The sequence below is a fragment of the Paenibacillus sp. EKM211P genome (assembly GCF_011066175.1).
Taxonomy (GTDB): Bacteria; Bacillota; Bacilli; order Paenibacillales; family Paenibacillaceae; genus Paenibacillus; species Paenibacillus polymyxa.
The window spans coordinates 518149-575819 of record NZ_JAAMNS010000001.1; the positions used below are offsets into that span (position 1 = coordinate 518149).

Annotated in this window: 43 protein-coding genes (2 of these 43 only partly in view); 40 read left to right on the forward strand and 3 right to left on the reverse strand. The window is 42.6% G+C overall.

Annotated elements, in window-relative coordinates; genetic code table 11:
- The 20 genes from G9G57_RS02440 to metK form a co-directional block, all read left to right on the forward strand.
- Nucleotides 1-391, forward strand: partial view of a M23 family metallopeptidase gene (locus G9G57_RS02440; RefSeq protein ID WP_113051040.1) — the 3' portion only. It extends 350 nt beyond the left edge of the window; the window shows 391 of its 741 coding nt (coding positions 351-741); its start codon lies beyond the left edge, outside the window; the stop codon is at nucleotides 389-391.
- 200 nt (nucleotides 392-591) lie between these two features.
- A complete protein-coding gene (gene spoIIID / locus G9G57_RS02445; protein ID WP_013373425.1) occupies nucleotides 592-879 on the forward strand; it encodes a sporulation transcriptional regulator SpoIIID in 288 nt (95 codons plus the stop codon).
- Nucleotides 880-1050: 171 nt separating this feature from the next.
- Nucleotides 1051-2049: a rod shape-determining protein gene (gene mreB, locus G9G57_RS02450; RefSeq protein WP_016324820.1), complete on the forward strand. Its 999-nt coding sequence runs from the start codon at nucleotides 1051-1053 to the stop codon at nucleotides 2047-2049.
- 123 nt (nucleotides 2050-2172) lie between these two features.
- On the forward strand, nucleotides 2173-3057 hold the full coding sequence (locus G9G57_RS02455; protein ID WP_019688815.1) for a flagellar hook-basal body protein: 885 nt from the start codon (nucleotides 2173-2175) through the stop codon (nucleotides 3055-3057).
- Nucleotides 3058-3070: 13 nt separating this feature from the next.
- Entirely contained in the window at nucleotides 3071-3898 is an 828-nt protein-coding gene (locus tag G9G57_RS02460) for a flagellar hook-basal body protein (protein ID WP_016822895.1), read from the forward strand.
- A gap of 10 nt (nucleotides 3899-3908) precedes the next feature.
- Nucleotides 3909-4121 carry a DNA-directed RNA polymerase subunit beta gene (locus tag G9G57_RS02465; RefSeq protein WP_029514471.1) on the forward strand — a complete coding sequence of 71 codons (213 nt, stop codon included), beginning with the start codon at nucleotides 3909-3911 and terminating at the stop codon, nucleotides 4119-4121.
- An 897-nt stretch (nucleotides 4122-5018) separates the two neighbouring features.
- Nucleotides 5019-5465, forward strand: a complete 447-nt coding sequence (fabZ, locus tag G9G57_RS02470; RefSeq protein WP_013373420.1) for a 3-hydroxyacyl-ACP dehydratase FabZ — start codon at nucleotides 5019-5021, stop codon at nucleotides 5463-5465.
- A 97-nt stretch (nucleotides 5466-5562) separates the two neighbouring features.
- Nucleotides 5563-7281 carry a phospho-sugar mutase gene (locus tag G9G57_RS02475; protein ID WP_117288720.1) on the forward strand — a complete coding sequence of 573 codons (1719 nt, stop codon included), beginning with the start codon at nucleotides 5563-5565 and terminating at the stop codon, nucleotides 7279-7281.
- Between the two features lie 261 nt (nucleotides 7282-7542).
- Nucleotides 7543-9558 carry a DUF5693 family protein gene (locus tag G9G57_RS02480; RefSeq protein ID WP_016822898.1) on the forward strand — a complete coding sequence of 672 codons (2016 nt, stop codon included), beginning with the start codon at nucleotides 7543-7545 and terminating at the stop codon, nucleotides 9556-9558.
- Nucleotides 9534-10670: a polysaccharide pyruvyl transferase CsaB gene (csaB, locus tag G9G57_RS02485; protein ID WP_016822996.1), complete on the forward strand. Its 1137-nt coding sequence runs from the start codon at nucleotides 9534-9536 to the stop codon at nucleotides 10668-10670. The genes G9G57_RS02480 and csaB overlap by 25 nt, the downstream gene beginning before the upstream one ends.
- A gap of 8 nt (nucleotides 10671-10678) precedes the next feature.
- Nucleotides 10679-11440, forward strand: coding sequence for a WecB/TagA/CpsF family glycosyltransferase (locus tag G9G57_RS02490; protein ID WP_016822899.1), 762 nt, complete (start codon nucleotides 10679-10681; stop codon nucleotides 11438-11440).
- A 137-nt stretch (nucleotides 11441-11577) separates the two neighbouring features.
- Nucleotides 11578-12708 carry a glycosyltransferase family 4 protein gene (locus tag G9G57_RS02495; RefSeq protein ID WP_016822900.1) on the forward strand — a complete coding sequence of 377 codons (1131 nt, stop codon included), beginning with the start codon at nucleotides 11578-11580 and terminating at the stop codon, nucleotides 12706-12708.
- A gap of 190 nt (nucleotides 12709-12898) precedes the next feature.
- The gene (locus G9G57_RS02500) at nucleotides 12899-16912 is read left to right on the forward strand and encodes an S-layer homology domain-containing protein (protein ID WP_164964423.1); all 4014 of its coding nucleotides are present in this window, start codon (nucleotides 12899-12901) and stop codon (nucleotides 16910-16912) included.
- A 352-nt stretch (nucleotides 16913-17264) separates the two neighbouring features.
- Nucleotides 17265-20402: an efflux RND transporter permease subunit gene (locus G9G57_RS02505; protein ID WP_017427125.1), complete on the forward strand. Its 3138-nt coding sequence runs from the start codon at nucleotides 17265-17267 to the stop codon at nucleotides 20400-20402.
- Nucleotides 20403-20421: 19 nt separating this feature from the next.
- Nucleotides 20422-21768 (forward strand): efflux RND transporter periplasmic adaptor subunit, encoded by a 1347-nt coding sequence (locus tag G9G57_RS02510; protein ID WP_164964424.1) that lies wholly within the window; start codon nucleotides 20422-20424, stop codon nucleotides 21766-21768.
- A gap of 537 nt (nucleotides 21769-22305) precedes the next feature.
- Nucleotides 22306-24726 carry a copper amine oxidase N-terminal domain-containing protein gene (locus G9G57_RS02515; protein ID WP_164964425.1) on the forward strand — a complete coding sequence of 807 codons (2421 nt, stop codon included), beginning with the start codon at nucleotides 22306-22308 and terminating at the stop codon, nucleotides 24724-24726.
- 99 nt (nucleotides 24727-24825) lie between these two features.
- Nucleotides 24826-26358 carry a stalk domain-containing protein gene (locus G9G57_RS02520; protein WP_164964426.1) on the forward strand — a complete coding sequence of 511 codons (1533 nt, stop codon included), beginning with the start codon at nucleotides 24826-24828 and terminating at the stop codon, nucleotides 26356-26358.
- Nucleotides 26359-26402: 44 nt separating this feature from the next.
- The gene (locus tag G9G57_RS02525; RefSeq protein WP_016822906.1) at nucleotides 26403-26984 is read left to right on the forward strand and encodes a hypothetical protein; all 582 of its coding nucleotides are present in this window, start codon (nucleotides 26403-26405) and stop codon (nucleotides 26982-26984) included.
- A 136-nt stretch (nucleotides 26985-27120) separates the two neighbouring features.
- On the forward strand, nucleotides 27121-27411 hold the full coding sequence (locus G9G57_RS02530) for an alpha/beta-type small acid-soluble spore protein (protein WP_016822907.1): 291 nt from the start codon (nucleotides 27121-27123) through the stop codon (nucleotides 27409-27411).
- A 329-nt stretch (nucleotides 27412-27740) separates the two neighbouring features.
- Entirely contained in the window at nucleotides 27741-28943 is a 1203-nt protein-coding gene (gene metK / locus G9G57_RS02535) for a methionine adenosyltransferase (protein ID WP_013373407.1), read from the forward strand.
- Between the two features lie 127 nt (nucleotides 28944-29070).
- On the opposite strand, the gene G9G57_RS02540 is transcribed toward metK, so the two are convergent.
- Genes G9G57_RS02540 through G9G57_RS02550 form a run of 3 tightly spaced genes read right to left on the reverse strand, consistent with a single transcriptional unit; the run spans nucleotide 29071 to nucleotide 34551 of the window.
- Complete coding sequence (locus tag G9G57_RS02540) at nucleotides 29071-29973, reverse strand: TetR/AcrR family transcriptional regulator (RefSeq protein ID WP_016822908.1); 903 nt, start codon at nucleotides 29971-29973, stop codon at nucleotides 29071-29073.
- A gap of 55 nt (nucleotides 29974-30028) precedes the next feature.
- Entirely contained in the window at nucleotides 30029-33145 is a 3117-nt protein-coding gene (locus G9G57_RS02545; RefSeq protein WP_164964427.1) for an efflux RND transporter permease subunit, read from the reverse strand.
- The gene (locus tag G9G57_RS02550) at nucleotides 33142-34551 is read right to left on the reverse strand and encodes an efflux RND transporter periplasmic adaptor subunit (RefSeq protein WP_164964428.1); all 1410 of its coding nucleotides are present in this window, start codon (nucleotides 34549-34551) and stop codon (nucleotides 33142-33144) included. The genes G9G57_RS02545 and G9G57_RS02550 overlap by 4 nt, the downstream gene beginning before the upstream one ends.
- Before the next feature lie 264 nt (nucleotides 34552-34815).
- Here G9G57_RS02550 and G9G57_RS02555 point away from each other — a divergent pair, with 264 nt between their 5' ends.
- The 20 genes from G9G57_RS02555 to G9G57_RS02650 form a co-directional block, all read left to right on the forward strand.
- The gene (locus tag G9G57_RS02555; RefSeq protein WP_164964429.1) at nucleotides 34816-37533 is read left to right on the forward strand and encodes a stalk domain-containing protein; all 2718 of its coding nucleotides are present in this window, start codon (nucleotides 34816-34818) and stop codon (nucleotides 37531-37533) included.
- A 47-nt stretch (nucleotides 37534-37580) separates the two neighbouring features.
- Nucleotides 37581-38741, forward strand: coding sequence for a sensor histidine kinase (locus G9G57_RS02560; protein WP_013373402.1), 1161 nt, complete (start codon nucleotides 37581-37583; stop codon nucleotides 38739-38741).
- 4 nt (nucleotides 38742-38745) lie between these two features.
- A complete protein-coding gene (locus tag G9G57_RS02565) occupies nucleotides 38746-39468 on the forward strand; it encodes a response regulator (protein ID WP_013373401.1) in 723 nt (240 codons plus the stop codon).
- A 167-nt stretch (nucleotides 39469-39635) separates the two neighbouring features.
- On the forward strand, nucleotides 39636-40076 hold the full coding sequence (locus G9G57_RS02570; protein ID WP_016822911.1) for a hypothetical protein: 441 nt from the start codon (nucleotides 39636-39638) through the stop codon (nucleotides 40074-40076).
- A gap of 201 nt (nucleotides 40077-40277) precedes the next feature.
- Nucleotides 40278-42398 carry a DEAD/DEAH box helicase gene (locus G9G57_RS02575; RefSeq protein ID WP_016822912.1) on the forward strand — a complete coding sequence of 707 codons (2121 nt, stop codon included), beginning with the start codon at nucleotides 40278-40280 and terminating at the stop codon, nucleotides 42396-42398.
- Between the two features lie 86 nt (nucleotides 42399-42484).
- Nucleotides 42485-43315: a ComF family protein gene (locus G9G57_RS02580; protein ID WP_238799217.1), complete on the forward strand. Its 831-nt coding sequence runs from the start codon at nucleotides 42485-42487 to the stop codon at nucleotides 43313-43315.
- Nucleotides 43316-43698: 383 nt separating this feature from the next.
- Nucleotides 43699-44157 carry a LysM peptidoglycan-binding domain-containing protein gene (locus tag G9G57_RS02585; RefSeq protein ID WP_164964430.1) on the forward strand — a complete coding sequence of 153 codons (459 nt, stop codon included), beginning with the start codon at nucleotides 43699-43701 and terminating at the stop codon, nucleotides 44155-44157.
- Nucleotides 44158-44892: 735 nt separating this feature from the next.
- Nucleotides 44893-45303 carry a TIGR03826 family flagellar region protein gene (locus tag G9G57_RS02590; RefSeq protein WP_016822916.1) on the forward strand — a complete coding sequence of 137 codons (411 nt, stop codon included), beginning with the start codon at nucleotides 44893-44895 and terminating at the stop codon, nucleotides 45301-45303.
- A 195-nt stretch (nucleotides 45304-45498) separates the two neighbouring features.
- Nucleotides 45499-45774 carry a flagellar biosynthesis anti-sigma factor FlgM gene (flgM, locus tag G9G57_RS02595; protein ID WP_016822917.1) on the forward strand — a complete coding sequence of 92 codons (276 nt, stop codon included), beginning with the start codon at nucleotides 45499-45501 and terminating at the stop codon, nucleotides 45772-45774.
- A gap of 9 nt (nucleotides 45775-45783) precedes the next feature.
- Nucleotides 45784-46284 carry a flagellar protein FlgN gene (locus G9G57_RS02600; protein WP_013373391.1) on the forward strand — a complete coding sequence of 167 codons (501 nt, stop codon included), beginning with the start codon at nucleotides 45784-45786 and terminating at the stop codon, nucleotides 46282-46284.
- A gap of 18 nt (nucleotides 46285-46302) precedes the next feature.
- Complete coding sequence (gene flgK, locus G9G57_RS02605) at nucleotides 46303-47871, forward strand: flagellar hook-associated protein FlgK (protein WP_058830205.1); 1569 nt, start codon at nucleotides 46303-46305, stop codon at nucleotides 47869-47871.
- 63 nt (nucleotides 47872-47934) lie between these two features.
- Nucleotides 47935-48855, forward strand: coding sequence for a flagellar hook-associated protein FlgL (flgL, locus tag G9G57_RS02610; RefSeq protein WP_164964431.1), 921 nt, complete (start codon nucleotides 47935-47937; stop codon nucleotides 48853-48855).
- A gap of 17 nt (nucleotides 48856-48872) precedes the next feature.
- Nucleotides 48873-49442, forward strand: coding sequence for a DUF6470 family protein (locus G9G57_RS02615; RefSeq protein WP_164964432.1), 570 nt, complete (start codon nucleotides 48873-48875; stop codon nucleotides 49440-49442).
- A 90-nt stretch (nucleotides 49443-49532) separates the two neighbouring features.
- The gene (gene fliW / locus G9G57_RS02620; RefSeq protein ID WP_164964433.1) at nucleotides 49533-49985 is read left to right on the forward strand and encodes a flagellar assembly protein FliW; all 453 of its coding nucleotides are present in this window, start codon (nucleotides 49533-49535) and stop codon (nucleotides 49983-49985) included.
- 2 nt (nucleotides 49986-49987) lie between these two features.
- A complete protein-coding gene (gene csrA / locus G9G57_RS02625) occupies nucleotides 49988-50227 on the forward strand; it encodes a carbon storage regulator CsrA (protein WP_164964434.1) in 240 nt (79 codons plus the stop codon).
- Nucleotides 50228-50377: 150 nt separating this feature from the next.
- Nucleotides 50378-51268, forward strand: coding sequence for a flagellin Hag (gene hag, locus G9G57_RS02630; protein WP_044786129.1), 891 nt, complete (start codon nucleotides 50378-50380; stop codon nucleotides 51266-51268).
- 172 nt (nucleotides 51269-51440) lie between these two features.
- Nucleotides 51441-53318 (forward strand): glycosyltransferase, encoded by a 1878-nt coding sequence (locus tag G9G57_RS02635; RefSeq protein ID WP_044786128.1) that lies wholly within the window; start codon nucleotides 51441-51443, stop codon nucleotides 53316-53318.
- Nucleotides 53319-53505: 187 nt separating this feature from the next.
- Nucleotides 53506-55836 (forward strand): methyltransferase domain-containing protein, encoded by a 2331-nt coding sequence (locus G9G57_RS02640; RefSeq protein WP_161796221.1) that lies wholly within the window; start codon nucleotides 53506-53508, stop codon nucleotides 55834-55836.
- Between the two features lie 37 nt (nucleotides 55837-55873).
- The gene (gene wecB, locus G9G57_RS02645) at nucleotides 55874-57007 is read left to right on the forward strand and encodes a non-hydrolyzing UDP-N-acetylglucosamine 2-epimerase (protein WP_044786127.1); all 1134 of its coding nucleotides are present in this window, start codon (nucleotides 55874-55876) and stop codon (nucleotides 57005-57007) included.
- Nucleotides 56976-57671: the 5' portion of a nucleotide sugar dehydrogenase gene (locus G9G57_RS02650; RefSeq protein ID WP_044786126.1), read on the forward strand. Its footprint extends 612 nt past the window's final position; only the first 696 of its 1308 coding nucleotides appear in the window; its start codon is at nucleotides 56976-56978; its stop codon lies beyond the right edge, outside the window. The genes wecB and G9G57_RS02650 overlap by 32 nt, the downstream gene beginning before the upstream one ends.

The following is a 57671-nucleotide window of genomic DNA, read 5'->3' on the forward strand; positions in this document are numbered from 1 at the left end:
TTTCTTTGACGAAAACGCGACGGCTGATGAGCAAGCGGCAGCTATGGTAGAGTACGATAAAACATTTACCGCTAACACCGGGATTGACCTTTCTCGGTCCGACGATCAGGCGTTTGAAGTGAGAGCTGCACTGAGTGGGAAAGTATCCCGTGTGGAACAACATCCGCTGGTAGGTAACGTCGTAGAAATCACGCATGATAATAATCTCAAAACAGTGTACCAAAGCTTGAGCGATCTGAAAGTAAAAGAAGGCGATCAAGTGAAACAAAATGATGTGATTGCTTCAGCAGGTCGCAATGAGCTCGAAAAGGATTTGAAAACACATCTGCATTTTGAAGTGTACCAGGATGACAAGCCGGTGAATCCAACAGGTCTGCTTCCTAAAAAATAAATGGGTCATAGCTTTGCATGCAAAGCGGGGAATTCATATTCCCTGCTTTTTTCTTGTGTAGTTTTAGCGCATAAGGTAAACATAAGCTACTTTTGCCAAATAAATAGGCCTTCCGAAGCATGTCTTACCACCAAACCGCGAATATATAGGCACGCTCCTCATATAATGTACCAAACTATCCACAGTAGGGAGGCGGGAGCGTGCACGATTACATCAAGGAACGGACCATCAAAATCGGTCGCTGTATCGTGGAAACAAGGAATACGGTCCGTACGATTGCCAAGGAATTTGGTGTCTCCAAGAGCACGGTGCATAAAGATCTGACCGAACGGCTGCCTGAAATTAACCCGGATCTTGCCGATCAGGTGAAGCACATTCTCGAATACCATAAATCCATCCGCCATCTGCGGGGGGGTGAAGCGACGAAAATTAAATACAAAAAAACGAGTGGGAAAAGAAGGGGAATTCTTGTTTCTGGCAAGTCCTAAAAATATATAGTGAATTGGCTGGCAAAGCCATTGAATCAACCCCCTGAAGTATGATATGTTAAAAGATGGTACAAGACGAAAAATGACATGTAACCGTAGGTTTATACATATATTTGCCGCTTCTTGTCGAATCTTAGCTTTTTAAAATATCACTTTGGGGGCCTTTTTAATATGTTCAGTAATGATATCGGTATCGACCTCGGTACGGCCAACGTGCTTATCCACGTCAAAGGTAAGGGGGTTGTTCTTGACGAACCTTCCGTTGTTGCGATAGAAAGCGATACAAAAAGAGTTCTGGCTGTCGGAGAAGAAGCGCGCCGTATGGTAGGACGTACTCCTGGTAATATCATAGCCATCCGTCCATTGCGTGATGGTGTCATCGCCGATTTTGAAGTAACAGAAGCGATGTTGAAATATTTTATTAATCGGGTAGGGGGAAAAAGCTGGTACAGCCACCCTCGTATTTTGATTTGTGCGCCGACGAACATTACCTCAGTGGAGCAAAAAGCGATTCGTGAAGCGGCGGAGCGTAGCGGGGCGAAAGAAGTATTTTTGGAGGAAGAGCCAAAAGCGGCTGCCATCGGGGCCGGAATGGATATCTTTGAGCCTAGCGGCAACATGGTCGTAGATATTGGTGGCGGAACAACAGACGTTGCAGTCCTCTCTATGGGAGATGTTGTAACAGCTTCTTCTATTAAAATGGCAGGGGACAAATTTGATACAGCCATCATGAAATATGTGAAAACGAAGTACAAGCTTCTCATCGGGGAACGTACGGCTGAGGATATCAAGATTGCTATCGGAACCGTGCATCCGAGCGGACGACGTGCTGAGATGGACATCCGTGGACGGGATATGGTATCCGGATTGCCCAAAACGTTAAGTATTTCCGCGGAAGAAGTGCAGGACGCGCTGAGAGATCCCGTGTCAGCGATTGTAGCTGCAGCTAAGTTTGTACTGGAGCAGACGCCACCGGAGCTATCAGCCGATATTATTGACCGTGGTGTCATTTTGACTGGCGGTGGTGCGTTGCTTAGCGGTTTGGACGAGCTGCTTGCTGAAGAATTGCGTGTTCCAGTGCTGGTTGCTGAAGATCCGATGCATTGTGTCGTTAAAGGTACAGGAATTATGCTGGATAATTTGGATCATGTGGTTAAGAAAAAGTTCTAATCTGCCGATAGTGACTATAAGAGACTCGTGTGCGGTCAGGCAGGTTGCCTAGCATTTTGGCTTTAGTGCCTCCATGCGAGCATATAATTGATGAGCAGAGTATAGGATTGGGGTGCACGATACATGTTGAGAGGTTTATATACTGCGGCTGCCGGAATGATGACACAACAACGACGTCATGACACTGTGACGCAAAATATTGCTAATATGAATACCACGGGATATAAACAGGAGAATAGCGTTCAACGCTCATTCCCCGAAATGCTTATTTCCATGACGGGGGGAAACCCTGATAACCCGGACCGTACGGTCGGCAAGCTCAATACTGGCGTTTTTGCTGAGGAAAGCCTCTCTCCTTACATTCAGGGAGCGTTGAAGGATAGTGGACAAACTACGGATTTTGCGTTACAGTCCAATATTAATGTGAACGACCCGGCTACTGGTCGACCTATGGCTTTTGATCAGGCGGGGAAATTCATCAATGCTAACGGTGAAGTCACCTATCGTCCAGAAGCGTTTTTTACGGTACGGGACAATAATGGTAATGTCCGCTATACACGTGATGGACATTTTCAAGTAAATGGAACGGGAGCATTGCTTTCGTCGACTGGTTCAGCAGTGTTGGATACGAATGGAAACCCAATTCAATTGACGGGGCCTGTCTCAGCGCTTAAAGTAAATGAACGGGGTCAATTGGTGGACAGCCAATCTAACCAGTTGCTCGGAACGACGCTTGGAATTAGTGTTATTGATCGGCCATACCAGCTCGTTCGTGAGGGCAACGGTAATTTCCGTCTGAATGATACGGATGGTGCTACGGCTAGAATGATGACCGCTAACGATACTGTATCTGTTCGCCAGGGCTATCTGGAAGTATCTAATGTAGATGCTGCTCAGTCGATGGTGGATATGATGGCTGCGTTAAGAGCGTATGAAGCAAATCAGAAGGTTATTCAATTTTATGATAAAAGCTTGGACAAGGCCGTTAACGAAGTAGGCCGTGTATAACAGGGGGTAAGTGATGAACAACTCCATGATTGGCGCAATGGTGTCTATGGCCAGTGTGCAGCAGCGTTTGGATTTAATTGCCGATAATATCGCCAATGTCAATACAGTTGGTTATAAGAGTAAACAGGGTTCCTTTGAAGATGTATTGGCTAATGTGCAGCAACAGCCTTCGACGTATCTCCAAAATGGACGGGCGATGCCGCTCGGCTATAATTTGGGCTACGGAGTCAAAACGACCGCAATTATGAAAAATATGGAGCAAGGTCCGCTCAAGGAGACGGGACTTCCTACCGATCTGGCGATCCAGGGGAATGCTTTGTTTGAAATCCAAGGAAATGGGCAAAAAGCTTGGACGCGTGATGGCAGCTTTCATTTTATTCCTGATCCGAATGATAATGAGACGATGATGTTGACCACTGCCGAAGGTTATTCTGTGCTGGATAATAACGATGTTCCTGTGACTGCACCAGCGGGTTCCAAAGTAGCTATTAACTCCGATGGCGAATTGCTGATTCGTGCTAATGGAACTGGCGCTCCGACAGTTGGTCAGCGAATTAAGCTAATGGATGTACAGCGTCCAGAAGGTTTGCAACAGCGGGATGATAACCTGTTTGTGTTAGCAAATGGCGTGACAGAAGCCGACGTATTCGGTGCAGCAGGGGTGGCAGGTGCTGTTCCAACGGACGTATCTGTGCGTTCCGGTTATCTTGAGGAGTCTAATGTGGATTTAGCGGGCGAAATGACGGATATGATGCAAGTCCAGCGGATGTATCAAATGGCGGCACGGGCATTAACCTCTAGCGATACCATGATGAACCTGGCTAACAATTTGAGGGCTTAAGGATTTGGTGATGAAGGAAGAACAATCTGATTCCCGTCCGATGCCTGAAAAGACTAAATCCCGCTGGCGTACTGTTCGTTATTTCGTAGTTCCGTTGTTGCTTCTGTTCTCGCTGTTAGGCGGCCTAATTGCAGGATATGTAATTGTAGGTAAGCAAGGGCTGGCAGGCGTATTTGAATGGAAAACCTGGCAGCATGTCATTGATCTTATATTTGCGCCTTAGTTTACTTAAAAAAGTGGCTGTGGTGGGAAAAGACCGCTCCGCGAATGATTTGATCTTACGATCGCTGTTGCAACGGAATTTTCATATTATTAAAGCTATTTAGATGTAAAAATCCAGTTGCAAAGGCGAACACTTACGCTTCTCCAGATTCAAATCCTTCGTTCCGCTGCTACCCGCCATTGTCCACTTTTGTAAAGGTAAATCAACCCGCAATTGTGTGGGGAGTATAGAAAGCAAAACCCTGTGCCAGTGGCGCAGGGTTTTGTTATGTCGCCGACGGCAAGAGCCGCCAGCGTAGCACGCATGGATTGCGGCCAATGTAGGCCATTCGCAGAGCCCTCCGATTGTTTCTCTGCCCTTCACGACAAGCGAGTATTATTGAAGCGAGCTTTCTTTATGAGCCAAAAATAACTTGGCGGAGGGGATGGAATCGTTCTGAAGAAGCGATAGCGTTCGCCTTTATCCTCGGATTTTAACCCTTTCGGGTTTTATATAATGGAAAATCTGAGGATAACAGCGATCGGAAGAATGATCCATCCCCCGTAGCCTGCTCACCTTGACTCAATTGAAACTTCGCTTCACTCCATAATAGGAGCAACAAATATGGTACTTCCGCATAATTTTCTTTTTGCACCTGATGAATGTATAATGATGGGGAGTTTATAACACTGCGGGGTAAAACCAAGCACGAGCAAAAGGGCTTCTTCTCGCCTCTGGTTGCGTAATCGGCGGAAAAAGCCCCTTATCTCAACCTTCACTTCTGCAGTAGGTGAAGGATATCTAACATTGTTGCCGTGATGAGCTGTTTTTATACAGCGTTAGCGGGGTAATATTATGCTTGCAGTAACTCTGGCTGAACAGAGTGAAATCTGCAAGCGGGAGGAGTTATTAAGCTAAATGGACAAATTGCAATTGGATGTTAATCAAATTCAGGAGATTATTCCGCATCGACCGCCATTTTTGTTGGTGGACCGTATTATTGAACTGGAGGAAGGGAAGAGAGCAGTAGGCATTAAAAATGTAACGATGACTGAGCCTCATTTCATTGGACATTTTCCGGGTTATCCCGTTATGCCTGGTGTGTTGATCACTGAAGCGTTGGCTCAAGTCGGAGCAGTCGCATTACTGCACCTAGAGAGCAATCGCGGCAAAATCGGCTTTTTGGCAGGGTTGGACGGTTTCCGTTTCCGTGGGCAGGTAGTCCCTGGGGATACGCTGACACTTGAAGTGGAAATTACTCGTTCCAAAGGCGCTTTTGGCAAAGGGAAAGCTACGGCGAAAGTGGGCGACACGGTAGTAGCTGAGGGCGAGATTATGTTTGCTTTATCAGACCCACCACAATAGACAAGCCCTGCCGACATAAGCACGACGTCTGAACCGAGTGCATGTGTACATAGAGATCCTGTTTTGACAACCCAAAAATGGAGAGGGGAAATTCCGTATGACGCAGTTGAGTAAAAAAGCATTAGAAGGCATTGAGAGCTGGCTGCAAGACCCTTATATTGATGAAGAAACCAAACAGGAGTTGCGCGCATTGCAAGGCAACGACCAGGAACTAGAGGATCGTTTTTACAAAGAACTGGAATTCGGTACAGGCGGTCTGCGTGGAGTGATCGGGGCAGGCAGTAACCGGATGAATCGTTATGTGATTGGACGTGCGACTCAAGGACTCGCTCGCTATATTTTAGAGCAGCATGCTGGCAAAGAAGGAAAACCTTCAGTTGTCATTGCACATGATTCGCGTCATTTTTCGCCAGAGTTTGCTTTGGATGCAGCTTTGGTGTTGGCGGGCAATGGTATCGTAGCTAAGTTGTTCCCTTCCTTGCGTCCAACACCACAGCTTTCGTTTAGTGTACGTCATTTGGGAGCCAGTGGAGGAATCGTTGTAACGGCGAGCCACAATCCTCCCGAGTATAATGGTTACAAGGTATACAATAATGAAGGTGGTCAGCTTGTTCCTGATCAGGCTGAAAAGGTGATTGGCTATATTCGTGAGGTTCCTTCTTTTGCTGACATCAAAAGTCTGACACGTGAAGAAGCAGAGGCGCAGGGATTGTTGGTTTGGCTTGGAGAAGAGGAAGATGAAGCGTTTGTAGATACGGTAGCCAGTGTGAGTGTGAACCGAGAACTGATTGCAGCTGGACCGGGCAAGAACTTCAAAGTTGTGTTTACACCTCTTCATGGCACTGGAAATATACCTGTTCGTCGTGTACTGGAAAAAATTGGTTATGAACAGGTGCATATTGTGCCTGAACAAGAGCAGCCAGATGCAGAATTTTCGACCGTTAAGTCGCCTAATCCGGAAGAACGTGATGCGTTCAAGCTGGCCATTGCGCTGGGTGAGAAAATTGGTGCAGATCTGTTGATCGGAACAGACCCTGATGCTGACCGTATGGGGGCAGTTGTGAAAAACCGTGATGGCGAATATGTGGTCTTGTCCGGTAATCAGTCCGGCGCCATTATGGTTTACTACTTGCTGAATCAACTGAAAGAAACCGGCAAGCTTCCGAATAATGGTGCAGTTATCAAAACCATCGTAACTAGCGAAATGGGTGCAGTTATTGCTGAGCATTTTGGAGCAACAGTGTTTAACACGCTAACTGGCTTCAAGTATATTGGCGAGAAAATGAACCAGTTTGACCAAACTGGCGAGTATACCTACCTGTTTGGCTATGAAGAGAGCTACGGCTATCTGGCAGGAAATTATGCTCGTGACAAGGATGCTGTTTTGGCGGCCATGCTGATCGCTGAAGCTGCTGCTTATTACAGCACGCAAGGCAAGACGCTCTATGATGTTTTACAAGAGCTGTACGAGCAGTTTGGCTACTTCCTTGAGAAGCTGGAGTCTCGTACACTCAAGGGGAAGAATGGAGTGGAGCAAATTCAGGGCAAAATGACGGATTGGCGCAGCAACGCACCTCAAGAGATTGCAGGTGTGAAGGTAGACAAAGTACTGGACTACTCACAAGGCCTGGACGGACTTCCGCAGGAAAACGTACTCAAGTTTTTATTGGAGGACGGTTCATGGTTCTGCCTGCGTCCTTCGGGCACAGAGCCTAAAATCAAAGTATATTTTGCAGTACGTGGTTCCTCGCTGTCAGACGCGGAGCAAAGAATCGGTCAGCTGGTCGATGCTGTTATGGCTCGCGTAGACGCTTGAGAAAATTCCCTTTATAATAGAATAGGTTAAGGTAATTAGAATATGAAATGAGTAATCGGTGACCTCTCACGGCAAAGGGCAGTACGCCGTGGAGGTCATTTCTCTGTATTGCAGAATAACCTGGAAGAGGCTTTGGAAAAATAGGCTTATTCCGGCAACGGAGGATTTTGCAAAATTCAATGAGTGACCTACCTAAAGGGCAGAATGGCAAGTGGGCAGCATTGAATTTTGCAAAATCCCGAATATTAAGGAGGTTCTTTGGTGTATCAGAAATGGCAGTATTGGAATACGGCTTCTCGAAAATGGTTGTGGATTCTGGTCGCTGTTGGCTTGCTGGCTTCCATTCCAGTCATCGCCGATCGTGTAAAGACAGAATCCTCGAGTAAAAAAGTAGAGATTGTATTCGATTATCGGGATTTGACGGAGGCGGCTTCGTATCAGGCTCATCCGCAGGACTATCTGAATGAGCAGCTTGACCGCTTACAACAGGCTGGTGTGAACAGCATGGCGATGTATGAAAGTACGCTGGATGATTTCCGTAAAGCGGGCCGTATTGTAACATATACGACTCAGAATGTTGCGGATCTAGAAAAACGTCTTTCACCTGCAAATGAGAATTATACGTACGTTGTTTTCGCTGACAAAGAAAATGCTGAGGCACTAAAGCCGTTAATTTTACGTACGTTTACAAGTCTGGGCATCAACGTAAAGCCATGGAGTTATCAGGGACAGGAGGGGCTTGTTGTGGAAACATCCCCCGAGGATGCGTATCTCAAGCCTATGCAGCCTGACCCGATTGCTATGAAGCAGCTTCGGAGCAAAGGATTTTTTATTGTTCCACGCATGAGTGACAGCCTTCCCTATAACCAGGAGTTGACGGAAGAGATGCTGGCTTCCTTTCAGCAAAATGGTGTAAAACGCATTTTGTTTGAAGGTGATTCAGTCAAAGGCTTTACTGATAATGAGAAAGAGCATAGCTTAGCGGCATTTGCTAAATTGCTGAACAAATACGATATTGGCCTAGCTGCTATTGAAAACTTAAAAAAACCGCAGGCAGGCTTCAATAAGCTCGCTTACGATATCCATTATAATGTTGTGCGTCTCTACTCATTGAGTGATAAAGATGCAACACTCGATGTGGAAACGTTGGCCGATCGTTTTGCACTGGCCACCAAGGATCGGAATATTCGCATGTTGTATCTGAATACCGCGCCTAGTCGTAGTGTTGCCGAGGCCAAGGTGAAAGACTCGGTTGACAACCTGATTCACAGCTTAGACAAACCGGGCAACGCTGTACAACGAATGGAGAAAAAAGGGTTTGAACTTGGACAAGCTGAACCGTTCCAAGTGGTCGATTCTTCCATTCAGCGCTATCTCAAAATGATCGTCGTACTGGGTGCACTAGCTTTCTTCTCCATAATGGTGTCCTATTTCGTTCCGGCATTGACTCTGCTTGCATTTGCACTGGGGTTGGTAGGCTCTGCTGGGCTTTATGTTTTGAACTCCAGCTTAATGGAACAAGGTTTGGCGCTGCTCGCAGCGATTAGCGGACCTACGGTTGCAATGATCATTGTAGTGCGTACGATCAGAATTAAACGTGAACAGGGGCCTGAACTTTCTGTAGGTCAACGTTTGAGTCAAACGCTTATACTATACGTACAGACATCGATCTTGTCGCTGGCTGCAGTGCCTTTTGTTATTGCACTGTTGAACAGCATTGCCTACAGTCTGGTGTTAAACCAATTTAGAGGTGTAAGCTTGCTTCACATTCTGCCGATCTTCTTGGCTGCGATTTATATTTTCTTTTATCGTGGCGTTTCTATACGGGAGGAAATCTCCAAACTGTTACGTACGCCGATTACTGTATTGTGGGTTATCGCATTGGCTGTTATCGCAGCGGCAGGCTACTACTATTTGACTCGTACTGGAAACGCAGGTACGGTGTCGAACACAGAGCTGGTTTTCCGTAATTTCCTTGAGAATGCGTTTGGTGTACGCCCGCGTAATAAGGAATTTTTAATGGCTCACCCATTGTTTATTGCAGGGATATTCTTGGCTTTGAAATATCGCAAAGCAATCTATTTGCTGATCATAGCTGCTATTGGTCAAGCCTCGATGGTGGATACCTTCGCTCACATTCACTCTCCAGCTGCACTCTCGCTTAGTCGCGGGCTGTTGGGATTGGGATTGGGTCTGGTGCTGGGAATCATCGCAATTGTCGTGTGGCAAGTGCTGGAAGGATGTTGGAAGAAATGGTCACCACAGCTAAAACGATAATAATCTCGGGTTATTACGGGTTTCGCAATAGTGGGGATGAAGCGGTGCTCAAGTCGATTCTGACTGCTTTAGAAGAGGAGAGTCGTCAGGCGGGGATTACGGTCAAGCCTGTTGTTCTATCTTCTGACCCTGCTTGGACACAGAAAATGTACGGAGTAGAAGCTGTTCCGCGTATGAGCCTAGGAGAAGTGCGGAGAGCGATTAAAAACAGCGATGGGCTAATTAGTGGCGGCGGGAGTCTGCTCCAGGATGCTACAAGCCCTAAAAGCATTCCTTATTATCTAGCGATTCTGAAACTGGCTCAATGGGCTGGAAAGCCTACGTTTGTATACGCTCAGGGCATGGGCCCGGTACAGCGGAAGATATTTTATCCTATGATCCGATCTGTGTTTCAACGCTGTGAATATGTTTCCGTCAGAGATGAGCAATCTGCTGCTTTGCTGGGTACCATGAAACTGAAACGCCCGGTTGTTCATGTTGTTCCTGACCCTGTAATGGGGCTTCCTTTGCCCTCAGGTTCCGAGCTGCATAATGCAGCAACTGAGACTGATGAGGATAAACTCCCGGTTGTTGGTGTGTCTGTACGCTACTGGGATAAGGAACAACGCGATTTAACGGCTATTGCAGACGGCTTAAAAAGATTAGCCGCGGAACGCCGTGTTCACTTGCGTTTCTTGCCATTCCATTTACCTGACGACGTACAGGCTTCAAGGATGGTAATGGATTTGTTGGGGGATATTAGGGGGACGGGAAGCCTTGTCAGCATGTGTGAACAAGTTACCGATCCGCAACAGATGCTTTTGGAAGTCAGCAGATGTAGTTTGATGATTGGGATGAGGCTGCACAGCTTAATTTATGCAGCGTCCCATCAGGTGCCCCCGTTGGGGATATCTTACGATCCCAAAATTGATCATTTCCTCAGCCGTGTTGGTAGCCAGCCTGTAGGTACTACAGATGCACTGGATGGGCAAAAGTTGGCTAATGAGTCCATACGACTGCTGGATCAGCGCAGTCAATGGATTGAGAGCCAGGGGGCAGCAATTGCTTTGTTAAAAAGTGAGGCTCGCTTACCAGCACAACATATCGTTAATTACTTGTGTCGCAAAGGATGATGGATACAGTGACAGTTGATAAGGTTACGAGTGTGCCTACCGTCCCGATTTTCGGTGTTCAGGTATCAAGGCTTAATATGAAAGATACATTAAATGTATTAATTCAGGCGGTGAAGTCTCGCCGCCCCCATCAAGTGATCACTGCCAATCCGATTATGGTAATGGCTGCATTGGAAGATCCAGTGTATATGAATGTGATGAAACAGGCAGAGTTGATTGTTCCGGATGGAACTGGTGTGGTCTGGGCTGCAAACTATGTTGGGCATCCTGTACCCGAGAGGGTGGCGGGTTTTGACTTGTTACATGAATTGCTCGCAGCTGGAGAAAACTATCATTGGAAAGTTTACTTACTTGGATCGACGCCTGAAGTGATTCAGGCGACCGCTCAGCGGGTACATGAGCTTTATCCTGGAATTACGGTTTGTGGCAAGCGCGATGGTTTTTTTGGTCCTAACGAGGACGAAGCAGTGATTGCGGCTATTCGTGAAGCGAACCCTGATTTGTTGTTTGTAGCACGTGGAGCGGACACACAGGAACCTTGGATTGGTAAATACAAGGATAAACTTGGTGTGCCGGTGATGATGGGGGTCGGCGGTAGTTTTGATGTTATATCAGGCAAAACAAAACGCGCACCTAAACTGTTTCAAAAGCTACGAGCCGAGTGGTTATATAGACTTCTAAAAGAGCCCACTCGTTACAAAAGAATGCTTGCGTTGCCGAAATTCGCAGTGAAAGTGATGCGTGAAAAAGAAAACGTCACAAAAGTGTGATAAATAGCTTGAATCTGCCTTTAAAACCCGCTAATTTGCCAGAATATGAGGCTTGGTATTTATTTTTGATCAGAGTATAATTCAATGCGGTTACATCTGAAAAGGCATTGCTTTAAAATTGGGGGTCGAATGATCAAATGTTATTGATCTATATTATTGGTTTCATCATGGCACTGGGACTTGCGCTGTTACTGACACCGCTCGTCAAGAGATTTGCTGTGAAGGTTGGAGCCGTCGATGTGCCGAATGCCCGAAAAGTACATACCCGAATTATGCCGCGTCTTGGCGGTCTGGGGATTTTCTTGGCATTTCTGTTGTCCTTATTGGCGATGTTACCTTTTGTGCCTGACGGAATGCTGTCCTCGCGGGATATTAACTTTATTGCAGCCTTTCTGATTGGCGGTACGTTGATTACATTGATCGGTGCTCTCGATGATCGTCTTGATCTTAATGCGAAATTGAAATTTTTGGCTCAAATTGCCGTGGCGTGTATGGTCGTGTTTGCTTTTGATATTCGTGTGGATTTTGTAAATGTACCTTTTCAAGATGCATACTCTTCTTTAGAAAGCTGGATTTCCATTCCGCTTACGATTTTTTGGATCGTAGGTGTGACCAATGCAATCAATTTGATTGACGGTCTGGATGGACTGGCTGCAGGTGTCTCAGGAATTGCGATTGGAACGATCGCTGTGATGTCACTACTAATGGGCAATTACATGGTAGCCATGCTTTGCCTTGTGCTGTTGGGCAGTATTATTGGATTTTTGTTTTTCAACTTTCATCCTGCAAAAATATTTATGGGTGATACAGGGTCCTTATTTTTAGGTTTCTCTCTGGCTATGCTTTCAATGCTTGGGTTCAAGCAAATTGCTATCGTATCATTTATTACGCCATTGATTATTATCGGTGTGCCTTTGTCAGATACATTCTTTGCTATTATTCGTCGCAAGTTGCAGAAAAAACCGATATTCTCACCGGATAAAGGTCATTTGCATCACTGCTTACGCGAACTAGGCTTCAGCCACAGACAGACGGTGTTGATTATCTACGGTATTGCTGTATTTTTCGGTATATTAGCCGTGATTCAATCGTCGGCTGCGCTTAATGAAGCCAACTGGGTCACCTTTGTCGTGATATGTATCATGATGTTCTTCCTACAGATCGGGGCAGAAGTTATTGGGCTCGTTGGCAAAACCAAACGTCCTGTTCTTAACACACTAATTCGGTTGTTGGCTAAGCCAGATTCCCAGACGCGATCGAAATTATAATTTTAATTTAAATGTAAGCCTTCAAGCTTAGCGGTATACCGCGGGTTTGAAGGCTTTTTTGATGTTTGCTGTAAAAAAACTCCCTCCTTTTTTGAGAATTTACTAATTTTTTGTATGTTTGCTACCGATAAAAAAAGTAATGAATGATTACGTACCCCAAGGTGCGACAGAATCAAAGGAGGACAATGATTTGAAACGATTGCTATCCATGTTGCTGACGGTTGGTCTCATCATTGGCTTGGTGCCGGCGGCCCTGGTAGGTACGGCTCATGCTGCGACAGGAACTTATTTCATTTTTCCAAATGAAAAATATGATGCGGATTCGGCTAGAATGGTAAACACCGACCGTGTTACAGTTAACGGTACGATTAACGGAGTGAATGGAAGTACTATATCTTATAGTGTATTCCAACTCTCCAAAAATGGAACAAACCTTACAGTAGTTAATAAAAATGAGAGTCAAAAGGGCGGAATTACGGTCAATGGCTCTGCAATTCAAATTTCAGATATTAAACTGTTCCCTGGTTTGAACCGAATTACATTCCAAAGCAGTCAAAATTCAGCCGAAATGAAGGATTCCATTTACATTGAGTATCAGGATGGACCCAAGCTATATGATCTGTCTGCTACGCTGAATGGCCAAACCCAGCAGTTGCTAGAGAATCAGACAGCAGTGCTGACAGATGCAAAAAATAGCGGCACAGATGACGTGAAAGTAGTCATTCAAGGTACAGCTCCTAATGCTGACAGTGTAACGCTCACTTCAACAAAAAGCAGTAATTCGTATAATGTCTCCTCTTATACCGGCTATAAACTAACAGGTAGTGTTGTACTCAGTCCGGGTAAAAATATAGTGACGATTAAAGTGAACAACGGAACTCAGGCTCTTACGGTTACGCGTGAGATTACGATTTATACGGGGAAACCTGAATTTTCTGATCTGACTTTGAATAAGGACGGCAATGTGTCTGCTGATCTGACGACTTCGCCTGACTTTACTGTATCGTCTACAAGCGGCGTGGTTTTGAAAGGTAATGTTTTGGTTCCTTCCGGAGCAACTGATCCAGTAGTGAGCAAAATTAATGCTAGATTTACGGATGTAAGTAATAACGGTAGCGCAATCGGGGATACCAATGGAATTGATGCTACGATTGATACAGCGAATGTGGTTACATCTAGTGGTTACAAAGTATATCCGTTCCAGGTAACTGTGCCTGATGGTATCGTAACTGACCACTTGATTCGTGCATCCCTGAGTGTAGGGTTTGCAGATGGAACAAGCTCCAATGCATCTGCGGTTCAATTTACATTGCGCAGTAGCACTCAGCCTTATATTGACGACGTGAACTTTCTCCCTGATTTTAATAATCAGCTGTTAAGTAGAATTAATGGTAGCGGGTCTGATCAAGCTGCTGCCATAGATGAAGCTATGAAATTAACAGGAAGTTCTATGAAGAACAAGACTACAGATGCTCCATCTGTACCTGTAGGTATGGAGTTTATCATTGTTAATGGTACACCTAGTTCAATTAGCGAGCTTTCTGGTGTAACCGTCCATACCGTGGGCTCCCAAGATGTGATTCGGACAATCAATGGTAAGTCAACACAAGTGAAGAAAGTTGTTGCTTATGTAGATACTTTGCCTAAAGAAGGACAAAACGTCCTGAATTTCTACCTGAATGGTGACTCAAGCAAATTGATTAAGGCAACTGTAAACTTATTGCAGGGTCCATTCATGAAATACGATACGATTTATGATGGTCAACAAATTCCGTTGAATACATCGAGTGCAAACTTAAATACGTATAAACTGAATCAGTTGGGTTATTTTAAAGGTAAATTGCTGGATGTAAGTAATGCAGCTGATATTCACTACACTGGCAGTAACCGAAACATATTTTTGTATGTGAACAACGTATTAGTTGACCTTGAAGGCTCAGGAGCGAACTTTAAGCTGGCTGCTTCTTCGTATGATGCGGCTGCCAACGCACTGGCAAACGGAAATAATGAAATCAAGTTTGTGTTCAAGCCAGGTATTGAGTATAGCAATACGGTAAAAGTAAACTTTACACAAACGAATATTCCAGTAATTCCTGTTCCAAACACACAAGGCATTATTCCTTTTACACCTGTTAGCGGCTTGAGCAATACGCCGAAATATAGCGAAATTGCGCCGAAAGCAAAAGATGCAAATTTCACTAAAGTAGATGACACTAACTACAATACATCGCTGAAAAATATCAATATCTTTGGTACTTTCAGTATTGCTGATTTGGGTAAAGCGGACCAGGTGAGTGGTTCTTTAAGTGATATTGCCAATAAAGATCAATACATTTTAGAAATTAAGGGATCAGACGACAGTGAGGTAAACTGGACGCTGAATAACGAGTTCTTCTCAGCAGAAGATGCCAAAACGGCATACAACTCTGGTGCTACTACGGATAAGTTTACAAGCAAAGATTTAAAAGACCTGCTCGTATACTACCATCCGGACAAAAAGTATTTCAGCTTTGTATTGAAAAACCAAACTATTTCGCAAGATGGAACGCCAGTAGCTTATAACATTACCTTGTACAACAGTGGCAAGAGCGGACCGTTTGCTACTTTCCGACTGCAAGTATCTGGTCAATCCACATCTTTTGATATCTTGCGTCCGCTTCCTGAAAAACGGATCGTGAATCAAAACTTTGTGCAAGTTGTTGTAAACGCAGGTAATGCAGATAGTGTTACAGTAGGTAAGGAAACAGCAGTTCAAGAAGGATTCGACTCTGATTATGATGGTACTGTGGATTACCCATCAACTTACAAAGCCATCGTAACAGGTCTAAAAGCCAACAAAGATAATAAAATTGATGTAGTGGTTACAGTAGGTAAGGAAAAATTAAAACAGACCATTACTGTTAAATATGTGCCTACTAATATTCCTGGCGAGCAGTACATGGAAGCGATGAAAACATCGCACAAAGTGTTTGATGGTAATCTTACACTTGCTTTTGCAAAGGGAACGAGCCTGATCCGTCGGGATTACGATCAACCACAGCAATTCAAAAACCAGGTTTTCTCTGGTCATACTTTGTACTTTGCGATCGCGAATAGCGAAGATGGTGTGGTAGACCGTCATGAATTTGAAACTGAAAAAGCATTGTCCGACATGCAGAGTTTGATTGCTGATGGAAGTAGATACTTCAACAGAGATTTCCCAAGTCGCTTTACCAAGTCCAGTCCAGTATTCTGGATTGACCCAGGTACAGCAGATGATATCAAAACAGATGCTTACGATCCGGTAACGTATGGTGCCGATCCATATCAATTGGCAAACAAATCGCAAAATGACAGTAGCAAGATTAAAAACTTCTACTGGCGTGACCCATCCAACGAGCTGGTACCTTCCAAGCGTGCTACATTGACGCTGACGTATGATAGCAGTATTGCTCAGGATGCAGGGAAACAAATGACGGTGTTCTTTTTTGATCCTGATTTGAAGGATTGGCAGAACATTGGTGGTGTGGTGGATCCGAAGAAACATACCATTAAAGTACCGTTTGATCGTTTTGGCTATTATGTAGTTGCTAAGGTTGGAGAAACATATAGTGATGTCATTAAGCACAAGTACGCCAGAGATTACATCGAAGCGATCTTGGCTAAAGGTGTTATGAACCCAATGGATCCAATTAATAGCTTTGGACCTGACAGCTATATTAAAAGAGGCGAATTCACGTCGATGATCGTCAAAGGTCTGCAAATTCCGCTTAATTTCAGCGGAGCGAAGCATTTCGACGACGTGTCTATTCCAAATACGATATCCGCAGATGCGCTCTACGATTATCGTTATATTGAAACAGCTGCGCGTGCCGGTATTGTCAAAGGTTCGCAACCAAGAATCTTTATGCCGGAAGATGTAATCACACGTCAAGATGCAGCAGTCATTATCGCCAAGGCATTGAATTTGAAGCTGGAAACAGATCATGACAAGATCATGAAAAATCTGTCCAAGACCTTTAAAGATGCGGACAAGATCGATTACTATGCGCAAGCATCTGTATTGGCTATCGCCAAGAAAGGCTTTATCACAGGGTCTCCTGTAGATGCAAGTGATCCGAAAAAAGGTTATATGTTTAACCCTACATCCTTGACCTTGCGCGGAGATGCAGCGATTATTGTAGCCAAAGTTATGGCTGATAAAAAACTGCTTCCTAAAATCTAATCAATCAAAAACCTGTAATTATTAAACATCCCTCCATGCGAAATGGAAATTCCCTTTCATATACATGAGAGGGATGTTTTTTATAAATCAGCTATTTGACTGGAATTACGGGCCTATGCCATAATATCAAAGAGGTAAAAACTTTGGATAAGCACTAAGGCATTTTTCATTTTAGATTTGCCATAAAAAGCTGTAATTAATTGCTTTTTTTTAAGAATTTATCTCAAAATGTGTTTATTATTTTTCTATATGTTTTTTTTGCGCATTTATCTGAAACTTTACGCCTATTTCATCGTAGTAGAGGATGTGTGTGCTTAAATATTACATAGAGAAGTGAGTGGGGAGTGATGAGATGTCTCAGTTTTCAATACGCCGTCCTGTAACAGTATTTATGTTAATTGTTGCTTTGCTAATCGGGGGCGGTATTTTTGCGTTAAGGCTTCCTGTCGAGTATATGCCGGATATGAAGCTGCCTTACGCTGCAGTGGTGACCAGTATTCCAAATGCAACGCCTACTGAGGTTGAGGAATTGGTTACTAAACCTATTGAAAAGAGTTTGGCTTCTATCGAGAACGTGGATACAATCACGTCCGAGTCTTCAGAAGGATCATCTATGGTCATGATTCAATTTAACTGGGGAGTAGATATGAACCAGGCAACCCTCGATATGAGGGATAAAGTTGATACGATTAGAGGTTCTCTTCCAGATGCGGCCAATTCGCCGCGTGTCCTTAAAGTGGATCTCAATGCAACGCCAGTTATTACTCTCGCTTTTACAGGAGACCAGGATATTAACAAGCTGAAGCCGATTGCTGAAGATATTATCGAGCCGCGGCTTGAAAGAATTGCGGGAGTAGCTGCAGCCAACATGTCAGGTGGACAAGAACGGCTTGTGAAGATTACCGTCGATCAGGCCAAGCTTCAAAGCTATGGTATTACGCTGGATCAGATTCGCCAAGCCCTGTCGGCTAATAATGTTGCTGGCTCTGCTGGTTCTGTATATCGTGGAAACACACAAATCCAACTTCGCGTTCAAGGTGAATATAAAGCTGTTTCAGAAATGGGCGAAACGCCAATCCCTGTAGGCAAGGGAAGTGTAAAATTAAAGGATATCGCGACGGTTGAAGACTCCGTAGAAGAAGTCACTACTATCTCTACCTTTAATGGAAAGCCGAGTATCAATATATCTGTAACGAAAGCAACAGGAGGAAATACTCTTTCAATCGCCGATTCGGTGAAGGAAAGTTTAGAGGCAATACGGAAGGATCTGCCTCCGGGAACTCAACTGGAGATGGTAACTGATGCGTCCAAACCCATTAGCGATTCCGTACACTCACTAATAGAGCATGCTATATTAGGGCTTATTATCGCAGCCATTGTGTTGCTGTTATTTTTGAATAGTGTACGTTCTACTATTATCGCTACGATTGTTATCCCAATTTCTTTCGTAGCAACGTTTATGATGATGTATTTCACCGGACAAACTATTAATATTATATCACTGAGCGGTTTGCTTCTGGGGCTAGGATCCTTTGTCGACTTTGCCGTTGTTATTATTGAAAATATATTTAGGCAACGACATGAAGGGAAAAGTATGCTACAAGGAGCTATTGATGGTTCCAAGCAAGTGGGCAATGCGGTTATGGCATCTGCACTTGCACAGATTGTAGTATTTTTACCAGTTGTTTTTGTTGACGGAATTGCAGGAGTTATGTTTAAACCGTTGGCATTAACTGTTATCTTTTCTCATATAGCAGCCTTGCTGGTATCCCTTATGATTGTGCCAATGCTCGGCTCACGTTGGATGCCTACCGTACCGGATGAGTCCATATATTCTTCAGGTACTTATAAAGGTATTAACCCTATTGTGTGGTTTAATATCGGATTTGAGAAATTTAAGGGTGGCTATCGACGTATACTGAAGTGGGGAATTAATCATAGAAAATCTGTTCTAATCATTACGTTATTAATGTTTGTGGCAGCTGGGGCTCTGATTCCTATGGTTAAGGCTGAATTTATTCCAGAATCCGATACTGGGGAATTCTCAGTTACAGTGAAACTTCCTAACGGAACAATTCTGGAGGAAACTGAAAGTGTTGTTCAAGGTATAGAAAAAGAAATTCTGAAAGTACCTGATCTGGACAAAATGACAGTGACTGTTGGTTCTGGTGGTCTTTCTGGTTATTCAGGGGCTGCTCCATCCAATTCGGCACAACTAAGTGTAACGCTGAAGGATGGGCATCAGCCAACAGATACTGTAGTTGAGGGCCTTCGTAAGAAATTCGATAGTATTCCGGATGCAGAGATTACACTGGCGTCTGCAACGGGTCTTTCGAGTGGATCGGCTGTGAACATTAATCTGAAAGGTGACGATATGGACGTCCTGAGGGAACTCTCAGACAATCTCGTTGCTGACGTAAAGAATATACCGGGAACGGTCAATGTAAAAAGTTCTTTGAATGCGGTTCGCGAAGAATATGAGATTACCGTTAATCGAGAACTTGCTAGTCAGTATGGTTTATCTGCAACCCAAATTCTATCTGCTGTGAACACTTCCTTTAATGGATCTGTTGCAACAAGCTATCGCACAGGTGATGACCAAATCGATGTGAAAATATCTTTGCCAGAGCAGGATCGCCATGACTGGTCCTATTTGAATGCATTACGTATCACCACTTCACAAGGGATTGATGTACCTTTATCTTCGGTAGCAAGTATTGATAAACGTGCTGTACCGGATAGTGTCACCCGTGAAGATCAGACGCGTCAAGTACAGATTACAGCTGACATTGATGGATCAGGGGATATTTTAACTGTCAATCAAAAAATTGATGCTCTTTTGAAGAGCACCCACTTCCCAGAAGGCTATAGTGCAGATACGGGGGGCGGGCAAAATGAACAAATGATGGAGTCCTTTATAAACTTGGCCATAGCTATTCTGCTATCTGTAGTTCTGATTTATATGGTTATGGCAGGACAGTTTGAATCGTTGCTCACACCGTTTGTTATTATGTTTTCGATTCCGCCTACGTTAATTGGTGTACTTATCGGTCTAGTTGTAACGGGAGCAAGCCTCAGTGTTTCGGCTTTTACAGGTTATATCATGCTCGTCGGTTTGGTCGTCAACAATGCTATTGTTATGATTGATTTCATTATTCAGCTTCGAAAAGAAGGCGAAGATCGAGATGAAGCTATTATTCATGGAGCATCTGAGCGGTTGCGTCCGATTTTGATGACAACACTCGCTACCGTACTTGCTTTGATTCCTATGGCATTTGCTACAGGTGATGGTAATGAGACACAAGCCCCAATGGCAGTTGTTGTTGTGTTCGGGTTGTCTTTCGCAGCATTGATTACACTGATTCTCATTCCGGTTGTTTACGTAATACTGGATAATATTATCCAGAAACGCAAAGATCGTAAACTGAAAAGGCAAGCAAAGAGACAACTGAAAAAAGAAGCGAAACTACAAAAAAGTGTTCATATATAAGGTGAGGTGGAGAAACATAATGAATAAAAAAAGTGCTCTGGTTGTCACAACTTTGCTTTTATCAGTTGCATTAGCAGGCTGCGGTGGGGGGGAGGCCCCTGCTGCGCCAGCTTCAGTGCAGAAGGCAATCCCAGTCCAAGTGGCAAAAGTGACGAAAGGTAGTATTAAGGATTCAACAGGTATTATTGGAAGCTTTGCTCCCAAAGAGACGGCTCAAGTATCTCCAAAAATTAGTGGTAAGATTCAAAGTATTAACCTTACAGTAGGGCAAAAGGTAAGCAAAGGCGACACATTGTTTACTATAGATCAAAAGGATATACAGGACTCGATTAAGCAATCCCAGGAATCATATCAGGTTGCCTTAGCCAATTTAAAACAGGCTGAGTCAGGCGCAGAGCAATCTGTGCAACAGTCAGAGTCCAGTGTGGATCAAGCCAAAAGTGCGCTTGTACAGCAAGACAATTCCATTACTCAAGCTCAGACCAGTCTAATTGATGCTCAGAATTCCGTACGTGATGCACAAAATACGCTTAATCGCAACCAGCAGTTGTTTAGTGCGGGCGCTCTATCTCAAGCCGAGTTAGAGCAGTCCCAAATAGCGTACCGAAAGGCTCAAACTGCGGTGGAAAATGCACAGATTGCACTTCACAATGCACAAACATCCAAGGAAAGTGCACAAACAACATATAATAATGCTCTGAAATCATTACGTCTTGCACAACAGAAAACAGGCATAGACGTAGCCCGCGCTTCTGTAAATCAAGCCAAAGCAAGTTTAGATACAGCGCGTAGTCAGCTGGTGGATGCTGTAGTCAAAGCTCCGATTTCCGGCACGATATCGGTAGTAACAGGAGTCCAAGGGCAAATGGTTAGTGCGCAATCTGCAGTTGTTACAATTGCGAATACCAATCCTATCATTGCTAAGGTCAACGTTTCTGAATCGGAGCTTCTGAAGATGCAGGTGGGTTCATCTGTAACTGTAGGTGTGGACTCGTTGGGTAAGCGCATTGAAGCCAGAGTATCGGCTGTCAATCCGGTAATGGATAATGATCTCAAGGCATATCCCGTCGAGATTTCGGTTCCAAATGGTTCTGGTGAATTAAAATCAGGGATGGTTGTAACTGTATATATGAAGTCAGAAGCTCCTAAAAATATCTTAGTAGCGCAGGACGCCATTACAGAACAGGCAGGGAAGAAGTATGCATTTGTAGTGGAAGGAACTGCTGCAAAGCGGGTTGAAGTGCAAACAGGCCAAGAAAGTGCCAAACAGGTTGAGATAACCAAGGGGCTTACTGAGGGACAAAATGTCGTCGTTAAGGGCGTAAGTTTGCTTTCAGATGGCGCGAAGATTAATGTAGTAAAATGATTTGTTTTGTTATATTTACATTATATTACTGTTCCCCGTCATTTCTACTATTTAAAGTGTATGAGAGTATTAGATTTCTAAGGAATCATATTCTTTATGTACTTTATGTATTCTATGGATAATTCGCAACGAATATACTTCTTTAGAGACCTGATTAATGTGCAGGAATTACCCTTGTACATTTAAGGTTGAGAAGGTAAAAGTTGTAGGATGACGGAGGAACAGGTTCAATAGTATAATTATGACTGTGGAAAGCGGAATACATAATCAAAAAAAAAAAAATTTTTTTTGAAACAGACGCAACTTTTTAGACCCATGCTACGTCTAATTGGGTGAGTATGAAACAAAGGGGTACAAAAGCGTAAAGACAAAATTCGCTAAAAAAAATCTTTACTGCATTGTTATCACATTGTATAATACTGGAGTACGTCATAAATGGACGCTTTCTTTCAACTAGATTCCAAGCTTCTGTGATATTGTCACAGATATCATTTTATAAGGGTTCTCATAAAGCTCGGAAAGGAGGTGTAACGACTGATGAGTGACAAGATCCGACAAAAAGACAAAAATAATATTTCTGTTTATATTCAAGGAGGAGAAAAAAAGGTTATGACAAAGTTTAACAAAAAAATGATCAACGTGCTGGCAACAGCAACATTGGTTGCTGGTGTTGCAGCTCCAATCGCAGCATTGACTGCACCAACTGCAATCCATGCATCTTCTAGCTACCAATCACTGAAAAATCCAACGATTGGGACAAACGCTAATGCTAATACTAAATTGGGTTTGGCTAAAATCACCATTAGCAAGGCTTCTCTGACTGATAATGGTTCTTTTACTTTTACGCTTCCTAAAGGTTTTAAATTCAACTCTACTGATGGTAAGACAGTAACTAAAGAAAATGCTAGTGTAGGTAAAGTAACTTATTTAGGTGACGCTGACTATGGGGTTGCTGTTAATTTTGATTTGGCTGACAACGCAACTGCAGGCAAAGACAAGACATCTACAATTACTAAGACTGAAGTTAAGGCTTTGTCTGACAACTCAGCTCAAGTTAATATCTCCGGTAATAATGTTGCTGATGATATTGATATTTATGTTAATTTCTTGAGTGTAAATGCAACAGGACCTAGCAATGGTCCAGTTAAAGTGGCATTCGATGCTCAATCTGGTAGTGGTTTGACTAGCGGTGAAGTAACTGTAGCTAACGTAGTATCTTCTGGTCAAGTATCCTTGGCTGCTGCTGATACTGAGTCCAATTCTGACAAATTTGACTTTACTTTAAAAGTTAAAGAACAATCTTCAGGTTCTTTGGATACAAACAGCAACATTAAATTGAAACTGCCAAGTGGTTTCAAATGGACTTCGTACCAGAAGGCAATCAATGTTTATGGTGATATTAATAGTTCTGACTCAAAAGATAATGTTGAAGTTAAATTCACGAGTGATGATACTGCTGAAATTCGTGTCAAAAATCGTGCAGATGTTAAGGAAAGTCAATTCAGATTGCCTCTTAGTTTTGAGGTTAACGATGAATCCGTAGCTAAAACTGGCGATGTAACAGTTAATGTCAGCGGCAATACAACTACTGATGTATCTTCTCTGGTTGTAGGTACTTATGGTGAAATTGGTGGGGGAGTAACGGTAGCTAACCCAACAAATATCCTTGCAGGTAAAGATGAACAAAAAATTGGTGACATTTCTATTAAAGAAACTGTAGCAGGTTCTTTTGTGGGTGAGCGTACTGTAACTCTGCGATTGCCTGAGGGTGCTCGTTGGCAGTCTCCTTACGAAAAAGGAAAAGGTCAAACTGATCTTAATGGATCTATTGAATACACTAATGGCTTGACTGGTGTGACTTATGCGTACACTGATTCTGATAATCGCACTTTGAAATTGATCTTCCCTAAAGATAATAACTTGAGCAAAAATTCCTCTGATCCAGGTACAGTAACATTGAAAAATGTTGAGGTTGCTGTTCAACCAGGTTTCTCTGGTGATCTAAATGTTGAAGTTGCTGGTAGTCAAGGTCTTTCCGGTTCTGTTAAAGTTGCTACTGTAAAACAAAACGTAACTTTGACTGCTGCTAGCAAACCTAACCTGACTATCGGTTTGGGTCAACAACAAGTTGGTGACATTACTATTACTGAAGCTGCAAAAGAAGCTTTGGTGAAAAAGGATGGCAATAGTACGTATGCAACTTTGGAATTGCCAGAAGGGGTATACTTTGCAGAAACTCCAGAAGTAAAAGTTACGGCTGGTGATTTGAAGATTAAGAGTGTTACGACTGACACTTACGACTTCGGTAGTGGATACAAAAACCGTGGTACTTTGAGATTCTACATTGATAGCGAAAGTACTGCTCCTAGTACGATCACTATTTCTTCACCTAAACTGATTGTTGACCGTACAGTCCCTCAAGGTGATATTGTAGCTAAGTTGAAAGGTGATGCAGCTGCATACACAGCATATCATGGTGTTGCTGCTACTACACAAACTTGGAAGGATAGCAACACTGTAGCAGCTTCCGTTGCAATCGCAACTGTTGGAACTCCAGCTCCAGGTGCTACTAAAACTAAAGCTGTCTTCACACTGGGAAGCACTTCCTACACTGTGAACGGCGAATCTAAAACAGCTGATGTAGCTGCTTATGCTGAAAACGGACGCACTTACTTGCCAGTACGTTATGCAGCTGAAGCTTTGGGTGTATCCCCACAAAACATCCTGTTTGACAAAGCAACTTCCACAGTTACCCTGATTAAAGGTGACCGCGTTGCTCAAATCAAACTGAACACTAACCTGTTGACTGTTAACGGTTCTGTGATCCGTATGGACGTTAAAGCTGTAACTAACAAAAACCGTACTGTACTGCCTATCTTCTGGGTGAGCAGAGCTTTGGATGCATCCATCAACTATGATGCAACTGCTAAAACAGTAACTGTTGAAAACAACAACTAATTTAAGAGCAACTCTTTTGAGTTAACTGAATTAGATGAGAAGAGGGTTCCTTTTGGAGCCCTTTTCTTTTATTAGTCTTATTGACAAAGGAGAGAAATTATGAAACGTTTTGGAGTGGCATTACTATCCACATTGGTTCTTACTTCTGCGTTTGCTAATCTTGCAGGAGCTCAGTCAGGTGATATAAAGGTTATTATTAACGGTGTAACTCAGCAATATACACAGTCTCCGATAGTCAGTCAAAATACAACCTTGGTGCCTCTTCGTGGCGTTTTTGAAAGCTTGGGAGCGCAAGTAGAGTGGGACAGCAAAGCCAAAAAAGTAATAGCATCTAAAAATGATGATACATTAACTTTGAATATTGGTTCTAAACTTGCTTATAAAAACAGTAATCCTGTACAGCTCGATGCAGCAACTCAAATTCAAAAGGGTCAGGTGCTCGTTCCTTTACGTTTTGTGAGCCAATCATTAGGCGCCAAAGTAAATTGGGATCAAGCTACACGAACAGTGACCATTTCGAATCAAGCTAATGGTAGCGCCACTGACACTAATAGCTTGTCCAGTAAGCCACTTACAGCTCCTGTGACCAAAGTTACTTATGATACTTACTATAATGACTCCTTAGCCTATGATGATGCAGTAAAACTGGCTATAGCTGATAGTACTTCAGTTAAAACAGGAGAAGTGAGTATCGATCAAGCAGGGAAAATCATGAAAGAAACTGGCAAAAATATTGATTTTGTTCCTGCTGAAGCGGGAGATGAGGCTCAAGATAAAGCTTTTAAAGGCTATGCCCAAACGAACCTTAATTATGAGGCTGCCAAAAAGAATCTGGAAATGACCAAAGAAAGTATTGAATATAATGTGAAGGATCTTTATAACAAGCTCCTTCAAAAGCAAAATGCCGTCAAACTGGCAGCATTAAATATTGAAGATGCTGAGCGCAAGCTTAAAGTTGCACAAATCAAGAGAGATAATCAAATGTCGAGTGATTATGAGGTTACCCAAGCGACTAATCAGTTGACTCAAAATCAAGCAGCTTTGGATAAAGCTAAAAAAGATTTGGATAGTGCATATGTATCTTTGAATCAATTGATTGGCTACAAACCAGAGCAACGTTATGAATTGAAGGATAAGCCTGTCTATTCTGAATTTAAAGATAATGTAGAGACAAAAGTAAGCCAAGTACTCACTAGCAGTACTGCCATTTGGTTGAGTGAGCAAAAAGTTGATTTGGCTGAATTGAGCTTGAAGCTTTATAACTTTAGTACTCCTGGAAATACCCCATATGAAGCTGAACAACTTAATGTTGAAAAAGCTCAGTATGCTACAGAAGGTACAAAGAGACAGTTGGAAGAAGCTGTGAGAACAATTTATAACAATATCAAGGCATTGGAAAGCCAATACTCACAGATCCAAGCTGGTTTGGTGAGTGCAAGAAGTGCGGCTGATATGGCTAAAAAGCAATTTGATGTTGGACTGGCTACTGAGCTTCAGGTTTACGAGGCTAATTTGAAAGTGACTACTGCTGAACAACAAGCGGAAGATATTGTGTCAAGTATTGATACTTTGAAGCTGGCTTTCAATAAGCCATGGGCTATGCAAGGTTCCGCTGGAGCAAGTGCGCAATAATTTAAGCTTACCTATACTTGTTATAACTGCAGTAGGAGGTTTTCATGAAATCACGCTATAAAGTATCGTTGGCTGCTGTTTTACTTGGAGGAGGAATTGTGGCTGGCTCTTTGATGAACAGTTCAGTTAATGGAGCCTCCAGTTCTGGACAACCTGGAACAGCTGATGATCCAGTCGTAACCAAAAGCTATGTTGACCAAAAAATTGCTCAGGCCATCAAAGGTGGGGGAACTGCAAGCAGCACTAGTAGTAAAACAACTAACTCGACTGCTCCAGCAACAAACACCACTGCTTCTAATACAACGTCTTCAGGAACCTCTAATGCTGCTAAAAGTTCAACGGTGGAGCAGACAGAGGCTTTGAAGGTTGTTGATGTAAAGCCTGGTCAGAAACTGATTGCCAAAGCTGGGGCAGAATTTATTTTACGTAATGGAAATGCTGTTGTGTACAGCATGGATGCCAGTGGTGCTATTGATATTACTTCTGGAACTGAAATTGTTCATAACCAGGCTGTCGAAAAAAATCATTTATTATCGTTTCCTAGAGAAGGAAGAGGTATTCAAGTAAAAGAAGGGCAGAAGTTTGGCCTAGTCGTTATGGTACGAGGCGGTTATACTGTTCAATAACTGGTGTCTATCTCTGTTTAAGGTACTCTTTTTCTTAAATACTGCTTGGGATAGCAAATTGTTCTTGGCTAAGTTGACTTTAAACACTGCACACTAACTTCATGAAAAATAATTCATTGAGTGGAGGGTGCATACGATGGCGTCAAGAAGTCAAAGACGATTAATTCCCGAAAGCCGTGCGAGGTTAGATGATTTGAAGTATGAAATTGCTGCCGAGTTTGGGTTACCTGTTTATAATCCTCAATATGCACATATACATCCGAATGCTGACAGTGAATTTGCTGCAGAATTAGGGGATTTTACAAGGAATCAAAATGTAGAGTGGCGCGATTTAACTTCAAGACAAAATGGTTCCGTTGGTGGAGAAATTACTAAACGATTGATACAATCCGCTGAACGTAGCCTGTCTGAATTTGGTACATTATAAATTGTAATTATTGATATAGATTTTAAACAAATAGTAGGTATAAACTGGAGCTATTTACATGTGGATCATAATGGTTCGCATGTAAACTCACTTCATTTTCGAATTTTGTTATTTGGATGACATGAATTGACACCTTGTTTTAAATAGGATATCATGGCATTTGAGGCTTGTACGCAACCTTTTCCTACCGGAAAAGGTTCATTTTTTGTTAATCAGGTGTAAAAGATATCTTCCGTCATTTGTTGAGTTGAAGGTAACTGAATAATGCCATGCCATGTTAGGATTTATTAAAAATCCTCATGTATTTTAATTGTGGGAGGTTGAAATTCATGTCTGTAAAAGGTCGTCATTTGTTCACGTCCGAGTCTGTAACAGAAGGCCATCCGGATAAAATTTGTGATCAGATATCCGATGCTGTATTGGACGCCTTTTTGGCTAATGACCCTAATGCACGGGTAGCATGTGAAGTATCGGTAGCTACCGGTCTCGTTCTCGTCATTGGTGAAATCAGCTCCAAATCGGAATACGTGGATATTCCATCCATTGTTCGTAATACGATTAAGGAAATTGGTTATACACGTGCAAAATACGGTTTTGACTATAATACTTGCGCTGTATTGACTTCTTTGAATGAACAGTCGCCAGACATTGCTCAAGGGGTTAACGCTGCCCTGGAAAGCCGTGATCCTGCTGAAGTAGATAAGGAAACAGAAAACATTGGGGCTGGTGACCAAGGATTAATGTTCGGTTTTGCTACGAACGAAACACCTGAGCTAATGCCTCTTCCTATCGCTATGTCTCACCGTATTGCACGACGCTTGTCTGAAGTGCGTAAGGATGGAACGCTGAATTACCTTCGTCCAGATGGTAAAACTCAAGTAACGGTAGAATATGAAAATGGAAAACCTGTTCGTATTGATGCTATTGTGGTTTCTACGCAGCATGCAGAAGATACAACTTTGGAACAGATTCAAGCAGACATCAAGGAAAAGGTTATTTTGCCAGTTGTTCCTGCCGAATTGCTGGATGAGCAAACCAAGTACTACATTAATCCAACAGGGCGTTTCGTTATCGGTGGTCCTCAAGGGGATGCAGGTCTGACAGGCCGTAAAATTATTGTGGATACGTACGGTGGTTATGCACGTCATGGCGGGGGAGCATTTTCGGGTAAAGATCCAACCAAAGTGGACCGTTCTGCTGCTTATGCTGCTCGTTATGTAGCGAAAAACCTCGTGGCAGCTGGATTGGCTGACAAGGTGGAAATTCAGCTTGCTTATGCCATCGGTGTAGCTACGCCTGTTTCGATTAACGTCGATACATACGGCACAGGGAAAGTTAGTGATGAAAAACTCGTTGAACTGATCCGAAATAACTTCGATCTTCGCCCAGCAGGCATCATTCGCATGTTGGATCTGCGTCGTCCAATTTACAAGCAAACAGCTGCTTACGGCCACTTTGGACGTACAGATCTGGATGTACCGTGGGAGAGTGTAGATAAAGCGGAAATTCTGAGAGAGCAAGCGGGGTTATAATTCTCGTAAGTTATCAGAATAACGCATTAACCTAAAAAGACTGTTCATGCTATGCATGAGACAGTCTTTTTTTGATATGCTCTGCTATTAATTATGAACTTGCCATAGTGTACTTAATTTCACACCACTATTCGGATATCGGTGCGAGACCCAATAAATTTCTGAGTAAATGACACACCTTTTGTACTTCCTTATATTGCTCCAAATACGCAAAAAGAGCTTTTAAGAGACCTTTTTGAGGGTTCGATTTCAGAGCCTCTTCCTTTAATTGAGCGTAAATTTGCTGACACTCCTGTTTCTCCTCTGTGCTCCACGAAGAAAGCAGTATACTGTCTTCCAGGGAGTGGAGCAGGCCGTTAATTTGACGACCTTGGTCAAAGGGATTACTTAGTGCGCTCTCGGGTAACCAGCCTTTTTTGCTCCAGAACAAATGTGGAGCGGAATCAGCACTGCTCAGGCTGGTTGCCAAGGAACTGGATAAGAAGATGATAAACTGTGTTAGATGCTCAATCGTTTCATCATTCATCCGATCGGCAAAGAAGCGAATATATTCGAACACAATGCTTTTCAGTACAAAGGTTATATCCCATGCATGATCTTCAATGCCTGGTCCAAAAATATCAATTAGGCAGTCGTGAACCCATTTGTACAATTTGTATTCGTGCTGTTCAAACGCACCATTGAGTTGTTCATTTTGAAAAATAAGCATGGAAGGCTCAGGAAGATCCATCATGAGATACACTTTGTTTTCAACAAGATTTTTCAAGTAGAGTACAATAAAACCGTGCAGCTTATCGTGTTTAGATAGGTCAGGTTTACTGTAGAGAGCTCGGATGTCTTGTTCAATATTGTTTTCCAAAATGATACACATTTCCAAAGGCAATTCTTCTTTCCCTTGAAAATATTTATAGAAGGATGCTTTTGCCATCCCACTTTCTTTGGCGATTTCTTCAACAGATGTTGAATAATAGCCTTTTCTGGAGAACAGCCGAATGGCCGCCTGTAAAATATCATTTTTTTTACTTTCCATACATACTCCCTCCAGGAACCAACTCGACAGCATGCGGAATTCGATACTTCATACATTACAAAGGTTGGTCACGTGTAATAACTGTGTGCTGCTGTTTTTTGAATTGCCGGTGCATCTTGTACTTGGCCATGATCATATACAAGGACGGCACCACAAACAAAGTTAACAAGGTTGAAAATAACAAACCGAAAATGACGGTGAACGCCAGTGGCTTAAAGAGCAGGCTCCCTAATAGTGCTAATGGAATCATACCTACAATGGCAGCCAGGGAAGTCAACAAAATCGGTCTGAAGCGAGCAGCGGCGGCTTGTATAACGGCTTCCCTTAACTCCACTCCTTCATGTCTTGCATCCTCGATAAATTCAATTAAGACAATCCCGTTCCGTACCACAATACCCGCAAGTGCGATAATTCCCATGATACTCATAAAACCGATGGGCATACCAGTTAGAAAAATACCAATAATCCCGCCGGCAGCTGCTAGGTACACGGTCGTCATAATAATAATAGGAATGGAGAGTGAATAAAACTGCATCGTGATCAAGAGTAAAATGAGTAAGACTACAACAATCGCCAGCTTCCCTAAATCTCCGAATATGGTGGACTGATCGGATGTTTCACCGCCTACCTCCCATTTATAGCCTTCAGGGAACTTCATTTGTGCCAGTTTGCCTTCCACATCTACCATGGCTTCACTTGCAGTTCTTCCATTCAAGTCAGCTTCGACCGTAATCGTCCGCTCCATATTGTAATGCTTGATTTGCTGAATAGCAAATGACGGTTTAATCTGTACAAGCTGGTTTAATGGAATTTGCTTGCCAGCTGCATTCACTACACTTAATTGTTGGAAAAGCTTACTTGGCTCCTCGTTACTGTGATTCAAATACATTTTGATATCTACCAGACTGCTTCCAGTATCGAATTGACTGACTTGAGCTCCTTCTTTTAACAGAAGAAGGGTACGAGTCAAATCTGTATAGCTTACTAGATACTGATCCATGGCTTGTTTGTTAACCTCAAGCTCGAGGGCATATCGTTCAATTCCTATGTCATCTACGATGCCCGTTGTGCCCTCAACTGTCGCGATCTGCTCCTTTGCTTTTTGGGCAAGGGTTTGCAGTTCATTCAGATCCTGACCTGAGATACGAATAGAAACGGGTTTACCTACTGGAATCCCAAGACGGGGAACATACATGGTAACCGTAACGCCAGGGTAGGATTTCTTAACATGTTGTTCCCAAGCATCAACTGTCGAATTGAGATCGAATACGTTCTCTTTTCCGACAACAGCAATCTGACCTACGGTTTCGTTATAACTGATAGTTCCACCCGCACTATTAATGTCACTAAACAGTTGGGGGGCAGTCCCACCTGCACTGTAAACGACCTTGGAAGTTTCGGGTTGCTTCTTAATCCAGCCTGCAAGATCTTTAACGATCTGGTCGGTTTCCGCAATGGAAGTGCCTACAGGCATTTTTACATTTAATGCAACATGAGGATCTTCCGATTCAGGGAAAAGCTCAACCGATGTAAAGGGAACTAATCCATAAGCGGCTGTTCCAAGCATGAGTCCAACCATAGCCGTCAGCAAGGGACGCTGAATGACTTTAGGCATCAGCTTTTGTGAATAAAGCTTGTTTAAAGAGTGAATCTGCTGACCGAGCAAGCCTACTGGTTTAGATTTCCTCTGAGGATGACGTGTCTGTCTGCGTTTCTCATACCACTCTCGAAAAATAGGGATGATCGTGAGAGACATGATCATAGAAGCTAACATGGCCAGAGAAACAATGGTGGGAATGGGTCTAATAAAGGCACCTACATTTCCGGGCAGAAACAACAATGGAGCAAAGGCAGAGATCGTGGCCAATGTTGCAATCAAAATAGATAGCATGACCTCTTTGGTACCTTTTATAGCTGCAACGGAGGGTGGCTCTCCTAATTCCGTAAGTCTGCGCTCAATATTATCGTTTACCACTACAGCGTCATCTACGAGTATGCCGAGTACAATGATCAGACCGACAACGGAAATCTGATTTAGAGTAATGCCGAACATAGGTAAAAAGATAACGGCAATCGAAACCGAAATAGGGATTGCCAGCGCGACAAAAGCTGAGGTGAGTAAATTCAAGCCCAACATACAAACAAGAATAACCGCTGCAATGGCCAGAATCGTTTCACGCTTTAAGTCGTCAAAGATATGGCTTACCTGATCCTTTTGTGCAAAGAGAGTCTGTAAGTGAACACCCGCAGGGAGTGTTTTCTCCAGCTCTTTGAGCTTGCTATTGACCTTTGCGCTCATAGAAGGGATGTCTGTGCCTGTTTCCGCCCCAATACTTAGTGTAATGGCCGGTTTACCCTCTACGTAAGCGAAATATTCTGCCTCAGGATGTGCCAGCTCAGTTGTGCCGATATCTCTTAAGTAAACAGGGTTACCTTCTTTTGTACGTGTCAAAATGACCTGATTTAATTCGTCAGCTTTTTCAGTCTCACGAACAACGAGTTGATAGGTTCGTCCGTTGTATTCAATATTACCAGTAGGAACCCGATCAATCTGAGACTGGATCGCTTGTGCCACTTGTCCCCACGACAATTGATATTGCTGAAGCTTTTGGTTGTCGATATGGATACGTACTTCCTGATCGGGAAGACCATTGAATTTGACACTGGATACGCCGGAAATTGTATTAAGTTGATCTTTCCAGGTGGTGGTCAAATCATTTAGTTTATACAGTGGGGCAGATGAGTCGGCGGTCAGGGCATAAGAGCCGATAAACGAGCTGGTTAGCTTGTCATTTATAACAGGCACTTCAGCGCCTTGAGGAAGATCAGCTTGTGCATCCTGCACTTTTTTACGCATATTATCCCAAACCATTTGAGGATCTACTCCATTTTTGGATTCGATTAAAATAGAGGAGAATCCGTTGCCAGAAGTCGAATTAATCGTTTTAACACCTTCAACCTCCTTGATGCGTTTCTCCAGCTCTTTAGTTACGGTTTGTTCTACTTTTTGTGGCGAAGCACCAGGATAGACGGTTGTGACCATAGCATTCTGTATGGTCACGTCTGGCATTTCCTGCTGTGGTAACTGGAAAAAACCAAAAGTTCCAACTACAATCAGCATGACAAAAAACAGCAATGTTATTTTTCGTTTTTTTACGATGTACTCAATCATGGACGTCCGCCTTCCTCCGACTGAATCGCATTTCCATCAAATAGGGATTCTGCCCCTTTAATGACAATACGTTCTCCTTCACGAAGCCCGGATACAATTTGCAATTGATTATCTACAACCTGATTGCCAAGCTTCACAGGGGTTCTAACCGCTTTTCCTTGAACATCTTTGAAAATAAAAGGCTTGCTTCCCGTATTGATGACTGCTTCAGCAGGCACAAGAATACCATTCTTGTCTGTCACCTGATGCGCAGCTTTGATGACCTGGCCGGGTAACCAGTCTCGCTGTGGATTGGCAATGACAATCTCTACGTTAACCCTCCCTGTATCGGTGCTGGTTGAAGGATAGACGTTGGACACCGTACCCTGACGAGTTTCTTCATAGAGCGCCACCTTTACCTGTTGTCCCTTTTTCCAATCCTTAATTTCACTGTCTGGTACGGGAAGGAGCACTTTAAGACGGTCGATGGAGCCTATGCGATAGACGGCTTGGCCCGACGCGACCAAATCACCTGTATTCACGATTTTGTCTAGGATTGCGCCGTTCACAGGAGAAGCTAAACGGGTGCGTGACAGTGCCAGCTCTGCCTGGTCCTTGGCAACAAGTGCTTTTTCGTAGTTGGCACGCGCTTGTTTTTGGGAAGCCTCAGCCTGTTCGCTGGCTGCAAGAGCTTTAGTTTTACCTGCTATCGCATCCTGAAAGGAAGCTTGGACAGATTGATGCTCTTCGGCTGTGGCTCCTTCCAGCAAAAGAGATAAGGAAGCTTTCGCTTGCTCCAGATTTTGGAGAGCAGTGGTAGTATTCAAGCGGGCGTTCTCGTTATCCGACGCGGTAGCTGCCCCCGCCTCAAACAGCTTTTGTGTCCGCTCGCTATCCGTCTTGGCCTTGTTATAGGCGCTTTGTGCCTTATCGACAGTGGTTTGAGCTTGCTGTTTTTCCTGAGCGCGCGCACCCTTGTTGACCTTGCTAACATTTGCACGAGCATTCGCAATACCAGCATCGGCAGATTGAATCGCAGAGGTAGCTGCCTGTAAGTTAGCCTGTGCGTTATCTATACCGGCTAGAGCTTCTTGGATAGAGGCTGTAGCCTGTGCAACCTGTAGCCTGTAGTCGGCGTCATCGAGACGGGCAATGGTTGTACCTTTTTGGACAAGAGTTCCAGTCGTGATTTCTGCGCTAGCGACGGTACCTCCGTTTTGAAAGGCTAGTGTACGTTCCTCATAGGCCTGAAGGGTACCTGACAAGTCATAGGCGGTATGGAGTGGTGTGTTTTTGACGATTGTAGGGCGCACAACGGTCGGCTGTGCGGATGAACCTGAAGCTGCATCTTTTTTTCCGGTAGAGCATCCGGTGATGGCGAGGCTCAGTGATAAGGTGAGTATGATGATGGCCCGTTGTTTATTCATGATTATCCATCCTTCCGATAGGGTCATAAGTTTCTGTTTAAACTTACTGGTTTAAATTGAACTCATAAGTTCATGTGTATTATAGTGCGCTAATATTGTATTCGTCAATTCACTGTTTTGGATTTTATGAATTAGTTGGCGGGATTTCGGAACTTTTGCCTTTATAATAAGTCTATTAACATAAGAGGATTTTTTTGTTTATTGGTAGAGTACATGTGCGGATTAATCCGTTTGAATACAAAGAAGATGGGAGCTATTATCCAAATGTTTTTAAGTAATAGAAAACACAGCAAAGTGAAAGTAGATGGCAAAGGAATCGCTAAAAGATGGGCTGTATTAACGCTGGCAGGAGTATTATGGGTCGGTCCGGTTGCTGGAACTGGGGTTCTAATCCCGTTAAACAATTGGATATCTGCTCCAATCGCGAGTGCTGCCTCCGGTTCAACGGTAAAATTGGGTGAAGAAATTATTACTTCGGGCGCAACATTATTGAAATATCGTTTTAAAGGGTCCAAGGGAACAGCGCTGGCTGATATCGTTCGAGTAGACCTGCAAAATCCGTACGTAAAGCTGGATGTCATGACTGGGAAGAACGGACAGTTTACGACCCGTCAGAGTACAGGCGGTATGGCAAAAGAGACCGGTGCGGTTGCTGGCGTGAACGGGGATTATTTTAATACCTCTAGCGAGGGAGCACCGATCGGTGGACAGGTGTCCAAAGGGGTGTTGATGTCTACTCCCTCTGATTTAACAGGGATGTATGCCTTTGCTGTAACGAAGGATGGCTCACCGATGGTTGAGCAATTTACCTTTGAAGGTACAGTAAAAGCTGGTGATGGGTCTTCCTTCTCTTTGGCAGGGATGAATAAGGCTTCATACTCGCCTGAGACGAGTGGGAGCAGCTATAGTCACTCCAATGCTATGTATATTTATACATCTGCTTGGAAAGCAATTGAGCGACCTAAAAACAGTTCGACAACGCCTACTGAAATATTGGTACAAAATGGCGTGGTTACGCAAGTCTCCGAAAATGCTACATTGAATATGACTGTTCCGCAGGATGGCTATATTTTGCGTACACACGGTAAAGCAGCGGATTATGCCAAAGCGCATCTGACTGTGGGACAGACTGTAGAAACGAACTATCACCTTCGCGTCAAATCGACAGGGAGTGAAGTAGATCCTTCCAACCTACAAATGATGATCGGTGGACATACCATATTAGTAAATGACGGACAGAAGACTTCGTTCTCCCGAAGTACGACAAGTATAGGCGGGACGCGTGCGCGTACGGCTTTGGGATATTCCCGTGACAAGCGATATGCCTATGTCATCGCCGTTGAGAAGAATGGGAACAGCGTTGGTGTATCCTTGAGCGAGCTGCAAACACTGATGAAAGATATTGGTGTCTGGAAGGGGATGAACCTCGATGGTGGCGGCTCTACCACCATGGTAACTCGTGATTTGGGAGATACGACAGCGGGGCTTACATTCAATACAGAATATGGTACAGAGCAACGTAGCATCGTAAATGGAGTGGGAGTATATACCACTGCTCCTAAAGGAACGCTCAAAGGCTTTACCATCAAGGGCAATAAAACGCTGCTGATTGGTCAGAGCGGAAGTTACTCCTTCAAAGGCTACGACAACTACTACAATCCATTTGATACCTCGAAAGTACAAGTGACGTGGAAGTCCAGCAACCCAGCTGTTGTGTCCGTGAGCGGCGGTGTTGTGAAGGGAGCCAAACCGGGAACTGCTACTTTAACTGCATCCAGTGGCTCAGCTAGTGCGACAACCAAGGTCACCGTGCTTGGAGCAGATGAAATTTCATCACTTACTGCAGGAAGTGGGACAGGCTCGCTTACTGCAGGAGCTAAAATCGCAGTACCGATAACGGCCAAGACGAAAGATGGACAGAGTGTCAGCATTACATCAGATGCGCTCAAATGGGAGTTCATCGGCTTTAAGGGAAACGTTAAGGATAATCAGCTTACGGTAAATACAGTGGATGCGGGTGTGAAAACAGGCTATGCCATTGGTCGCTACGATGGTTTCAGTGCGGTTGTCTTCCTGTCCGCTGGCGGGGCAAGTACAAATAACTGGGAAAACTTCGAAAATGTTTCGTATCCGGTTGATTTCACTTCAAATGTGGAAGGTGTTAACGGTACAGCGGCTGTTGTACAAGGGGATGGAGACCATGCCAATTCCAAAGTGCTGGAGCTAAGCTACGACATGACGAACGGCAGTGGCAAAATGTATGCTTACGCTCAATTAAATGGCACATCCGGGAAGACGTTGGAGCAGGCAGCTACATCCATCTCGATTGATGTCAAAGGGGATAAGAGTCTGAACTGGCTGCGTGCGGAGCTGGAGGATGCTCAAGGCAAAACGGCATACATTGATCTCGCCAAAGTGATTGACTGGAACGGCTGGAAAACGATTAACGCAGATATGAGCAGTTTGAATATTTCCTATCCGGCGAAGCTGAAACGTCTCTATGTGGTCAATGTAGCCGAGGGTCAGGATGAGCGCGCTAAGACAGGTAAGGTCGCTTTTGATAATATCTCTTTTAATACACCGGGGACGGTCGGCACAGAAGGACTTAAAAAGGGAACAGCTCAGATGACGATCGGTCAAAAATCAATGACGGTAAATGGAACGCCAACAACGATTGATGCAGCTCCGATGACTCGCAATGGTTCGACATATGTTCCAATTAAGTATGTGCTGGACGCATTTGGCGGACAAGCCAAATGGAATGCGGGCGATCAGCGGATCACCATTATGCGCGGTGGTGTGCTGATGGATTTGACTGTAGGAAAAAAAGAAGTGATTCTAAACGGAAAGCGTCAGAGCACTGAAGTTGCACCTATTGTACTGGGAGGCAGGACTTTAGTCCCATTAAGACTGGTGTCTGAACAGTTAGGAATGACTGTAAAATGGGAACAAGAAACGAAGACCATCACCCTCCAGTCATGATATGGTATGATATATACTTGAAATGCTAGGATTGGAGTAGAACATTTGTGGACTTTCAAGCCGATATCATAGACCGAGTCATTAAAAATGCCATCCAGGTGATGGAGAACAGCAAATATCAGATGTTCGAAATATTGGACACGGCCCGGACCGAACTGGTTACGTTAAATCAAGAGCTTCAGAGCGTATTGAAGGAAACGGCAGAAACGATCGAAAAAGTGGACCAGCTGGAAATGAACTATCGGCGGTCCCGAATTCGGTTGACTGAGGTCAGCCGTGATTTCGTCCGTTACTCGGAAGAGGATATCAAACAGGCTTATGAGAAGGCGACACAGCTTCAACTCGATGTGATGATTTTTCGCGAGAAGGAAATGTATCTCAAAGCCAGAAGAGATGATCTTCAAAAGCGGGCCAAAAGTGTCGAGGCTTCTGTCGAGCGGGCCGAAACTATCGGTTCGCAGATGGGGGTCGTGCTGGAATATTTATCGGGTGAATTGGGACAAGTGACGCGGATCATTGAATCGGCCAAAAATCGGCAGTTTATTGGTCTGAAAATTATTTTGGCTCAGGAAGAGGAGCGTAAGCGCATATCCCGTGAAATTCACGATGGACCTGCGCAACTCCTTGCGCATCTAGTGCTTAGGACGGAAATTGTGGAAAGAATGATCGCCAAGCAGGAATTTAAGATGGTTCAGGACGAAATAGTAGACTTGAAGAAACAAGTTCGCTCCAGTCTTGAAGAAATGCGAAAGGTCATTTTCAACTTGCGTCCCATGGCCCTGGATGACCTGGGGCTTATTCCGACGCTCCGGAAATATGTGCAGGATTTTGAAGAAAAAACGAAGATTAGAGCGCTTTTTGAAACAAGGGGCAAGGAACACCGTCTCTCTTCCGCGATGGAAGCAGCCATTTACCGTCTGATCCAGGAAGCTTTGACTAACGCTGCCAAGCATGCTTACCCTACCTATGTGCTTGTGGAGATTACCTACCAGGCACAGCTTGTAAAAATTGTTGTGCAGGATAATGGTCTGGGCTTTAAGCCAGAGCTTTTTCAGCAAAAAAGCAAAGACCATGGGCATTTTGGTCTGATTGGTATGCGGGAAAGGGTTGAACTGCTCGAGGGGAGAATGGAGATCGAATCAGCTGAGAATCAAGGCACCAAGATAGTGATTCATATCCCAACCAACGTGGAAAAGGGAAAGGAGTAACAACATGGAAAATCAGGAAATGAGTAATGCACCCATTAAAGTTCTCTTAGCGGACGACCATCAGTTGTTTCGTGAAGGACTTAAACGTATTTTGAATATGGAGGACGACATTGAGGTCATCGGAGAATGTGGTGATGGCATTCAAGTGCTGGAATTCTGCAACGTAGAGAAACCGGATATTGTTCTGATGGACATTAATATGCCAATTGAAAATGGTGTAGAAGCAACTGAAAAACTACGGGAGATGTTCCCGGATGTCAAAGTGATCATTTTATCCATTCATGATGATGAAAGCTATGTATTCGAGACGTTGCGCAAGGGAGCCAATGGCTATCTGTTAAAAGATATGGAAGCCGAGTCCCTCATTAATGCTATTCGTTCAGTACATGAAGGATATGCATTTATTCATCCGAAGGTAACGGGCAAGCTTATTCAGCAGCTTCGTCGGATGACTTACCTGAATGAAACAGGGGCTATGGCGGAAGGTCATACTAAGGAAGCAGGCGTGAAGTTTGTTGCAGGTGAAAATAATCCGCTGACTCGTCGTGAAGCAGAAGTGTTACGTCTGATGGCCGAAGGCAAGAGCAATAAGATGATTGGTGAATATTTATTCATTAGCGAGAAAACGGTCAAAAACCATGTCAGCAGTATTCTGCAAAAAATGGAAGTGGATGACCGTACACAAGCAGTTATTAACTCCATCAAATATGGATGGGTTACGCTGTAAAGTGTAGTCTTTTCATGTATTAGACGATGCAGCTGCCTAGATATGAATGCTGTACCGCCTCTCTTTTAGAGCGAGATATCCGCTCGTATGGAAGTCCAGTACATAACCGTGACACCTCTTCCTGTTATACGGCATATATTGTCGCTATAGGAGGAGGTGGAACCCTCGTGACGGCTCACTTGGTTTGGATATTGCTTATATACGGTGTGGGAGCTGCAGTCGTGCATCTCATGTATATACGACAGGCGGTTCAGGCTTATCACAATGGCGAAGATGCACACACGACAACGCTGAATCGTCGTGCGACTCGCTACATTGTGATTACATCCAATGATGGAGATCGTGTGGAATGGGTGATGCGTTCATTGAGTATCCTTGCCTGGCTACACCGGAGGCCGCTACATGTAACGGTACTGGATGATGAATCTATAGACGATACGCTACCGATTCTGACCCGGCTGGTGCGCTATAGTCATATGGATGTTTCAGTCATCTCATGTCGTTTTTCACCGGGGAACCCGGTTTTGCCGAAGTCAGGCGGTGAAAAACAGGTTGTTATTGATCTTAGAACAGCAAACCCGTTGGCGGGCGTCCCACTTGTTCCTTAGTGACAGGGATCTGTGGACATCGTGGTTAAAATCAGATATAAATATTTATAGACAGTTGCATATGCAAGACAATAGGGATTTCGTTGAAATCTGTTTGATGTGAAGCACACTTCAGGCTAATAGCCATGGAAGTGTGCTTTTTTGCTGTTCTCTAGGGTGATAAGAACTAGGAACAATGATGAATGAGAGGAGAGAACAAAGATGAAAATTGCAGTATATGCAGTCAGATATAAAGGGAATTGGAATCTTCGATTATCTGTGGATATTCGAGTAGATATGACATGGTGGTGGTGTCAAGATAAGCACCAGGAGAATGCTGTCGAAAGGTGGGTGTTATTAGGAGACGAGCTTCCCTTGTCTTGGGGAGTAAGCCTGTGTGGAGGATTTAGGGAGTTAGCAGAGATGGAGCGGTGGGGGGATCGACAATGGTGGGCCTATACTCTTGCACAGCTAAAGAATGAGTTGGTTCTTGAATCTTCTAATGGAGAACGGATCTTATCTGGAGGAGTAGACAATATATACATTTGGGACCGGCACCAAGGATGGGTTTCACGCACTCAACATGGGAATGAGGGACAAGAAACAATAGGAACTGTACGTTCTATTCAAAACCGGAAGCTCGCCACGGGAGTAAATGGATTGGATATGGAATGTTTAACACGACAAGCGAACGAGCTGACTCATTTGTTGGCAGGACGCCAGTTGCTTGTTCCTGAAGCTGAAGCATTGCTAGCAGAGGCAGCCCCGGATTTGGAGCATACTTGGCGTTCAGCTGCGCAACTTGCATATCTGCAAGGCCGACTCAGCTTTGCTGCTGGTCTGGCTCCAGCACCACGTGCGCGCTGGTCTGCCGCGCGTAGACAGGAACTCCGCTGCAACCGTTGTGGCAGCGGAAAGGTGCACCGCACAAGCTGCGCATCGTGCGGTCGTAAGGCGTGCGCCTACTGCGAGACATGTCTGACGCTTGGCCGCAGTCGTGAGTGCTCGTTGCTGCTGCGCGGTACAGCGAAACTTGCCATGCCGCGCACGGCAGAGGCAACCCCGGCGACGAATCTCGACCGCTGGGGGCTGAGCCCTGCGCAACGTGCCGCCGCCGAAGCAGCGCTGTGCTTTTTGGCCGCACCACCCGGAGGGGTGCGAAAATGCTCTCGCCCGGTAGGCCAATGGCAACGAGCGCGCGAATTATTCCGGCGCAGCATGCGTGCGCGCCAGGAATTAGGTGCTGCCGCTGCGCATGGCAGCACTCTTGCCCTCAACGAGCAGTCATCGCCCAAATCTGGCGAGCGTGCTTGGGAGATTGCTGGCCGGCAAGTACCCGATTCTGCGGCCGAACGATTTCTGCTCTGGGCCGTGACTGGCGCGGGCAAGACGGAAATGATGTTTCCTCTTTTACAGCATGTGTTGGAGCGCGGAGGGACAGCGCTCGTAGCAACACCGCGCCGTGATGTGGTATTGGAGTTGGCACCTCGCTTGGCAGTTGCGTTTCCCGAAGTTAGCATGGTGACGCTTTATGGAGGGAGTGCAGAACGGTGGCAAAGGGGACAACTGACACTGGCAACAACACATCAGCTGTTGCGTTATCGCCAGGCTTTTGATTTGGTTGTGATTGACGAGATTGATGCATTTCCTTATCACAATGATCCAATGCTTGCCTTTGCTGCCCAAGCAGTATGTAAGCGGGAAGGAAAGTTTATTTATTTGTCTGCTACGCCACCGCGCCCCTTGCAGAAAGAGGCTGCACGTGGTCAACTGCCACATGCCAAGGTTCCCGTTCGTTTTCATCGTCATCCCCTACCTGTCCCAATTCGTTTGGGGACTCCTCCAGTGCATCAGTGGCTACAAAAAGGTCAGCTTCCTGCTTCATTTGTTCAGCGCCTAAACGTATCCATTCAACGAGGGGCGCAGGTCTTTCTATTTGTGACACGAATCTCACATATTCAAGGCCTTGTGGAACTGCTGATTAGACGATTTCCTGATATACCTATCGCCGGTACCTCATCGCAGGATGAAGAACGAACCACTAAGGTGCGTTTATTTCGGGCTACTGAAATACGTGTGCTGGTCACAACCACTATTTTGGAGCGAGGAGTGACTGTTCCGCGGAGTGATGTGTATGTGCTAGACGCGGACAGCAGTCTTTTTGATGAAGCGTCCCTTGTCCAAATGGCTGGCCGATCTGGAAGATCTAAGGATGACCCATGTGGTAGTGTTATTTTTATATCCCCTCAATGGACTAGCGGTCAAAAGAGAGCGATTAAACAGATTAAACGTATGAATGCACTGGCTCGGAAAAGAGGATATCTGAAATTGGTGAAGCACTAAATGCATTAAATAAAAAAAGTTTTTTTGGAAATGTGAAACCTGAAACAATGTCGGTACGTAAACTACCAAGAAAGGTGCATTTTGGTATGGGGATGATTCCAAGAACCCGTTTGTTTTTGAATTGGTTATTCCATCGTCAGTCGCAAACATGTGTTGCTTGCGGTACTCTCACAGGTCATTTTTCCGAATTTACTGGGCTTTGTACACATTGCTCGACCCAAATTCCTTGGGTTTACAACATTCGTTGTGCACATTGTGGACGTCCGACGTCTTGTCTAGATTGCGTCAGGCCCGACCGATTAGTGCGTTATTATGTATGTAATCGGAGTGCAACCAGTTATACGCCGATGATGAAAGAATGGATTGGACAGTTTAAATACCGCGGCAATGAAAAGTTTGGCCCCCTGCTGGGCGAAATCATGAACCGTGCCTATCAGGCGATGAGACATGAGTTTGCAGGTCATAAATGTAATCGTTTCAAGCAATCTTTGTGGGATGTAGATATAGTGACCTGTGTCCCGGTAAGTGAAAAGAGGCTGACAGAGCGTGGCTTTAATCAGGCTGAAATTTTGGCAGAAGAGATTGCAAAGCGAAATAAGCTCCCCTTTCTACCTTTACTTGTTCGCCCGCAAGATACAGGCAAGCAAAGCTTTAAATCAAAAAATGAACGCATGAATACAATGAATAATGCATTTTCTGTTCATCCCAATATGATGAATTTGATGAAATCTTTTATTTTAAAAGTGGAATCTCGACGTGCTACGGAGGAGTGCACGCACTCCGTTACAATTTTGCTTGTAGATGATATTTATACAACGGGGAGTACATTGCAGGCGTGTGCACGTGTTTTGAGAGAAAAGGCATTAGAACGAGGAGTACATTTGGCTATCTTTTGCCTGACTCTAGCGAGATCATGAGTCTGAATTTCTATTATATTCCATAATTTTATGCTTGAAACTATGAAAAAAAGGTTATAATTCTTTTGAAAGAAGGATTAAATGATAGAGTATAAGCCTTTTAATCCGTACAATCAGCAGAATTTGACAACAAGCTAGAGAGAGGTATATAATAAAAATATAGAGACGAACAAAAAGTTAGGAAGTGAGGGATGAAATCAGAATATTTCAATTTAGAGGTTGATTTTTTTGGAAAAGAGGAGTACAATTTCTATCTGTTGATAGCTAACATGATTGGTAATAAGTGATCAGCTAACGACAAAAGAGCGGACATTGGGAGTGTCTCGCTCAGTAGTAAAGCAGTTAATTAAAATTTAAAGCTAAAAAGAGGAGAGAACAAAATCATGAAAAATGTAATGAAAAAAGTAGCAGTTTCTAGCATGTTGGCAGTTAGCTTAGGTGCAGTATCTTTGTTGAGTCCACTTGCTACAGGTCAAGTATTGGCAAAATCCAACTCAGATTACAATAAGGATCAAGCTGAAGAGCAACTGATCATCCAACAACAAGAAGCAGCGCAAAAAGCGTTTGAAGCGAAACTTTTTGGAACTGAAACTACAGCAACACCTGCTCAATCGACAACAGAGAACAACAACCAAACAACAACAACTACAAAACCAGCAACAACTACAACTGAAGCACCAGCAACAACTGTAAAAACAATCACTGTAAATGTTCAAGAAGGCGACACATTGGCTTCTATTGCTGAAAAATACGGTGTAACTGTTGAAGAACTGGTTAAAATCAACAACCTGGTTAAAGTTGGCCAAGAACTGCAAGTGCCACAAACAAATACAAATAAATAATTAACATTATAAACTGTTTTATAAAATGTATTTATTAAACCAAGCGTTTGACTATAGTATACGGGAAGGCCTCTATTAAAACAATGCTTTTTTTGAATAATTATTTGTAAAATTGCTTGTTTTTTTGGGCTGCAAATTTCCAATGGTACGTCTAGCTTAATTTCAGATAGCTTATAAGTTGAAATGATGTTAGGTGTATGAGATTTATGAATACCCACACTCCATGTGCGGAGCATTCGTATGAACGCCGATCCCCCGGATTTATAGTATTTTCTTGATTGTGTTCGGGGCACAGGTGAACATGAATTCTTCTGAGGATTGTTTCGCCCGGTTTTTCCCTCATTTTATTTCTACATTTTAACCATATTCATATATAGCTGTTTAATGATAATGAAGCGCTATTCCCGAGAATAACTGGAATGGCGCTTATTTTATTTTTTCCTCTAAAGTAGGGAGTAATGTTTGACGATAAATACTCACATGTAATAGGCTGGATTATGAGTACTTATTTGCCTCTGCATTTTATGTTGTTGCATATTAATGTACATATAATGGGAGAATTTTTGTCCGTTGATTCCTCTCTTATACTTTTACTATGATAACGAACAAAATGTGGAATTGTGTTAAAACTAAAAAAGAGTTTTGAAATATTTGCTAGACGAGGCTCTTCACTATAAGTTAATGTAAGGATAATAGTAATTAAAGACCGGAACTTGGAAAGGGGCGCTACAGAGGATGAATTTAGATAACTGTCCTCGCTGTGGAAAGTTGTTTGTTAAGAATGTCAGAGGAATCTGCCAGAACTGTATTAAAGAAATTGAGGTTGAATACGAGCACTGTGTCAAACATATACGTGAAAATAAAGGTATTCATATGCATGAGCTTTCGGAAGCTACAGGTGTCTCCGTTAAACAAATCACGACATTTATACGTGAGGGACGTATTTCCATTGCTAATGCGCCTAATATGACGTATCCTTGCGAGGTATGCGGGATACCAATTCGTGAAGGGCATATGTGCGATTCTTGTCGAACGCGTCTGACTAAAGACCTGAATCAGGCCATACGCGAAAGTAGTAATCAGGATCAAAGTAATAATATGGGCTCAGGTACCTACAGCGCAATTGATAAACTTCGTGGAAACTAGTACAGGGGAATTAAATACGCATTCAGCTATTCAAAAAGTTTCAAATACCGCCGATAATCTTTATAGAGCTTATCGGTTTTTTTATTTTAGCAACCATGCACGAAATAAAGAAGTAAGGCATAATACGAACCATGTTCGACGCTATGTCGTCTGATACATTCTGACCATATCAAATAACTAAGGAAGGTGGAAGTTATGAAAATTAACGAGACCAACCGCATTGGAGCTATTAATCCATACCAGCGAAATATTGAAACAGGACGCCAGGAGGAGCTTAAGAAATCGCGCCGCAAGGACGAGGTTTCCATTTCCCCAGAAGCAATGGAAATGCTGAACCGCAGCAGTGATGCAGACCGCGTAAAGAAAATTCAGGAGCTTAAGCAGCAAGTAGCTTCTGGAACCTATCGTGTGGATGCTGATAAAATTGCAGAGAAGCTGTTACCTTTCTTTAAGCAGTCTTCCGAAAGCTAGGTGAAGGATATGCCTTTAGAGCGTTTGATTGGTGTGCTGGAACAGCTAGATCAAAAGCATCTTATTTTATTAGAACTGGCGAAAAGTAAAAAAAAGATTGTCATGGAAAATGATATGGATAGCCTGGTACAGCATTTGAACCAGGAATCCAGACTCCTTAAACAAGTAGAACAGTTGGAAGAAGCTCGTATGGAGGTTTCGTATGAGCTTCTTCGTGAACGTGGTATTAAGTCTCAGCTTAATTTGACTATAACCGAGCTGGCGCGCCTTGTCTTTGATCCAGAAGATAAGAACAAACTCCTCAGTGTCCAGAGCCGCTTATCCCACACTCTTTCAGAATTAAAGGAAATTAATGAAATCAATCAAAAACTCATCGAGCAATCGTTGGTGTTTATTGATTACTCTTTAGATCTACTTGTAGGACGTCCTAATCAGGAGATGACTTATATGCATCCTGATCAGAAGAGTAATCAACACGCACGACCTGGATTGTTTGACACTAAGGCTTGAGCCGAGGAGGAAAATAGAGTGCCATCCACATTTCATTCCATAGAAACAGCTAAAAGAAGTCTTTTTACACAAACGGCAGCTTTAAATACAACAGGACACAACATAGCTAACGCTAACACGGAAGGCTACACACGGCAGACGGTCAAAATGAAGGCTTCCATCCCCATGGAGGCTTACGGTATTAACCGTTCTAATGTACCTGGTCAATTGGGAACAGGTGTTGAATTTGACGCTATTGAACGTATTCGTGAAAAGTTCTTGGATAGCCAGTATCGCGGAGAAAATACTGAATTGGGTAGTTGGACAATCCGTAGTAATACGCTTGATAAGCTACAACAGATTATGAATGAGCCGTCCGATACAGGGATTCGGAAGGTTCTAGATAACTTTTATAAATCTTGGTCTGACTTAAGTAAAGACCCAGAAAGTGTGACTGCACGAACTATTGTCAAAGAAAATGCACTTGCCTTGACTGATGCAATGAATCATATGAGTAAACAGTTGAATAATTTATCTGCGGATTTAACCTCTAATGTGGAGGCTAAGTCTAGTGAGCTGCAAAGTTATGTAAATTCCATAGCTGATCTGAACCAATCGATTACTAAAATTGAAGGCTTAGGGGATAACGCTAACGATCTACGTGACCAACGTGATTTGATTGTCGATAAAATCTCAAAAATCGTTAATGTAACGGTGACTGATACCGATCAAGGATACAACGTTAATATGGGTGGTCAAGCATTAGTAACTGGATTTGAACCGACTACCGGAATTAACGGCGCTTTTTTACAAGCAGCTTTTGCCTCTAATGATTTACAAGGTGGCGAAGTGCATGGAATGATTTTCTCAAGGGACCGATTTGTAGCTGATTACACAGCTCAAATGGATAACCTCGCCAACACATTGGCGACAGGTAATATCACTGTAACACTACCTAAAGGCTCAGTTTTGCCAGAAGGTACAGTACTGAATGGAGTGACTTATACTGGGACCAGCCGAACACTCCAATCGGATTTAACAGTTACAGTTAAAGGTCTTAATGGTTTGCATCAACTGGGTTATACCCAAGAAGATAAAGATGCTAATGGTAATATGGTTGCGGGTAAGCCTTTTTTTGTAACTTCAAATAATGGTGGGACCATAACAGCAGGCAATATAACGTTAAACACTGCTATAGTAGATAATCCTAACGCTATTGCAGCATCCCTTCGGGTAACAGGCACTGCTCCTACTGAGGAATTGGTTAAGGGTAATAATACATTGGCATCCTTGATGTCCAATTTGAAATTAAGCAATTTCACTTCGGTTTCTACAGGGAATACAGCTACTATTGATAGCTTCTTCAGTTCTATGGTTGGTCAGTTGGGAATAGAGGCTCAAGAGGCTACAAGACAGACACAAAACTCGACAGCTCTCGTATCTCAGGTAGAAACTATGCGTCAATCTGTGAGCGGTGTTTCACTGGATGAAGAAATGTCCAATATGATCAAGTTTCAGCATGCCTATAGTGCCGCTGCTCGGTTTATGACCACATTCGATCAATTATTAGATAAATTAATTAACTCCACAGGTGTAGTAGGAAGATAAGAATGGGGATTAAATATCTGGTGTTTATATACATAGGATATTTAATTACGGAGGGATATAACTATGCGAGTTACTAACAATATGCTAAGCTCACAGCTTTTGCTTAATTTAAATCGAAATTCTGAACGTATGAATAATACGCAGAACCAGATGTCGACTGGACGTAAGTTGAACAAACCCTCTGATGATCCTGTAGGCATTACGTATTCCTTAAGGTACCGATCTGAACTGTCTTCAAATGAACAATACCAGCGGAATGTGGACAGCGCAGTGTCATGGCTTGATTTTAATGATACGGTAATGGATCAGGCTGGCCAAATTATGCAAAGAGTACGTGAACTTACAGTACAGGCCTCTACGGGGACTAATCCACAATCTGCGTTGGACAGCATTAACAAAGAAATTGGTCAGCTTAAGGAACAAATGATTGATGTTGTAAACAGCCAATTGAACGGTAAATATATATTTAATGGGCAAACCTATGACAAGAAGCCTTATGACCTTCCTTTGAACGCTGATAATACGCATGATACGTCTGGAGCAGCATCCATTGCTACGGATACAGGCAATGTTAATTTTATAGTAGGGGAAAATGTAGCTTTACCCATTAATGTTACTGGCAATGAAGTCGTAGGAACGAGCTCGGATGCCGATAATTTATTTACAATTTTTAATCAGCTTTCTTCAGCTTTAGCAAGTGGTGATATTAAAGCGACGGGGGATCAATTAGCTAATATTGATTCTCGTGTTGACAAAATGTTAAAAGTCAGATCAGAAATGGGGGCTAAATCCAACCGTGTGGAGTTAATGCAGAACCGCTTGAGTGATTTGGAAGTAAACTTAACGGACTTGCAATCTAAAACGGAAGATGCGGATTACGCTGAGCTTTTAATGAATTCCAAAATTCAGGAAAATATTTACAATGCTTCTTTGTCAGCGGGAGCGAAAATCATATCAGCATCATTAGTTGATTTCTTAAGATAGTCTAAGGAGGGGGAGAGATGGCCATCATTCCTACACTTCAGATCCGGCAAACTCCGGCTATCCTGCATATTGACGCAGATCCTGGGCAGTATTCGATTCGACAGCCTTCGGCTGATATGGAATTAAAGACACGACGTGCTCAACTGGAAATTCACCAGTATCAGCCACAGCTGACTATAGATCAAAGTGCGGCCTTCTCTGCCTATAATGGTGGCAGTTACCTTGAGATGAATAATCGAATTTATTCAGGGTTGCCGCAGATTTTTTTACAAGCTCTTGCGCATAAAGTGGAGCAAGGCAACCGAATGGCGGCGATTCACATTCCTGGCAATACTGTAGCCAATGTTTATGGAGAGGATACAGAAACGCATGTGCTTCCTGAATTTAGGGGCCCGGCATCTATGGATAATGTCGATATTCGTGTTGAAACGCGTGCACCTGATATTACATATACACCTGCTGTATCGGAAATGCATGTGACCGTTAATCGTCCAGAGATTGAGTATACTCGGGGGAAACTGGAGATTTATATGCAGCAGTATCCATCTGTGGCCTATATTCCGCCTGAAATTGATGTCATGATGTAAAATAAGTTAAGGTTATAGAGGTTATTCAAGCCGTCTATAGCCTTTTTTTAATAAAACGTATAGATCTGATTAAATATTGGAGGAATATTAGTGATTATATCCACATCTATTTGGGGTGACCTTGAAGTTAATGACAAAGAAATATATCGTTTTGAAAAAGGAATTCCGGGATTTGAGGAGACAACTGAATTTGTATTGCTCGATCAAGATGAGGCACCCTTTTACTATCTCCAGTCCCTTCAGCAGAAAGAACTCTCTTTTGTTGTAGTGGATCCTTTTATTTTTTATCCTGAATATGAGTTTGAGCTCCCTGATAACGAAGCAGAAGAACTGAAGATTGAATCTAATTTAGTCGTTCGTAGCATACTAACATTACAGGAGCAGGTGGAAAACTCAACGATTAATCTATTGGCACCTCTAGTGTTCAATCCCGATAATAGGCAAGCCAAGCAAGTTGTTCTGCACCAGTCTCCGTATCAGACCAAGCATTCACTGCAACCCGTTAAGGAAGACAAAACCGTCCGCTCAAAGGAAGGTGAATAAGCATGCTGGTACTTTCGCGTAAGAAAGGCGAATCTATTATTATTCAGGATCACATTGAGGTCACGGTGCTCGGAGTAGAGGGAGATACTGTTCGTATAGGAATTTCAGCACCCAAACAGATGGACATCTTTCGCAAAGAAATCTATTTATCCATTCAAGAGTCCAATCGTGAATCTGCTGCCCATACGGTGTCAAATTTAGATGCTTTGCGCAAGATGATAAATAAAAATAACGAAAAATAAAAAAAATCCTAAAATGCTATTAAAAGTTCGACGAGAATGTCGATATATATAGTACAAGCTATTGCGGAGGGGCGGCCGACTTCAACGGATAGCTGTAACAACAATAAACCACATGGATGTGGGACATTTACCTTCAGGGAGGAAATTTAAATGATTATCAACCACAATATTGCTGCAATGAACACGCATCGTCAATTGAACAACAACACTACTAACACAAACAAAGCGATCGAAAAGCTGTCTTCCGGTCTTCGTATCAACCGTGCTGGTGACGATGCTGCTGGTTTGGCAATTTCCGAAAAAATGCGTGGTCAAATCCGCGGTTTGGATATGGCAACTAAAAATGGTCAAGACAGCATCTCTCTGATCCAAACAGCTGAGGGTGCATTGAATGAAACTCACTCCATCCTGCAACGTATGCGTGAGCTCGCTGTTCAGTCTTCCAATGACACAAACACTGACAAAGACCGTGAAGCTCTGCAAAATGAAGTTGACGAACTGGCGAAAGAAATCACTCGTATCTCCAACACTACTGAGTTCAATACGAAAAAACTTTTGGATGGTTCTGCTGCGACTGGTTCTGGTGTATCTAGCGCTGCTGATCTTACTTTCCACATTGGTGCAAATAAAGGTCAAAACATCACTCTGCAAATTAAAGCAATGGATGCTGCAAGCTTGAAAGTGGGTGGAGGTTCTGCCAAATCCACGCAAGGAACAACTGCTGCAACTGTAGCTTCTGGTATTAGCATTTCCAGCCAAAAGTCTGCAGATGCAGCAATCACAACAATCAATACTGCAATTGAGACGGTTTCTGCAGAACGTGCGAAACTGGGCGCGTACCAAAATCGCCTGGAACACACAATCAACAACTTGGGTACTACTTCCGAAAACCTGTCTGCTGCTGAATCCCGTATTCGCGATGTAGATATGGCGAAAGAAATGATGAACCAAACGAAGAACAACATCCTTGCTCAAGCTTCCCAAGCTATGTTGGCGCAAGCAAACCAACAGCCACAAGCTGTACTGCAATTGTTGCGTTAATCATCATTATTTTAATATCTTTAAAAAAAGCTGTCAGGATTTCCTGACAGCTTTTTTTGTATACAAGGAACACACTGGTTGAATTTTCATATTGCGCAAAAGTGAAACTGCTAACAAAAGCAGTAATTTATACCGACATATATAGTAAGACTGCAAGAGATGAGAGGGTATTATGATGAAAACAATATCATTATGTATGATTGTTAAAAATGAGGAGCAGGTATTGGAACGTTGTTTGGAAAGTGTTAAAAATATTGTGCATGAAATCATCATTGTAGACACAGGTTCAACAGATGCCACCCTTGATATCGCTCGAAAATATACAGATAAAATTCATTTTTTTAAATGGATTAATGATTTCTCCGCAGCAAGAAATGAATCTATTAAAAATGCTACATCTGATTATATCCTGGTTTTGGATGCGGATGAGTATTTGGAAGCAGATGCGGATCTAAACAAAGATTTGTCCCGAGATTGTGATTATTATGTATTTAATATAAAAAACAAGATGAGCCTAGGAATGTCATTTAATCATACAGCTGTGAGACTTTTTAAAAAATCTCTTGATTTACATTATGAGAACAGACTGCATGAACATTTGAATATTCCAGACAATCATATTAAATTCACAAATGGTGTTGCCAGTAATGTGATTCATCACGTCGGTTATGCAGATGAGATGTTACTTGAAGATAAAAAAATGAACAGAAACTTACCTTTGATGGAACTTGAAGTGAAAGAAAACCCAAATGCATATAATCTTTACAATATGGGACAGACATATTTCGGAATTCAAGAATATGAAAAATCTACTAATTATTTCAAAAAGGCATATCCGCTAAGCAAAAACCGGGTTTTTCTGCCAGAATTACTTACGAAACTCGCATATGCTTTAGCGGAGATGAAGCAAATAGATGAAGCTCTTTCCATATTAACAGATGCCGCGTTGCTTTTTCCAAAGGAAACTGAAATGCATTATATTTTGGGGGTGATTTACCAGAGGGCTGGATACTATCGGGATGCGGAAGCTTGCTATCGCAATTGTATAAAACTTGGGGATCAAGGCTATTACGTTACAGAAGGTAGCGGGGGGTACATGGCTCATCTGAGGCTATCAGAGCTGTACATGCAAACAGGACGACTGGAGGACAGTCTTAAAGAAGTTATCAGAGTGTTGGAACTTAAAACGAATTTTGTCCCAGCCCTTCAGCAATATTTAAGGTTGGTCCCGAAATTAAACATGAAGTCCGAGGATGTCCAGAATGGTTTAAAAAAGCTTTATAAGCTTGATAGTGTGGAAGATTTACAATATTTATTGAATAATATGTATGGGATGCGTAGCCCCTTACTAGATTATTTTTTAACTAGATACAAAATAAATGTACAACCTAACATAACAGCTTGCGCAAAAATTTACAGCAAAAAATATGAAGAAGCTAGGTTGCTGTGGTCTCAACTCGATAATAAAGAGGAGGAAAATGGTAAAGACTTGCTTTTGCTCTCTATCCTGCTGAAAGAGAATATTTTCTTGAAAGATATTCAATATTTGTTGAATTTGAGTAATAAAGAAATGGAAATCATTAAGCAAATGGTCAGTGGTCATAGAGGTAAAGTCGCATTAACGACAGTATTGGAAAATATATTGCTTGAGATATGTCAGTATATGATTATTTTAGAAGAGTTTGAACTTTTTCAAGCGGTTGCTGAAAAAATGATTGCTGTCAAGCGAGAAACTAAACTAAAGCTGAGTAAAATTCTAAGTGATTATGGGTTTGATGAGCTTGCCATTGATTTATTAATTGAAGTCTTTAAAGAACAACCTAATGATGTTGAAATGGTGCGGTTATTAGGTGATCTGTGCTTTAGAAACAATTATCTTCAAGATGCTCAATTGTTTTATTCTAAACTCCTCACTTTGGATCCGCAATATAGCTCTTATGAAAGAAGTCTAAATTACTTTGAAAAAATCAATGATGATGACGCATTTTATAAGACGAAGTCAGAGATTAATAAACGCTTTCCAAGAGCATTTCATTATGAGCAGGAATAGGTTGAGTTCTCTTGAATTTTCTGTAGGCTATATGACGTGGGAATACTGCATTTGAAGGTTTATTAGGGTGATAGGGCATGGAGAGACATGCCATATAAACTAGGTGTAGAAAAATTTGTAATGCAAACCAATCAGTATGTTCGTTTTACATGATAAAACTTCAGAATGGAAGTATGGTGAAACTTTGATGAATGTAAATACAATGAGGGAATATTCAAATATATTCAAAGAAAATATAGAGGAACTTATTAATAGTGGCTATCTGTCTGAGGCTAAAAATTATATTCATGAGTATGAGTTGCTTCAACAAGATGATTGTGACTTGTTTTCTATGAAAGGGATCATTGAGTTAGCTGAAGGAAATCTAGACGTAGCAAGATCGCTGTTCTTGGAAGGTTTGGAGCGAAGACCTTATGATGTTCACTTATTATATAATCTTGCATATGTGTATGAACTAAAAAAAGAATATATTAACTCATATAGACAATATAAAAAATTAGAGAAGTTGGTGGGAAATGATTTAACGGAGGCTGTACTATCAAAAATAGTAGAGCTGAAATCTTTGTCTCAGGTTAGTGAATATGTAAAGAGAAAAAAAGTTTTAATTATTGCTTATATCTTTCCACCTTTAGGTGGCTCAGGTGTTCAAAGAACTCTTAAGTTTGTTAAATATCTTAGAGAATTTGGGTGGGAGCCTATTGTACTAACCATAGGTGATGCTCAAACCTCCTTAATAGACCATACACTTGAGTTGGAGATTCCTGAAGAAATAGAGTTAATAAGAATATCAGAGAACGTAGAAATTGACCTTAATTACATTAATAAACTAGTTGAAATATATCAAACTGTGGTCAATAAGGATGAACTATTAATTCAATATGTTGATGCGCTCAATACAAATCCAGAACTGATCAATAAATATGCTTTGTTGCCAGAGCCCGCAATTGTGTTTGTAAAAGAGGCTCTTGATGTAATTGGAGATAAAGTTGACTTTAAAGAAATAGATCTAATTTATTCGACTTCTGGTCCCTACTCCGATCATTTACTCGGCAACTTATTGCAAAGTAGATTTCAAAAAAAATGGATCGTGGATTTTAGAGACGAATGGACCAATAATCCTTATTTTAATTATGATCGCGATGACCTAATTTATAAAATGTTCCGGGAGATGGAACAGAATATTTTAAATACGTGCGACAAAGTCTTGGCCATTACATCTCATGCAAAATCTAACTATATTCATGATTTTAATATAAACGAGAATAAGATTGTCACGATTACGAACGGATATGATGAAGAAGATTTTACGCAGTTAGCTTTAAAGCAGACGGGCCTGAAAAAGGATAAGTTTCGTATTATGCACAACGGACTTTTGTATATGATCCGAACTCCCGAAACCTTCTTTCGAGCTATTTCAAATCTCGTAGAAAAAGAAGCAATACCGAAAGATAGTATTGAAATCTTATTCACACAAACAGACGATGATATGAAATGGAAGGAATTAGCCCAAGATTTAAATATAGCTGATACTGTTACATTTTTAGGCTATTTAGATCATCAGAAGAGCTTGGCCTATGCTTATGAATCTGATCTTTTACTGTTAATCGTAGGACCGGGGGAACAAAACAAATCCGTTTATACAGGGAAGATATTTGAGTACTTAAGAATGGGAAAACGAATTTTATCCTTATCCCCACGAGACAGTCTGGTCGAAGAACTAATAGTTACTACCAATCGGGGGAGGAATTTCGATTTTTATGACGTAGAAAATATCGAAGAATATATTTTGAGTATGTACAAGTTATGGGAAGAAGACTCCTATTCTGATTTGGATAAGAATAATACCATTGAACGATTTGAAAGAAGAGAGTTAACCAAAACATTAAGTGGAGTCTTTGATGAAGTAGCCTCATCAATAAAACTCACGACAGTTCAACTTCAAGAAGAAAATGATGAATTTTACAACAAAGCTTTTGAATCGGGGGGCTGGGACGAAACCTATTTTAAGCATTATAGTGAGACACACTACTTTGATATATGGAAAAGGGCAACTGAGATTATTCAATCCTATGACAATCCTAAAGTCTTTGACATTGGTTGTGGACCGGGTCAGTTTGCTAACTTGTTATTCGACAACAAAATAACAAACTACACAGGTATGGATTTTAGTTCTGAAGCCATAAAGCATGCAAAAATAAGAAATGATAAGTTAAGATCATTATTTTATGTTGATGACGTATATAAGACGAAGTTATTCAGTCGTGATTATAATTTTGCTGTGTTATTTGAAATTCTCGAGCATTTGAATGATGATTTAGGGATTTTAAACAAGCTGAAAACAGGAACTGAGGTTCTTTTTTCAGTCCCTAATTTCTACTCAGAGGGACATGTTAGATGGTTTGATTCTCAACTAGAAGTAGCCCAACGGTATAGTAGCATTGTGGAAATTAAAGAGATTTGCCCTTTTAATGTTGGAGGCTATAACAAAATATTCTTAGTGCATTCTGAAAAGAAGTAAATCGCAGTTATAGCTGAATCAGTGAAGGAGTTTTAAGATGAAAATAGTTACTGTTATTGGCGCCAGACCTCAGTTTATTAAAGCAGCGCCATTTTCGAGAATCGTGAGAAAAAAGCATACTGAAATACTGATCCATACGGGTCAGCATTATGATTTTAATATGTCTGATTTGTTTTTTCACGAGTTATCTATTCCCCAGCCTGAGTATAATTTAAACGTAGGCTCAGGAGGACACGGATTCCAAACGGGAAGAATGCTTGAGGAGATTGAGAAAATAATTATAAAGGAAAAGCCGGATGCTATGTTGGTTTATGGTGATACGAATTCAACTTTGGCAGGGGCCTTAGCCGCTAGTAAATTACATTTACCGGTATTTCACGTTGAAGCGGGACTGCGCAGTTACAATAAAGGAATGCCAGAAGAACAAAATAGAATATTGACGGATCATATCTCAGATTTGTTACTGTGTCCAACCCAGAGAGCGGTGGAAAATTTAGCTCAGGAAGGGATTGTTTCGGGAGTATTTAACACGGGAGATATCATGTATGATGCAGTGCTTGGTTATAAGGAGTTCTCGCATGCCAAATATTCTAATGGATATTGGATTTCCGAACTGCAGAAAACAAATGAAGGTTTTCCTAATATTAATGAACATGATTATTATCTTGCAACTATACACCGTGCCGAGAATACAAATGATTTAAAAAAGTTGCGAGAGATTTTAGTAGCTTTTGAGTTATTGGATAAGAAAGTAATTCTCCCTCTCCATCCTAGAACTAGGAAGGCAGTCGGAAATCTACAATTGAACCTCAATAATGTGGTCATTGTAGAGCCGCTGGGGTATTTGCTAATGCTGTATTTGACTGCTAATGCATTCATGGTGCTTACAGATTCGGGTGGACTCCAAAAAGAAGCCTATTTTATGAAAACACCATGCGTTACACTTAGAGATCAAACGGAGTGGATTGAAACATTGGAGAAAGGATGGAATGTTCTAAGTCCAATACAGGTCCCCAGCATCATAGAAGCAGCGACTAGAAATCTGGATCATTTAAAGGCTTTCTCATCGGGGCTATTTGGTGATGGGAATGCCGCTGGAATAATATACCAGATTATCACAAAAGAGAGGATTAATAAAAATGGAGGATATCAGAAAAAAACTAGAATCTAGAACCGCAGTATTAGGGGTTATTGGTTTGGGATACGTCGGCTTACCTTTAGCTGTAGAGAAAGCTAAAGCCGGGTTTAAAACGATCGGATTCGACATTCAGGCCTCCAAGGTGGAACTAGTGAATTCGGGTGTGAACTACATCGGGGATGTTGTTAACGAAGACTTACAGTCTATCATAGATTCGGGTTTGCTTTCAGCCACAACGGATTTTTCAGAGGTGGCCAAGGCAGATTGTGTGTGTATTTGTGTACCGACTCCACTTGATGACCACCAACAACCTGATCTAAGTTATATTAAAAATTCTGCAGAACGTATTGTACCTTATATGCATAAGGAAATGCTTATTGTACTTGAGTCTACAACATATCCAGGAACGACTGAGGATTTATTAAAGCCGATTTTCGAAAGCTCGGGATTAGTATGCGGTGAAGAATTTTATTTAGCTTTTTCTCCCGAGAGAGTTGACCCTGGTAACTTAATCTACAAGACCAAAAATACACCTAAAGTAGTTGGAGGAGTCACACCAAACTGTACAGATGTTGCGGCGTTACTATATGAGAGTGTATTGGAAGCTCCTATTCATCGTGTCTCCTCACCTTCAGTCGCCGAAATGGAAAAAATCATCGAAAATACCTATAGGAATATAAATATAGGATTAATTAAT

What these genes read in the sequence shown, in the direction of transcription:
- G9G57_RS02615 (WP_164964432.1), top strand. Translation starts at nt 48,873, where the DNA reads ATGGCCATCATTCCTACACTTCAGATCCGGCAAACTCCGGCTATCCTG.
- mreB (WP_016324820.1), top strand. Translation starts at nt 1,051, where the DNA reads ATGTTCAGTAATGATATCGGTATCGACCTCGGTACGGCCAACGTGCTT.
- fabZ (WP_013373420.1), top strand. Translation starts at nt 5,019, where the DNA reads ATGGACAAATTGCAATTGGATGTTAATCAAATTCAGGAGATTATTCCG.
- G9G57_RS02495 (WP_016822900.1), top strand. Translation starts at nt 11,578, where the DNA reads ATGTTATTGATCTATATTATTGGTTTCATCATGGCACTGGGACTTGCG.
- hag (WP_044786129.1), top strand. Translation starts at nt 50,378, where the DNA reads ATGATTATCAACCACAATATTGCTGCAATGAACACGCATCGTCAATTG.
- flgM (WP_016822917.1), top strand. Translation starts at nt 45,499, where the DNA reads ATGAAAATTAACGAGACCAACCGCATTGGAGCTATTAATCCATACCAG.
- G9G57_RS02580 (WP_238799217.1), top strand. Translation starts at nt 42,485, where the DNA reads ATGGGGATGATTCCAAGAACCCGTTTGTTTTTGAATTGGTTATTCCAT.
- flgL (WP_164964431.1), top strand. Translation starts at nt 47,935, where the DNA reads ATGCGAGTTACTAACAATATGCTAAGCTCACAGCTTTTGCTTAATTTA.
- G9G57_RS02590 (WP_016822916.1), top strand. Translation starts at nt 44,893, where the DNA reads ATGAATTTAGATAACTGTCCTCGCTGTGGAAAGTTGTTTGTTAAGAAT.
- wecB (WP_044786127.1), top strand. Translation starts at nt 55,874, where the DNA reads ATGAAAATAGTTACTGTTATTGGCGCCAGACCTCAGTTTATTAAAGCA.
- G9G57_RS02565 (WP_013373401.1), top strand. Translation starts at nt 38,746, where the DNA reads ATGGAAAATCAGGAAATGAGTAATGCACCCATTAAAGTTCTCTTAGCG.
- G9G57_RS02555 (WP_164964429.1), top strand. Translation starts at nt 34,816, where the DNA reads ATGTTTTTAAGTAATAGAAAACACAGCAAAGTGAAAGTAGATGGCAAA.
- csaB (WP_016822996.1), top strand. Translation starts at nt 9,534, where the DNA reads ATGGTCACCACAGCTAAAACGATAATAATCTCGGGTTATTACGGGTTT.
- G9G57_RS02530 (WP_016822907.1), top strand. Translation starts at nt 27,121, where the DNA reads ATGGCGTCAAGAAGTCAAAGACGATTAATTCCCGAAAGCCGTGCGAGG.
- G9G57_RS02585 (WP_164964430.1), top strand. Translation starts at nt 43,699, where the DNA reads ATGAAAAATGTAATGAAAAAAGTAGCAGTTTCTAGCATGTTGGCAGTT.
- G9G57_RS02515 (WP_164964425.1), top strand. Translation starts at nt 22,306, where the DNA reads ATGAGTGACAAGATCCGACAAAAAGACAAAAATAATATTTCTGTTTAT.
- G9G57_RS02545 (WP_164964427.1), bottom strand. Translation starts at nt 33,145, where the DNA reads ATGATTGAGTACATCGTAAAAAAACGAAAAATAACATTGCTGTTTTTT.
- G9G57_RS02455 (WP_019688815.1), top strand. Translation starts at nt 2,173, where the DNA reads ATGTTGAGAGGTTTATATACTGCGGCTGCCGGAATGATGACACAACAA.
- G9G57_RS02505 (WP_017427125.1), top strand. Translation starts at nt 17,265, where the DNA reads ATGTCTCAGTTTTCAATACGCCGTCCTGTAACAGTATTTATGTTAATT.
- metK (WP_013373407.1), top strand. Translation starts at nt 27,741, where the DNA reads ATGTCTGTAAAAGGTCGTCATTTGTTCACGTCCGAGTCTGTAACAGAA.
- G9G57_RS02640 (WP_161796221.1), top strand. Translation starts at nt 53,506, where the DNA reads ATGAATGTAAATACAATGAGGGAATATTCAAATATATTCAAAGAAAAT.
- G9G57_RS02460 (WP_016822895.1), top strand. Translation starts at nt 3,071, where the DNA reads ATGAACAACTCCATGATTGGCGCAATGGTGTCTATGGCCAGTGTGCAG.
- G9G57_RS02600 (WP_013373391.1), top strand. Translation starts at nt 45,784, where the DNA reads ATGCCTTTAGAGCGTTTGATTGGTGTGCTGGAACAGCTAGATCAAAAG.
- G9G57_RS02465 (WP_029514471.1), top strand. Translation starts at nt 3,909, where the DNA reads ATGAAGGAAGAACAATCTGATTCCCGTCCGATGCCTGAAAAGACTAAA.
- G9G57_RS02550 (WP_164964428.1), bottom strand. Translation starts at nt 34,551, where the DNA reads ATGAATAAACAACGGGCCATCATCATACTCACCTTATCACTGAGCCTC.
- G9G57_RS02510 (WP_164964424.1), top strand. Translation starts at nt 20,422, where the DNA reads ATGAATAAAAAAAGTGCTCTGGTTGTCACAACTTTGCTTTTATCAGTT.
- G9G57_RS02525 (WP_016822906.1), top strand. Translation starts at nt 26,403, where the DNA reads ATGAAATCACGCTATAAAGTATCGTTGGCTGCTGTTTTACTTGGAGGA.
- G9G57_RS02575 (WP_016822912.1), top strand. Translation starts at nt 40,278, where the DNA reads ATGAAAATTGCAGTATATGCAGTCAGATATAAAGGGAATTGGAATCTT.
- G9G57_RS02635 (WP_044786128.1), top strand. Translation starts at nt 51,441, where the DNA reads ATGATGAAAACAATATCATTATGTATGATTGTTAAAAATGAGGAGCAG.
- G9G57_RS02475 (WP_117288720.1), top strand. Translation starts at nt 5,563, where the DNA reads ATGACGCAGTTGAGTAAAAAAGCATTAGAAGGCATTGAGAGCTGGCTG.
- G9G57_RS02540 (WP_016822908.1), bottom strand. Translation starts at nt 29,973, where the DNA reads ATGGAAAGTAAAAAAAATGATATTTTACAGGCGGCCATTCGGCTGTTC.
- G9G57_RS02520 (WP_164964426.1), top strand. Translation starts at nt 24,826, where the DNA reads ATGAAACGTTTTGGAGTGGCATTACTATCCACATTGGTTCTTACTTCT.
- csrA (WP_164964434.1), top strand. Translation starts at nt 49,988, where the DNA reads ATGCTGGTACTTTCGCGTAAGAAAGGCGAATCTATTATTATTCAGGAT.